The sequence below is a fragment of the Vibrio sp. Y58_MX_L22 genome (assembly GCF_024181865.1).
Lineage (GTDB): Bacteria > Pseudomonadota > Gammaproteobacteria > Enterobacterales > Vibrionaceae > Vibrio > Vibrio alginolyticus.
In genome coordinates this window covers 1,004,483-1,062,153 of the sequence record NZ_JAMZAN010000001.1, presented here as the reverse complement: position 1 = coordinate 1,062,153, position 57,671 = coordinate 1,004,483, and the positions used below count along the sequence as shown (strand labels likewise).

Annotated in this window: 45 protein-coding genes, 1 other RNA gene and 2 pseudogenes (2 of these 48 running past the window's edge); 29 read left to right on the top strand and 19 right to left on the bottom strand. The window is 42.8% G+C overall.

Annotation, left to right across the window (positions count from 1 at the left end; translation table 11 throughout):
* Positions 1–1,124: pseudogene (locus NL626_RS04675) on the top strand (IS3 family transposase) (it extends 4 nt beyond the left edge of the window).
* 379 nt (positions 1,125–1,503) lie between these two features.
* Here NL626_RS04675 and NL626_RS04670 read toward each other — a convergent pair.
* The gene (locus NL626_RS04670; protein WP_253657025.1) at positions 1,504–2,460 is read right to left on the bottom strand and encodes a hypothetical protein; all 957 of its coding nucleotides are present in this window, start codon (positions 2,458–2,460) and stop codon (positions 1,504–1,506) included.
* Positions 2,461–2,655: 195 nt separating this feature from the next.
* A complete protein-coding gene (locus tag NL626_RS04665) occupies positions 2,656–3,195 on the bottom strand; it encodes a hypothetical protein (protein WP_253657024.1) in 540 nt (179 codons plus the stop codon).
* A gap of 489 nt (positions 3,196–3,684) precedes the next feature.
* Here NL626_RS04665 and NL626_RS04660 point away from each other — a divergent pair, with 489 nt between their 5' ends.
* Both NL626_RS04660 and NL626_RS04655 read left to right on the top strand, forming a co-directional pair.
* Positions 3,685–3,972 carry a hypothetical protein gene (locus tag NL626_RS04660; protein WP_253657023.1) on the top strand — a complete coding sequence of 96 codons (288 nt, stop codon included), beginning with the start codon at positions 3,685–3,687 and terminating at the stop codon, positions 3,970–3,972.
* Positions 3,973–4,597: 625 nt separating this feature from the next.
* Positions 4,598–5,188 carry a recombinase family protein gene (locus NL626_RS04655; RefSeq protein ID WP_171933420.1) on the top strand — a complete coding sequence of 197 codons (591 nt, stop codon included), beginning with the start codon at positions 4,598–4,600 and terminating at the stop codon, positions 5,186–5,188.
* 1,145 nt (positions 5,189–6,333) lie between these two features.
* Here the strand turns inward: NL626_RS04655 and NL626_RS04650 are convergent.
* Positions 6,334–7,542 carry a type II restriction endonuclease gene (locus NL626_RS04650; protein ID WP_243357280.1) on the bottom strand — a complete coding sequence of 403 codons (1,209 nt, stop codon included), beginning with the start codon at positions 7,540–7,542 and terminating at the stop codon, positions 6,334–6,336.
* 149 nt (positions 7,543–7,691) lie between these two features.
* Between NL626_RS04650 and dcm the strand changes: the two genes are divergently transcribed.
* On the top strand, positions 7,692–9,404 hold the full coding sequence (gene dcm, locus NL626_RS04645; RefSeq protein WP_153646051.1) for a DNA (cytosine-5-)-methyltransferase: 1,713 nt from the start codon (positions 7,692–7,694) through the stop codon (positions 9,402–9,404).
* A 53-nt stretch (positions 9,405–9,457) separates the two neighbouring features.
* Here the strand turns inward: dcm and NL626_RS04640 are convergent, their stop codons facing one another.
* The 5 genes from NL626_RS04640 to smpB form a co-directional block, all read right to left on the bottom strand.
* Positions 9,458–11,875 carry a DEAD/DEAH box helicase gene (locus NL626_RS04640; RefSeq protein ID WP_171933421.1) on the bottom strand — a complete coding sequence of 806 codons (2,418 nt, stop codon included), beginning with the start codon at positions 11,873–11,875 and terminating at the stop codon, positions 9,458–9,460.
* 137 nt (positions 11,876–12,012) lie between these two features.
* Positions 12,013–12,291 (bottom strand): AlpA family transcriptional regulator, encoded by a 279-nt coding sequence (locus tag NL626_RS04635; protein WP_000115789.1) that lies wholly within the window; start codon positions 12,289–12,291, stop codon positions 12,013–12,015.
* 398 nt (positions 12,292–12,689) lie between these two features.
* A complete protein-coding gene (locus tag NL626_RS04630; protein WP_171933422.1) occupies positions 12,690–13,916 on the bottom strand; it encodes an integrase domain-containing protein in 1,227 nt (408 codons plus the stop codon).
* A gap of 183 nt (positions 13,917–14,099) precedes the next feature.
* Positions 14,100–14,467, bottom strand: a transfer-messenger RNA (tmRNA) gene (gene ssrA / locus NL626_RS04625).
* Positions 14,468–14,533: 66 nt separating this feature from the next.
* Entirely contained in the window at positions 14,534–15,019 is a 486-nt protein-coding gene (gene smpB / locus NL626_RS04620) for an SsrA-binding protein SmpB (RefSeq protein WP_005381642.1), read from the bottom strand.
* A gap of 119 nt (positions 15,020–15,138) precedes the next feature.
* On the opposite strand from smpB, the gene NL626_RS04615 reads away from it, so the two are divergent.
* Positions 15,139–15,582 carry an SRPBCC family protein gene (locus NL626_RS04615; RefSeq protein ID WP_005381641.1) on the top strand — a complete coding sequence of 148 codons (444 nt, stop codon included), beginning with the start codon at positions 15,139–15,141 and terminating at the stop codon, positions 15,580–15,582.
* Positions 15,572–15,931 carry an RnfH family protein gene (locus NL626_RS04610; RefSeq protein ID WP_025768875.1) on the top strand — a complete coding sequence of 120 codons (360 nt, stop codon included), beginning with the start codon at positions 15,572–15,574 and terminating at the stop codon, positions 15,929–15,931. Before NL626_RS04615 ends, NL626_RS04610 begins: the two co-directional genes overlap by 11 nt.
* Before the next feature lie 101 nt (positions 15,932–16,032).
* Here the strand turns inward: NL626_RS04610 and bamE are convergent, their stop codons facing one another.
* From bamE to nadK, 5 genes and pseudogenes are all read right to left on the bottom strand, one after another.
* Positions 16,033–16,392, bottom strand: a complete 360-nt coding sequence (gene bamE, locus NL626_RS04605; RefSeq protein ID WP_017820585.1) for an outer membrane protein assembly factor BamE — start codon at positions 16,390–16,392, stop codon at positions 16,033–16,035.
* A 242-nt stretch (positions 16,393–16,634) separates the two neighbouring features.
* Positions 16,635–17,118, bottom strand: a pseudogene (locus tag NL626_RS04600) (GNAT family N-acetyltransferase).
* Between the two features lie 21 nt (positions 17,119–17,139).
* A complete protein-coding gene (gene recN / locus NL626_RS04595) occupies positions 17,140–18,804 on the bottom strand; it encodes a DNA repair protein RecN (protein WP_005383750.1) in 1,665 nt (554 codons plus the stop codon).
* Between the two features lie 166 nt (positions 18,805–18,970).
* The gene (locus tag NL626_RS04590) at positions 18,971–20,161 is read right to left on the bottom strand and encodes a DUF3103 domain-containing protein (RefSeq protein WP_005383752.1); all 1,191 of its coding nucleotides are present in this window, start codon (positions 20,159–20,161) and stop codon (positions 18,971–18,973) included.
* Positions 20,162–20,426: 265 nt separating this feature from the next.
* Complete coding sequence (nadK, locus tag NL626_RS04585) at positions 20,427–21,311, bottom strand: NAD(+) kinase (protein ID WP_005381631.1); 885 nt, start codon at positions 21,309–21,311, stop codon at positions 20,427–20,429.
* A 146-nt stretch (positions 21,312–21,457) separates the two neighbouring features.
* On the opposite strand from nadK, the gene grpE reads away from it, so the two are divergent.
* From grpE to dnaJ, 4 genes are all read left to right on the top strand, one after another.
* The gene (gene grpE, locus NL626_RS04580; protein ID WP_021034134.1) at positions 21,458–22,054 is read left to right on the top strand and encodes a nucleotide exchange factor GrpE; all 597 of its coding nucleotides are present in this window, start codon (positions 21,458–21,460) and stop codon (positions 22,052–22,054) included.
* A gap of 417 nt (positions 22,055–22,471) precedes the next feature.
* Positions 22,472–23,746 (top strand): dicarboxylate/amino acid:cation symporter, encoded by a 1,275-nt coding sequence (locus NL626_RS04575; RefSeq protein ID WP_005381625.1) that lies wholly within the window; start codon positions 22,472–22,474, stop codon positions 23,744–23,746.
* A gap of 347 nt (positions 23,747–24,093) precedes the next feature.
* Positions 24,094–26,007: a molecular chaperone DnaK gene (dnaK, locus tag NL626_RS04570; protein WP_005381623.1), complete on the top strand. Its 1,914-nt coding sequence runs from the start codon at positions 24,094–24,096 to the stop codon at positions 26,005–26,007.
* Positions 26,008–26,212: 205 nt separating this feature from the next.
* Positions 26,213–27,361 carry a molecular chaperone DnaJ gene (gene dnaJ, locus NL626_RS04565; RefSeq protein ID WP_005381620.1) on the top strand — a complete coding sequence of 383 codons (1,149 nt, stop codon included), beginning with the start codon at positions 26,213–26,215 and terminating at the stop codon, positions 27,359–27,361.
* Between the two features lie 69 nt (positions 27,362–27,430).
* On the opposite strand, the gene NL626_RS04560 is transcribed toward dnaJ, so the two are convergent.
* Positions 27,431–27,862, bottom strand: coding sequence for a type IV pilin protein (locus NL626_RS04560; RefSeq protein WP_213901735.1), 432 nt, complete (start codon positions 27,860–27,862; stop codon positions 27,431–27,433).
* A gap of 103 nt (positions 27,863–27,965) precedes the next feature.
* Between NL626_RS04560 and NL626_RS04555 the strand changes: the two genes are divergently transcribed.
* From NL626_RS04555 to tadA, 6 genes are all read left to right on the top strand, one after another.
* Positions 27,966–28,472, top strand: a complete 507-nt coding sequence (locus NL626_RS04555) for a GspH/FimT family pseudopilin (protein ID WP_017635698.1) — start codon at positions 27,966–27,968, stop codon at positions 28,470–28,472.
* The gene (locus NL626_RS04550) at positions 28,453–29,043 is read left to right on the top strand and encodes a PilW family protein (RefSeq protein WP_017635697.1); all 591 of its coding nucleotides are present in this window, start codon (positions 28,453–28,455) and stop codon (positions 29,041–29,043) included. Before NL626_RS04555 ends, NL626_RS04550 begins: the two co-directional genes overlap by 20 nt.
* Positions 29,040–30,350, top strand: a complete 1,311-nt coding sequence (locus NL626_RS04545) for a hypothetical protein (RefSeq protein WP_006741845.1) — start codon at positions 29,040–29,042, stop codon at positions 30,348–30,350. Before NL626_RS04550 ends, NL626_RS04545 begins: the two co-directional genes overlap by 4 nt.
* Positions 30,340–30,753 (top strand): prepilin-type N-terminal cleavage/methylation domain-containing protein, encoded by a 414-nt coding sequence (locus tag NL626_RS04540; protein ID WP_017635696.1) that lies wholly within the window; start codon positions 30,340–30,342, stop codon positions 30,751–30,753. Before NL626_RS04545 ends, NL626_RS04540 begins: the two co-directional genes overlap by 11 nt.
* Before the next feature lie 393 nt (positions 30,754–31,146).
* On the top strand, positions 31,147–32,706 hold the full coding sequence (locus NL626_RS04535) for an AbgT family transporter (RefSeq protein ID WP_017635695.1): 1,560 nt from the start codon (positions 31,147–31,149) through the stop codon (positions 32,704–32,706).
* A 212-nt stretch (positions 32,707–32,918) separates the two neighbouring features.
* Positions 32,919–33,467 (top strand): tRNA adenosine(34) deaminase TadA, encoded by a 549-nt coding sequence (tadA, locus tag NL626_RS04530; RefSeq protein WP_170894037.1) that lies wholly within the window; start codon positions 32,919–32,921, stop codon positions 33,465–33,467.
* A gap of 587 nt (positions 33,468–34,054) precedes the next feature.
* Here the strand turns inward: tadA and mltF are convergent.
* A complete protein-coding gene (gene mltF, locus NL626_RS04525) occupies positions 34,055–35,632 on the bottom strand; it encodes a membrane-bound lytic murein transglycosylase MltF (protein WP_170894036.1) in 1,578 nt (525 codons plus the stop codon).
* Between the two features lie 299 nt (positions 35,633–35,931).
* On the opposite strand from mltF, the gene purL reads away from it, so the two are divergent.
* Together purL and NL626_RS04515 are read left to right on the top strand one after the other, a co-directional pair.
* A complete protein-coding gene (gene purL / locus NL626_RS04520) occupies positions 35,932–39,825 on the top strand; it encodes a phosphoribosylformylglycinamidine synthase (RefSeq protein ID WP_253657022.1) in 3,894 nt (1,297 codons plus the stop codon).
* 279 nt (positions 39,826–40,104) lie between these two features.
* On the top strand, positions 40,105–40,413 hold the full coding sequence (locus NL626_RS04515; RefSeq protein ID WP_025998700.1) for a DUF3622 domain-containing protein: 309 nt from the start codon (positions 40,105–40,107) through the stop codon (positions 40,411–40,413).
* A 90-nt stretch (positions 40,414–40,503) separates the two neighbouring features.
* On the opposite strand, the gene NL626_RS04510 is transcribed toward NL626_RS04515, so the two are convergent.
* The 3 genes from NL626_RS04510 to NL626_RS04500 all read right to left on the bottom strand — a co-directional run bounded on the left by NL626_RS04510 (position 40,504) and on the right by NL626_RS04500 (position 44,580).
* Positions 40,504–40,944 (bottom strand): DNA-directed RNA polymerase subunit beta, encoded by a 441-nt coding sequence (locus tag NL626_RS04510; protein WP_213866988.1) that lies wholly within the window; start codon positions 40,942–40,944, stop codon positions 40,504–40,506.
* 118 nt (positions 40,945–41,062) lie between these two features.
* Positions 41,063–43,249: a TonB-dependent receptor gene (locus tag NL626_RS04505; RefSeq protein ID WP_253657021.1), complete on the bottom strand. Its 2,187-nt coding sequence runs from the start codon at positions 43,247–43,249 to the stop codon at positions 41,063–41,065.
* Positions 43,250–43,512: 263 nt separating this feature from the next.
* Entirely contained in the window at positions 43,513–44,580 is a 1,068-nt protein-coding gene (locus tag NL626_RS04500) for a succinylglutamate desuccinylase/aspartoacylase family protein (protein WP_253657020.1), read from the bottom strand.
* 330 nt (positions 44,581–44,910) lie between these two features.
* Between NL626_RS04500 and NL626_RS04495 the strand changes: the two genes are divergently transcribed.
* Positions 44,911–45,450 (top strand): DUF3332 domain-containing protein, encoded by a 540-nt coding sequence (locus tag NL626_RS04495; protein WP_005383765.1) that lies wholly within the window; start codon positions 44,911–44,913, stop codon positions 45,448–45,450.
* 64 nt (positions 45,451–45,514) lie between these two features.
* On the opposite strand, the gene NL626_RS04490 is transcribed toward NL626_RS04495, so the two are convergent.
* On the bottom strand, positions 45,515–46,987 hold the full coding sequence (locus NL626_RS04490) for an aminoacyl-histidine dipeptidase (protein ID WP_053350265.1): 1,473 nt from the start codon (positions 46,985–46,987) through the stop codon (positions 45,515–45,517).
* Positions 46,988–48,010: 1,023 nt separating this feature from the next.
* On the opposite strand from NL626_RS04490, the gene NL626_RS04485 reads away from it, so the two are divergent.
* The 10 genes from NL626_RS04485 to ribBA form a co-directional block, all read left to right on the top strand.
* A complete protein-coding gene (locus NL626_RS04485) occupies positions 48,011–49,300 on the top strand; it encodes an NCS2 family permease (RefSeq protein ID WP_005381592.1) in 1,290 nt (429 codons plus the stop codon).
* Between the two features lie 263 nt (positions 49,301–49,563).
* Complete coding sequence (gene tet(34), locus NL626_RS04480) at positions 49,564–50,028, top strand: oxytetracycline resistance phosphoribosyltransferase domain-containing protein Tet(34) (protein ID WP_005381590.1); 465 nt, start codon at positions 49,564–49,566, stop codon at positions 50,026–50,028.
* A 91-nt stretch (positions 50,029–50,119) separates the two neighbouring features.
* On the top strand, positions 50,120–51,367 hold the full coding sequence (gene frsA / locus NL626_RS04475; protein ID WP_005381586.1) for an esterase FrsA: 1,248 nt from the start codon (positions 50,120–50,122) through the stop codon (positions 51,365–51,367).
* Between the two features lie 115 nt (positions 51,368–51,482).
* Entirely contained in the window at positions 51,483–51,872 is a 390-nt protein-coding gene (crl, locus tag NL626_RS04470; protein WP_005381584.1) for a sigma factor-binding protein Crl, read from the top strand.
* A 121-nt stretch (positions 51,873–51,993) separates the two neighbouring features.
* A complete protein-coding gene (proB, locus tag NL626_RS04465; RefSeq protein WP_005383771.1) occupies positions 51,994–53,133 on the top strand; it encodes a glutamate 5-kinase in 1,140 nt (379 codons plus the stop codon).
* 17 nt (positions 53,134–53,150) lie between these two features.
* Positions 53,151–54,401: a glutamate-5-semialdehyde dehydrogenase gene (locus NL626_RS04460; protein WP_104978847.1), complete on the top strand. Its 1,251-nt coding sequence runs from the start codon at positions 53,151–53,153 to the stop codon at positions 54,399–54,401.
* Between the two features lie 206 nt (positions 54,402–54,607).
* On the top strand, positions 54,608–55,057 hold the full coding sequence (nrdR, locus tag NL626_RS04455) for a transcriptional regulator NrdR (protein WP_005381578.1): 450 nt from the start codon (positions 54,608–54,610) through the stop codon (positions 55,055–55,057).
* Positions 55,058–55,064: 7 nt separating this feature from the next.
* A complete protein-coding gene (gene ribD, locus NL626_RS04450; RefSeq protein WP_167415049.1) occupies positions 55,065–56,192 on the top strand; it encodes a bifunctional diaminohydroxyphosphoribosylaminopyrimidine deaminase/5-amino-6-(5-phosphoribosylamino)uracil reductase RibD in 1,128 nt (375 codons plus the stop codon).
* A 7-nt stretch (positions 56,193–56,199) separates the two neighbouring features.
* Complete coding sequence (locus NL626_RS04445; RefSeq protein WP_005381574.1) at positions 56,200–56,853, top strand: riboflavin synthase; 654 nt, start codon at positions 56,200–56,202, stop codon at positions 56,851–56,853.
* Between the two features lie 173 nt (positions 56,854–57,026).
* A protein-coding gene (ribBA, locus tag NL626_RS04440; protein WP_005381573.1) for a bifunctional 3,4-dihydroxy-2-butanone-4-phosphate synthase/GTP cyclohydrolase II crosses the window boundary here: on the top strand, positions 57,027–57,671 show its 5' portion. It continues 465 nt past the right edge of the window; 645 of the gene's 1,110 nt are visible here — the first part of the coding sequence; it begins with the start codon at positions 57,027–57,029; the stop codon falls past the right edge of the window.

The window sequence follows — 57,671 nt, the reverse complement described above, 5'->3', positions numbered from 1 at the left end:
CAAACAAGAAAAAACTTATTATCCATTCTTCCGAATTTAATACTTGAGATTGCGGAGAAAGTCGGCGCTGCTGTTGCCGCTAGATAACTATCTCTCCATGACTCTCAAATCTACGGCTGGCGTAAAGCCGCAAATAAAAACTCCAGTACTGCTGAGCGAGAAAAAGAGCTAGGAGTAGTAAAAAAGGCCGCCACCTACTTTACGGAGAATCTAAAGTAGCTTGTGCTTCGAATTTATGTTTGAACATCTGCAGTATTTCCGTGTATCTCACATGGCAGAGGTGTTTGGCATATCGCGAAGCAGGTTTTACTACTGGATTAAGCATCGTCATAGAGACTGCCTGCGAGAACAAGCCCGTCAGGTATTAGACGACAAAGTCAAAGAGGCGTTTGATAACCGCAAAGGCAGGGACGGTGCTAGACGTATCCAGATAGAGTTAACTGATAACGGTAGCAGGCATAATGTGAAGACCATTGCCAGTAGCATGAAACGTCAAAATCTAGTAGCGAAAGCTGCTCGTAAGTTTAAATGTACGACGGATAGCATTCATAAGTTGCCAATCGCTCCGAACTTGTTGGAGCAAGACTTCTCTGCAACTTCCGCCCAATCAGAAATGGGCGGAGATATTACGTATTTGGCGATAAGTGAAGGTTGGCTATACGTAGTGGTAATCATTGATCTTTGTTCACAGCAAGTCGTTGGCTAAGAGGATGACTGCAACATTAGTCAGCGATACTCTTTCAATTACCTTATTCCATCGTGGCTTTCCTGAGCGAGTCATCGTTCATAGTGGCCATGGTAGCCAATATTGCTCGAAAGGTTATCGAGAGCTGATAAGTACCTATAATCTAAAACAAAGTATGGATAGAAAAGGGAAATTGTTGGGACAACGTTATATAGAGAGTTTCTTTCATGCCATGAAGGTAGAAGCTGTACTACATGAGCTGATAATGTCGAGAGAATAGATGCGTCAATTGGTCTTCGAATGCATTGAGGTTGAATATAATCGGACGAGAATGCACAGTGCTCTTGGGCGTCTAAGCCCAGTTAACTTTGAAAAGCCAATAAAGTCGCTTAATGCAGTGTCCAGCCTGGCTGGAGCTTCTTCTCGCATCTTCATTTAGTTGAACGGAGAACTATGTTCTCCGAATGACGAAAGGCTGAGTCAGGTATTATCCGACTCGTGTTTGGGTATATAGGCAAAGGTCGGTAGCGTTTAAACGCTACTGCGAGAACACTGTTCTCGCTCAAATCATCAAAAACTAAAGTTTGCTCATTTAATTAATAGATAAAAAAGCTCTCTTAGTGCCCAACTCTCTGGTGAAAAATGTGTTACCTATTATCTTCATAAGTGGGTTTGTCAGAACCAATGGACTAATGAATTTAAGCTCTGAAACACTTTTGCCCTAATATGATTTTAAATCACATCGTGTCATACCTGCCTATCTTTTATTTGCCCTACTTTTTCTCATGTTAAAAATGTATTGAAAATTTGGAGGCTGATTAGTTAACTTTTTCTTTGCTTAGAGATACTGCAATATCGGCCATTTCGCTGAAAGGCACTTCAGTTTTTATGCAGAAAAACCAGCTTCCATTTGAGTTAAAGCCCGTTTCAGAACCTTCATAGCAGAAGTCATCTTTAAACGGATTTTCGCCTTCTCTCCAAGGCGATATATCGAGAGTTAAGCCTTGATCTGGTATTAAAACTTTCCCAAAAAACATCCCCTTGCTTAACTTAGCCGCAAGGATGTGACCAGTTTCTTTGTCTCTAACGGTAAATCCAGTTGATGTAATTGATCTGTGTTCATTATTAAATGATTCTACAGTACTTTTTAGTGGAAGGTTTGTAACTTGAACTAATAAGGTAGGATCATCAAGATGCTTCAGGCACTCAACAAATTCGTAAGCTTCATCGAGTTCATCATTTGAAAAAAGGAAAATCTCACTGTACCCCCAACGTCCCCATCTATCATGGCTAGAGTGAATGCGCATTTGCTTGTATTTAAGACAGTCTCTCTTAGAGATCTCTCTGATTTTCGTGAAAATATAACTATACGTTTCCTTTTCCTGCTTCTTATCTTCTTCATTTAAATCAGAGGACAACTCATTTTTTGTTGTATTGTTGCTCGTTATGTTTGATGCTGTAGTAGGATTATCTATTCCATTAACTTCATTCTCATTCAACTCTTCCTTTTGTCTCTTGTACAAAATGTGTATGCAATGAGCCATTCGTTCATGAGATGGTTTGTGTTTTATCGCGCTTTCTTTCATGGTTGTAAAATGCAACATTTTAGATAATTCACCCATCTGAGTGTTGAGAATCTTAGTTGCTTCACTCAAAGGAACGCCCAACGCAGCAACAGAGCCTAAAATAGCATCTCGATTCTTGTCTTTTGCACTACGGCTAAACAAAAATTTATAGATTACAAAAATAACAAAAGCAGCAATTAATAATTCCATCAGCGCTTCTCACTAAGTCTAGATACAAGGTGGCCCTAATATGCAAATTAATGAACTATACCATCAAAACTTGACAGTGTGTTAACTGACTTTGCCATACTAGAGTTGATTTATGGATTGTTAATTTAGCAAAGTCACTAACACGTTTCTGTCCAAAAGTGAGTTGTGTTGGTTTTTGGGAGTGCCAGCATCTGCCTACTCGTGATTCGTCACAATCAAGTGCGTGTTTCTGCCAACTCTTTTCAAATCTCGAATGGCAGTCTCTTTACTAGCAATCCGCAGGGGACGATCTGAAGTTATTGTATTGCTGATAATGTCAATATCATCACGTTTCGTATGTGTAAACTCGATAACGCCGTAGGGGGTCCTAAACTCCCCTTTACGTCCAGTCGTCATGATCGTAATTCGACCAAGCATTACTTGGGAAATAACACTGTATTCCGAGAGTGCCGATTCTAGAGAGATGTAGTTGTACTCTCCTCGTCGCAAGCATTTAGCAATGTATTCAATGGTATAACCGTCCTTATGACGACTGTATGAGAATACATAAACACCGTTGCACACCCGCTCTAGTACTCCAGCTTTCACCAAACGAGGTAAACTTTGCTGGAATGCTGTAAGTGAGTCATCAAAAAATAATCTCCTGAGGTCACTTTTTCGGTAAACGTGTATACCTCGCCTGTCAAATTTATGCAGGCGCTCCAATGCATCCTCAATCTTCACTTCAATGCTCATAAGTAGTCATAAAAAGTAAGTATAGCATATATTTTTGTACACTTGTGATTGAAGATAGTAATTGGTGGTCGTTAATACCCTTCCTGATGCCTGATTGGTATTTCCGAGTTAGGATCCTAACTTGGAATTTGTAGTGATGGACGCGGTTGTTATCAGGTTAGAAGAAACAGCAGTACTAATCGCAGCCAGACTCCGATGAGCATTCTCGGTTAGGATCCTAACCGAGAATTCATGGTGATGAATATGTGGTTCTTTGAGGAGAGAAATCGCAACACTAATAGCCCAGAGTCTGATCTTTTTCATTTTTAGTTAGAAGTTTAACTAATTATTATTTTCTTATTTAATAATTAAAAAACCAACCGTTTTTATTTAATAATTAAATGTTAATGTGATTATTAAAATAGTGATTAAAGGTCCTTTACAAAGAGAATATTACTTGATAAATATAATATTCATTGAATTTATCTATATATCAAGAGGGTTGTCGATATGTCTCAAGTTCTGGTTTTTTCTAAACGTAATCGTGAAATGAGTTATCTATCCGTAAGAGAAGAACGTGAAACTAAGCTCAATAATTTTAAAGTGGTCTACAATGACATTTCAGACGAAGAGGCATTACGTAGAGCAAATTCTATTAATTTAGATGAAAAGAACAGTGTTCCCCAAGTTCGTTCAAAAAGACAATCTATTAAAGAAAAAAAAGAATGTCGAGTGCCTGGCTTATATGGCTGTAACCGTTACAAGTCAAGAAAAAATGAGACATTCAACGTATTCTAATGCAGCTCTTTTTTGCACAACGTTAAAGCCTATTGAATTGTGTTAGGCAAGTGATAAAAGCCTTAAAAATTCCGTCATTAAAGCAGGTGGCAAGAGAAATTGCCAAGATTGGCAATCAATGTGCCAATGCTGGCATTGAAAGTGCCAGTAGTGGCAGAAGAATTCTTGTAATAAATTAAGCTTACTTTGGCTTAACCTTCACTTTTTTAAAATCTAACGTTATATTAGAATTATAACTTTATAATAGTTATAACAGTTATAATAGTTATAACATGAAAAATTAATAAAATAAAATTTATTTTTTATGTATTAATTTTATTGCCAAGGGAAATTAATAGTAACTTTGTTTTTATTATAGATGAATTAAATTTAGAGTAATGTTTGTTACTCATGGATATTTAATTATTTTCTAGGTTTTCTTAAGGCAAAGGTACTTTGTCAAAATTATCGACTTAAGTAGTCAACTTTAGCGAGATGTAAACATCCCAGGGTAGTATCAACAAACATCCGTTTTCTGATACCAGACGGGAATGAAGTGTTTGCGGTCTCATAAAGTAGGGTTCGGATTTTTATGATACCCAACCGATTGATGATACCAATTGTGATGCCAAAAGGAGTGAATAGTATGGGACGGACATTCGCTTATTGTCGTGTATCGACTAGCGAGCAAACTGTGTCAAATCAGATCTTAGCTATCAGAAATGCTGGCTACGATGTTCAAGAACACCGAATTGTACATGAAACAGTTTCTGGCAGTGTGCCTGCAACTGAACGACGTGAGTTCAAAATGTTGATTGAGCATAAACTAGAGCCAGGGGACAAACTAGTTGTATTAAAGCTAGATCGACTTGGCAGAGATAACATCGATGTTCAGCATACGATCAGTATGCTGTTAGAGAAGGGCGTTACACCAATTTCTCTGGATCTGCCAACCGCTGATCTAAGCTCAGCGGAAGGACGATTGATGCTGCAAATGTTTTCCGCATTTGCTGAATTTGAACGAAACCGTATTCGAGAGCGGACGCTAGAAGGTCAGGCTAGGGCTAAGTCTGAAGGTAAGCGGATTGGTAGACCAGAAGCACTAACCACAACTCAAAAAGTCCAAGAATGTAGGGCAAGAGGACTGAGTCAATCCAAAACAGCAAATGCTCTTGGTATCTCCATTCCGACGGTCAAGCGGCATTGGAACAAGCGGCTAACTGAAAGAGTTCAATGAGAACAATGTTCCATGATACTGTTAGGTTGAGTTGAGTTCTGCCAGAAGTAATTACTCGTTAAGAGGTTAACGATATTGCAAGAACCTTGTTCTTGCTTAGCTTATCGAATAATACCAAGTTCTCTCGCCGACATTCAGTAGAAGTCTTATCTTTTGCTAGCTTTGAATATTGATGCATGATAACCATATCGAGAGTGAATTGCTCTTTACTCGGAACAATGTTCTTATCCCAATCTTAAAATAGTAAAGATTGGGTATTTGATTAATCAATAAAAAACTGTGTGGAAGAACAATGTTCCGAATGATAAGTAGGATGATCTTCCTTTTAATAAGCTAGGCTTCCAGACTTAATCATTAAAACTAAAGAGATAATCTTCTAAAAATAGAATTAATTTAAAATTATGAGAACAGTATTACAATTAATAATAAAAAGGCCGAGATAAACTCGACCTTTTTATCCAACGCTTAACCGCCAGTTGGCGCGGAAGTAACCATCTATTAGCGGATAAAATAGTGATACATTTACTTGTGTTAAAACTAATTTTTCTTTAAGCCACTTTCTAGATAGAAGCTCTGCTTCTTGCTACGGGATTTAATATATTATATTGTTTTTTCTTAATCAAGAGTTTTTTCAACTTGACTAAAAAGTTTTTTATGTATAATAAAAACTTGTTTAATTGGGTAATTAGTAATTAATATGTTTATACCATGAGTCTATTTAGGCTAAATCCGTATTAGGACAAGATTTTGTTCCTCTCATGTTTTTATAAGTTCTACAATAGGGTTATTCTCAAATCAGAACAGTTTTCTCTTAGTTGAAAGTCACTATGAAATGGGCTAGTGCACTGACTGTTGATACTGCGAGAACACTGTTCTCGCTCAAGTCATTAAAAACTAAAGATTGAGCATTCGATTAACACATAAAAATGCAAGGAATATAACGGTATTCTGCTTAGGTATACTTATGATTTTGCTCACCTCTCTCCACGGTCGTCATGAAATGGAAACTCCTTTAACCTATGTTAAGCAAGTGTTTACAATGTATAACACCTGCCTAACGATGATACTCCGAGAAAGTTGTTCTGTTTTTTGATAGGAACCTTTATCTACTTGGTGTGTTGCTGGTTGTGGATAGATCAACAAACTCAATCTAATACTAGTGACTTAGTTTTATCTATAAACTCTTCAAGTGATAAAATTTCATTCCGTATATCTTTATGAAAACTCGAATGGATGGGACGTGGGACAACAAGTTTTACGTTTGAATCTTTCATTTCTTTAAATTGGTTCTTAGAAACGCCCTCTTGTAGAGTAAATAGATAGACATCATTGATTCTATCGGCTTCATTTAGAACTTGTCTCCATCTATCTTTACATGTGGTTTTTACGGCCAGCATGCGAAGTTTATCTGATGGATATGATAAATCATGGTAAGCGTTTGCTGAAGGAAATAGGAAGTCAGGCTTTTTATTGTTTTCGGTTTTTGCTTGCGTTTCGAACTCTGTCAATCCATTTTCTAGAAAAATGTGCTCTAAATGTAATTCTAGCGACTTCCCTGATCTAGACTTTCTACGATTACTAATTGAGTTTGCTAAAGCTATAAAGTCATCGACACTAGTGAATCCCGACTTGATCAATTCAAGCACATGGACTTCTTCAATTTTTTTAAATAGTGAGTATTCTGCTTCCCTTCTAAGGAGTAGTTTTTTATCAGAGGTATCAGCTTTAATATCAAACACCTGAGTTAAGTAATTTATTATTTCTGTTCCGCTAGGGAACTTAATGTTCCATTCTTCTGGTATTGGATAGTCTTTCGATTTCCAGTCATAGCTCACAGTACTCCCTGATATTACTTTATTAGCATCGGTGAATATAGAAAGCCCAGGGAGTAATTCTCCTGTTAATGTTTCTATAAAATTCTCTTCTTCTAAACTTCTACATACCCATACATCGATCAACTTAGAATCACAATCTTCATTTTTACAGAACGCAAGCACTACAATAGCACCTGTGTTTTCATGGTCTTGTAGAGGTGATTTAGAGCCTCCCCATGAAGTGATTCTCATCTCATTACGTGTCCCATCAAAAAACTTATTATTGTAATAGATAGCTCTTACTTGCTTTTCTAAGAAGTCATGTGAGCTAGTTTTTGCTGTCAGATAAAGAGATGGATTTTTTGTATCAATTCTATTAATGGATGGGAACAGAAACGTCATGTAACCTTTGGGTATGTAGACACCTACTTGATGTGCTCCTGATGCACCTGTGTCATTTGCTGAAAGCCTCTTAATGTAAAAATACCAGTCATCAGAGCTTTTTGACCGAAGCCAAGTTTTTATATCATTCATAGTCATAACTTACTTTTTGTTTAATTTTATTTTAAATCAGATGGTTACATTTTGGCCTTTAAAGTTTTTTATTTTAGTACACTTACAACTGTATAAAAACACAACCTCCTGGTACAATGGGTCAAACATGTACCAGAAGTGAGCACAAACCTCCCATGCTTGATAACGTTATCAGACTTGGCGATGAGCTTTATGAGAAGCTACATCGAGAAGACAAGTATGTTAGTTCAAGATTAATCAAACTCTTAATAGAGATCTACGATCAAAAGAACTTAGCTCGTAAATTGAACGAACTTGGATTTAAAACAGATAGGAAAGCGCTTAGTAACTGGAAGAAAGATCCTGATAAGCATCCACTATTGTTATCTGAAAAAGAGAGAGCATATATCTCTAAGAAACTGCTACCGCCTAAACCAAAGCATTGGGACAATCCCAAGTTTACCTTTGTTGATCTTTTTGCTGGAATCGGTGGATTGAGAAAAGGGTTTGAACAGGTTGGTGGGAAGTGTGTATTTACCTCTGAGTGGGATGATAAAGCAAGAAAGACGTATCTAGCCAATCACTATGTAGGTGAGAGTGAACTCCCATACTTTATTGATAGTGAAGACGAGAACCCTGATAAAAATCAGAAATATATGGACATAACCAACATAACCCTAAGTGCTGACAAAATGGCTACGGAAGAAGAGAAAATTTCTCATATTCGCAAGCACATTCCTGCACATGATGTGTTACTTGCAGGTTTTCCTTGTCAACCTTTTTCAATAGCTGGAGTTTCAAAAAAGAATTCTATGGGACGTTCCCATGGATTCGATTGTGATACTCAAGGAACACTGTTCTTTGATGTAGAAAAAATACTAGAAGCTAGAAAGCCAAAGTTCTTCGTTTTAGAGAATGTAAAGAACTTAAAAAGTCATGATAAAGGTAATACTTTTGCAGTAATTGTCAGAGCTTTGGATAAGCTTGGATATTGGATTGCTGACATCACTAATGAAGGAGATGATATAGAGGCAGCCATAGAGAGGGTTCGTAAAAGGAAAAAAGAACCTGTAGTTATAGATGGCGCTGACTTTCTCCCTCAGCATAGAGAAAGGGTTGTTCTGGTTGGGTTTAGAAAAGATTTAGATTTAACTTATGATCAATTTTCTCTGGTTAACTTACCTAAACCGCAAAAGCGTTTAACTCTGCGGGATGTTTTATGCGAGTTATCACCTGAAGAGTTAGATCGTTATACACTTACTCCAAATTTATGGAATTATTTGTATAACTATGCTCTTAAACATCAAACTCAAGGCAATGGTTTTGGTTTTGGTTTAGTTGATCCTAATGATGAAAGCGCAGTAACGCGTACTTTATCTGCGCGTTACCATAAAGATGGCTCTGAGATACTTATAAACCATAATGGTTTGGAAACCAGTTATTTAGAAAGCAGAAAAGCAGAGTGTATCCAAAAAATACAAGAAAGACATGCATATGTCGATAAGAAGGTAACTGAGTATTTACAGAGTGAACCTAAAGCAACAAATGCAAAGTTGTCTGAACTGAGAAAAGAAGCTGAGTCAGAGTATAACGAAAGATTTGGGCGTTATGTTAGCTATGATTCGTTTAACCCAGAATATCGCACACCTAGACGCCTTTCTCCTAAAGAGTGTGCAAGGTTAATGGGGTTTGAGAAGCCAGAAGAGCTGCGCTGTGAAGGCGATGTGGATTTCAATATTGTATGTGCAGATACTAGTGCTTACAAGCAGTTTGGCAACTCGGTAGTTGTTCCTGTCTTTACAGCTGTTGCTGAACTATTAGTTCCATTCATTATGCAAGAAAAGGAATCTAATCCAGAAGAGCGTACTGAAAGTAAGCTTGCCATATAACTTCTATTGTTAGTCCAATTGGCAGCATATATATGCTGCCAATTCTCAATTCTTTAGCTTTCACTGTCTCTAAAGCCGTCTAGTTTTGCGTAGTTAGATGTTCTTTGGGAAAGAGATAGCTTCGCTTTATTTGTTGTTCCGCTAAATCTACCGATTTCAAAACCCAGAGACTTCATGAGTTGTCCAAAATACAGCATCTTTTTATTTGTCGTGCTGTTGGTGTTGAGTGATAGGGGGATGTGAGTATCTTTGTGCAGGGTCCAATTGACTAAGTCCCGATTTTCGATCATCAGATTAACAAACCCTAAAATCTGCTCCCTATGGATCATGATAGAAGATGATTGAGCACTGAACTGGTGCCCTTTGAACAGACTCTCGCTGATTAAATTCGCCAAGCGGCGATATTTTGAGTTTTTGCTGTCATCTTCGTTTGGCGCTGGAACAGAAAACAACTTGTCGAAGAGCTTTCTGTTCTTGGAAAACAGGAAATGAAACTCGATATCTTCTTTTGTGACTTCAGTCAGGTGATAGTAGTTTTTGATTGTATGCTTCGAGATGGCTGCGTTGTCACTGGCTGTGCGCTTATCAGCCATCATAAGCCGCTTCACGTCATGCTGGGTTAAATCGACAGCTTGCATAATGGCGTTGACCAACGCCTCTCTGTAAGCTTTTAAATATTGCTTGTTCGTTTTAGACCCACAGCTCTGTGAGTACACTGAGGATGGTAGCGAATCAACATGAAAGCCGAGTTCCTTCAATGTGATCCATAGATGTAGCCCCAGAGGTGTGGTGAACTGTGATTTCACGTTACCGAATGCAATCTCTAGGTGGTCTGTTGGCGCTGAGTGAATATTCGCATTGTAGACTCTTGCCCTTGTCGGGCGGCAGAAGAAGTCTTGATGGGCATCTACGGTGAACCAAATCTCCTTTGCTTTACGGAATCGACGTGCGAAGTTAACTAGTTCAAATGGATTTAGTGTTTTGTCACAGAATACGACAACTCTATTGGCAAAGTTTTTGACGATTGAGAAGCCTGACCCTAGACAGGGAGAAGCGATAATCGCTTTGTATTTGGAGATTTCTTCATTCGGGTTAGCCAGAAAAGCACGTTGTGCGTCCATTCCTTTATTCTCCCCGTGAATGACTAGCACACCGTCGTTTAGAGCCGCAGTCTCACTATCTAAACCTTGTTTGTCCTCATAACCAAGTTGTTTAACTACTCCTCGAAGTGTCACTAGCGAGTCAAAGAGAAACACCTTGTCCTCCAACAATTTGGACTTGAGATCATCCTGACTATAAAGATACTGATTTTTATCTGTGATAACTGCTTCAATTCCCAGATATGGGTTTTTGTCGCACTGGATTAAAGTCACGTCACCTCGTAAATCCTTCAAGAAGCCTAAACTAATATCGGAAAGATCAGCATCGCCCACAATGACTTGTGGAATGGAGCGAATAATCTCAGACAAGCAATGAAAGACGCGTTGTTTAGGCATTTGTAGTGAATGCTCCGAACACACGACAGTTGAAATTACTTTCTCAAACTCATCAATAATCAAGGTATCAGCATTGTGGCAATATGCTTGGATATGTGCTTTCCACACACTATTGACGACTAATCCCATCGCTTTCGACTGTTCAAGCTGAGTTAAGTTTTGAGTGGTATAGCTGACCGCATGATTTTGAATGCAGTATTGTTCTACTAAAGCCATCAGGTGAGAAAGATATACCACGGATTTATTGTTTTGCTCAGCTAGCTGAGTAATAGGGCCAAAGACGTGTTTCGTTTTACCAGTCCCTGTTGCAGATTTAATCGCAAGGGTTCGCTCATTGGCTAGCGCTTCACACACTTCTGGACAGTCGAGAGTTGAAGTACGGATTGTTTTCGTCGGCGTTCTAAGCTTCATAAAATCTTGAACTGACGAATGATAGTGGTGTAGCTGTAGTTCAAGGCAATCTAAAACTTTACTTAGGAAATTATTGTCTTTGTGAAGATAGAAACGGTAAGTTCTCAAGCATGATTTAGCATCGGAACAGATCAGAGGAATTGTACGGACTAGTTTTTTAGCTAGCCAGTCAATGATTTCGTCACTCCGCATGCCGCAATTCGTCAACTGATAGCAAAGAGATAGATACTGGATTGTATCGTTGTAGTCTTTCAGACAGTAGTGTCTCTTTGACGCTAAATCATAAAGATCACACCTAGCGTGGCGATAATTAATCATCATGAAATCTACAGCTTGATCAGGGAGCTTTTTTGAATCAATGATTAACTTGATGCTATTGAAGCCAGCATCACGGTAATAGCGGATAACTTCAGCTAGGTTGTTTTTGTCGTTGCGAACAGCAACGACCCTGTACTTGTCATGATCGAAGCTTAGAGACTCGCCGCTAAGAATAGCGACTGAGCAGGACTCTGTTGAACGAACCAGTGTATGTTCTGAGGCTTGAGATTGCGCGATAACGTTCATTTATTCTTATTTCCAGTAGAACGTAAAAGTGCAAAGTTTCTAAGTAATATATATAACTAAAGAACTCTGCACTTTTACCAGCATGCTAAAGCATGCAGTAAACAATTGATTTATTTGTGCTTAGTGAGAGTTTTTAGTTATGCGGCTAGTGCATAGAGACTGTTGTCGAAAAGAGACTGTCTTTGCTCAACAAGATGAGAAACGGTTTGCTGTAGATCTTTGCCCAATGCCATGGCTGCGATAATTGCATCGACTTCATGAGATAAGAAACCAACAGAGTTTGCACCAAGTGGAATTGAAGGTGGGAATGTTCCATCATTGATTTTGCGATGGAGAGTCGCTCTTGAGAATGGAACGCGCTGTAGAACGTCAGATTTACGTACGATTTTTAGAAGAGGAGTTGTATTTACAGACATAACGATAACCTACATTAATTCATGTCTAGTACTAACTTTATATTCCAATACTTACACTGATCCACGGAAGTTTATTATCAGTGAAGGAACACCTAGATGGGACTGAAGCCTATTGGGTTACAGACTCATTCCTTAACAATTAAAGGAAGGTATTCGTATGTAATGGAATAGTGAAGACTTCAAAAAAAGGCTCCGAAAGTTAAGTTAATACCAAAACAATAAACAAATAGTTAAACCGAAGTTTAACGGGAATAAGTTACGTCGCCGCGTAGCGGACTTTAAATGTCTGTTTCCTATGTAAAAAATTAAATATTTAGACGCGATTTAAAATAATGCGGGTGATTCTCATCGTCAATACAAAATCACCCACATGTCGTTTATAGTGTGACTCGTGTCACTTATTTTGATGGTTTTGCAATAGTGTTAGCAGTTTTAGAAGCATCGAATATGAAGTTACTCCACCATTCCATGATCTTGCGGCGTTCTTCCAAGTATTCAGCATTGTTGTAGATGTCACGAATCGTGTTCTTGTCTACGTGTGCTAAACACAGCTCAATAGCATCTTTGTTGAAGCCCTGTTCGTTGAGCGCTGTACTGCCAATTGAGCGTATACCATGGCTCACCAACTTTCCCGCCATACCTGCACGTTTCATTGCAGCGTTGATACTTTGACTGTTCATGTGTTTGTCTGCTGAGCTAGCGCTTGGGAAAACATATCGTTGACCGAATGATATAGGCTTCATAAAGTTCAATAGCTGTAATGCAGCGTCTGAAAGAGGGATCTTATGGTCGCGTTTCATTTTCATTTTATCTCGACCAATGATCCAAAGCCTGTTTTCGAAATCTATCTCATTCCATTCGGCTCTAGCGCACTCATTTGGGCGGGTTAGCGTGTGAAGCTGAAACTCAAAGGCGCACCTAGTGGTAAGCTTGATATTTGCCAATGACATTTTTTGCATAAGAATATTTAGCTCATCAGGCTTTATCGTAAGCATGTGTTCAGCTTTTGGCTTTTTGAAAGCTTTCGAGATTTTTTCGAGCCGATTGACTTCAACTTTGCCGCAGTGATGTGCATACGTCATAATCTCGTTCAAGCGCTGACAGACGCGTCTTACTGTTTCTAAAGCTCCTTTCGCTTCACAAGGCCGTAATGTTTGAATCACTGTTGGAGCACTTAATTCGCTAACTGGCATATTTCCTAAGTTAGGGAAAATATGAAGCTCAAGAGAGCGCCAAATGTCATCTGCATAATCATCTGATACATCATGCTTCTTCACTTCAAACCATTCTTCAGCGACAGCTCTTAATGTGTGAGACTGTGCTATCTGAGTATTAAAACGTTGGTTATCTCTGTGAGTCTTAGGATCTACACCCTCTGCTACCAACTGTCGCATGTCTCTTGTTTTTTCTCTCGCGGACGCGAGAGTGATGTCAGGAAATGCACCAAGACTGATGTTCTTACGTTTTTTAGTAGTTGGATGGATATAGTTGAAAATCCAAAGTTTTGCGCCATTGGGCTTTACACGTAAGTACAGACCATTGCCATCGGCAAGCGAATATTCTTTCTCTAAGGGCTTAGCTTTGGTTACTTGAGTCGGTGATAAGGGCTTGATTTGCTTAGCCATTTTAATAGTTCCTTTCTGATGTAACACTAATTTGTGTTGTTATTGGTTAGTGTTACGCAGAATGTTACTAAATGACTGAGATTAAGTGAATCTCGATGAGACGCCCTGAACCACTTAAAGCTAGATAGGACAAGGGTTTAGAAAAGAAAACGGGACGTCCTGAGACGTCCCGTTACTAGTGATTGGTGGAGCTGGCGGGAGTTGAACCCGCGTCCGAAAACCGTTCATCATTGGTACTACATGCTTAGTCGATCTTTAATTTCGCCATCCACCTGCGAACCGACACGCTAATGAATGACTAGCCTGAATTAAAATTCGCCGTTCATCTCTCAGGCGGGAGAATCCGGGCTAGCGCGTTTGGGTTTGATCCCTCGTTATTCCCCGTCTTACGTGCGGAAGCTAGGGCGAGAGAGCTCTTAGCAGGTTATTAAGCTGCTAGTGCGTAGTTTTCGTCGTTTGCGACTATTTTTTTGCGGTTTGTTAACGAGGCCTACCGCACCTCGGCATGCACCTCAGACTTCTGAATTCCCGTCGAATCCTAAATCAGCCCCAGGTAATATTCGCATAGTAACAGAAAAGCATTGGCTGTCCAGTACTATGCGTTTAAGTGGTCAAGATTAACGCAGCGCGCTCTTCATTACGCGTGCTTTTTCTCTTGCCCAGTCTTTTTCTTTTAGATCCGTACGTTTATCGTGCAGCTTTTTACCTTTTGCTACGCCAATTTTTAGTTTCACCCAAGAGCGAGACCAGTACAGTGAGAGGGCCGTTAATGTCATACCTTCACGGTTTACACGTCCGAATAGGTTATCCAGCTCACGACGACTCATTAGTAGTTTACGCACACGTGTAGGGTTCGCCACAACGTGTGTCGATGCCTGATTTAAAGGAGTGATTGTCATGCCACTCACAAAGGCTTCACCGTCACGCATAAATACGTAACTTTCAGAAATATTGGCTTTACCTTGGCGAAGGGCTTTCACTTCCCAACCTTGGAGCTCCAAGCCAGCTTCGATTTCATCATCGATGAAATACTCGTGGCGAGCTTTTTTATTCAGCGCGATAGTATTGCTACCCGCTTTTTGTTTCGTTTTTTTCTTTGCCATAATAGCGTCATTATACGGGTTGGATATCGGATAGGAAATCCTTTTATTTGCGCAATCGTGGAATAAAAGTAAAATTGGCGAGTAGCTTTAAATCTGTACATGTATCGATAGGAGTATGTATGAAGCAAGTCAGCCGTTCTGCGCTTGTGTCTTTTAGCGCCGAACAGATGTTCAATCTGGTTAATGATGTTGCTAAATACCCTGAATTTCTGCCTGGTTGCTCGGGCTCTAGAATCATTGAGTCTTCGGGGAATGGTATGGTGGCTTCTGTCGATGTGGCGAAGGCTGGAATCAGCAAAACGTTTACGACTTCAAATGAGTTGATCCCCGGTCAGGCAATTATGATGAACTTGGTGGATGGCCCGTTTAAGACGTTGCGTGGTGGTTGGATTTTTACCGCGCTAGATGAGCAAGCTTGCAAGGTTGAACTAAAGCTTGAGTTTGAATTCTCAAGTAAAATGATTGAGATGGCCTTCGGTAAGATTTTTAACGAGCTTACTAGTAATATGGTAAATGCATTTACTAAACGCGCAAAACAGGTCTACGAGTGTTATGAGTATTGAGTCAGATATGATTCACGTTGAGGTTGTCTATGCTCTTCCTCATGAACAGCGTGTATTTAACTTAGTGGTAAATAATCACGCAACGGTAGAAGAGATCATTCGACAATCCGGTGTATTGGAGTTGTACCCTGAAATTGATTTGTCCAAGAACAAAGTGGGTGTGTTTAGTCGTAACGTGAAGTTGGATGCGACCGTTCGAGATCGAGACCGAATAGAGATTTATCGTCCGTTACTTGCCGATCCGAAAGAGATTCGCCGTAAGCGGGCGGAGCAGGCTAAAACCGAGGGGAGTGCAGACCCAGTCACCGGTGGCAAGCCTAGTTCTGTACGTAAAAATAAGCAGGATTAATATAAACCCAATAGCTCATGTGAGTTACTCAAAGTTTGACTAACGTGATTTCTATATAATAAAAAACCTCCCAAACGGGAGGTTTTTTTGCAAAAGTCAGTTTACTGAATTTGCTCGTAAAATGCGTCACTTTTTGGAAAGTCACCACTGATGTCTGCGAGTGTGCCTTGGTCATTAAAGTTTACAATCAGATCTTTCTGTACTGGTTCGCCATGGCCAGGAGTATGATGATAGATGTAATACCAAGTGTTTGGATAGCCGTTTTCAATAAGCATTGGCGACCCTAATACGAAGCGAACCTGTGCTTTAGTCATCCCAAACTTTAATTTATCAACCGCACTTTGTTCTACATAGTTGCCTTGGTTGATATCAATACGATAAACCAGTCTTTCCAATACCGAACATCCTGTCAGCAATGTCATTGCTAATGGTACGGCAACTAACCACTTCTTTAATTGCATAATAATTTCTTAGTAACCTTTAAAATACTGCGCTGATAATAAACAAGCTCGACGCAGATGTAAAAAGCTATGCGTCGTATGGTAGACAATCTGACAACGAATTTTGAGTTGAGTTGCATTTATTCACCGATATTAGGCGGTAAATGTCACCACATGACGTATTAGTTAGGTGACGAAGAGCACATTTCAATCGGAGATAGGGTGATGGACGCTTTCAGCGGTGAGCCAAGCCTAGTGACTCGTTAGTCGGTTTTGGCGAATTCGCGTAATGCATCACCTGAAAAACGATAATACTCTTTTTCATGAATTAGTGTTGCACCAATTGAGCGGTAAAACTGACCTGCGGTAGGGTTACTACTTTCAGCTGTCCAGTCCAACCTTTGGCATCCACACTTGATCGCCAAAGATGCCAGACACTTCATTAACTTGAGACCAACCCCTTTTCCTCGAACCTTCGAAGATACGAACAGATCTTTTAAGTACATCTGCCCTGAGAGCTTTGGGGGCAGGGAACATGACGGTATAAGATGCAAAGCCTACGACGTCATCATTATCGTAAACCGCAATGATATGAACGCCAGAATGTTCAGAGAAAACTTGGTTCTTTAGATAATGGACCAGATCGTGTTTTGATGAAGCTTTTTCTTTGAAGTAGTAATGTTCTAACTCAATAAAAATAGGGATGAGATCTAAGCAGTTGGTTTTGTGTATTGCTCTGATATCCATTTCTCATCCCTTGTCGATTTATTAAGCGGCGATAAGCAGTTCTTTTGCGTTTGCCAACGTTGAGTCGGTTATTTGACTACCCCCAAGTAAGCGAGCTAATTCTGCCACACGTTGTTGTTCATCTAATGCGTGCATTTGGGTTTCGGTTTGGCCTGCTTTGGTTTGCTTAGCTACAAACATTTGTTGATGGCCGCATCCGGCAACTTGAGGGAGGTGAGTGACACACAATACCTGAGTAGATTCGCCAAGCTTGCGTAGCATTTTGCCCACTACGGCAGCTGTTGGGCCACTAATACCTACGTCCACTTCATCGAAGATTAAACTTGGTGTATCTACTTTCTGAGCGGTGATTACTTGGATCGCTAGAGAGATACGTGATAGCTCACCGCCTGACGCAACTTTTGCTATAGGTTGCAATGGTTGTCCCGGGTTGGTCGATACTAAGAAGCACACGCTGTCCATGCCAAGCGGCGATGGGTGCGTGTTGTCATTGCTAACTTCGATACTGAATACTGCTTTCTCCATGCTCAATTCGTGCATGCTTTGTGTGATCAGTTTGTTCAGTTCTTTTGCGTAACGGCTGCGTGATTTGTGCAGTTTTTCTGCTTGTGTTAGAAAGCTTTGGTACTTGTGTTCTACTTCTTGAGCAAGTTCATCTAAACGTTCATCGGAGCAATCTAACGCTTCTACTTGGGCCAGAAGATCTTGATGATGCTGGTAGAGTTCTTCTGGCATTACGTGGTGTTTACGAGCTACAGACATCACTTTAGAAAAACGTTCTTCTACATAAGCCATACGAGCTGGATCAACATCGATGCCATCTAAGTAGCTGCGTAATTCATTCTTCGTTTCTTCAAGTTGAATCATCGCTTCTGACAGCATGTTAGGTAGCTCAGATAGCTTTTCATCTAATTCGGCTAATTGAATTAGGGAGTGATTGGCCGATTGCAAAATACCAAGCGCATTGACTTCTTCACCTTCGTAAATAAGTTCGATGGCTTGCTGACAGGTAGTGGCGAGTTCACCACTGTTGGATAGTCGTTTATGCTCTTGCTCGAGCTCTGCAAATTCTTCTTCACCTAGCGATAACTCATTCAGTTCTTTGATTTGGTATTCAAGCAACTGTTTTTGCGCCTGGTTTTGCTGGCTATTTTCTTTTAGCTGCTTGAGGTTATTATCCGCCTGACGCCAATGCTGGTAAGCACTTCGTGTGCTTTTTAGTAGGTTTAAATGCCCAGCATATTGGTCGAGCATGGCCATTTGGTGCTCACTTTTCATCAATTGATGATGAGCGTGCTGCCCATGGATATTGATAAGTAGCTGCCCTAGAGATTTGAGTTGTGATAGTGGAACAGGGCTGCCATTAATGAAGGCTCTTGAGCGGCCTTCTTTTGTGATAATACGACGCAAAATACACTCACTGCCATCTAGCAGATCGTTATCTTCTAACCAACGTGTTGCATGTAAGTTGTTGTCCAATAAAAAAGCGGCGCTAACTTCGGTTTTCTCTTCACCTTGTCGCACCATGCCGGCATCGGCTCGTCCGCCTAAGCAGAGCCCTAAAGCATCGATAGCAATGGATTTACCCGCGCCTGTTTCACCTGTAATGGTGGTCATGCCCTTAGAAAGCTCGAGTTGTAAAGACTTAACAATCGCAAAATTATTAACACTTAGATGAGCCAGCATTTTATTTACCTGTATAACTGAACAATACTGTATAAGAGAACAGTATATACTGTTTCTTTATACAGTAAAGTCAGGTGAGGAAAATTTTCTTTGTAGGCTGTTTTTTTGTGATGAAGTGGGAAAAATGAGCCGATGTGATTACAACGACTCATTAAAATTGAACAGGTTACGGACGAGTTGGGTTAATCGTTAGTGGTTCTAGTGTGACGACTGCATTCACACCTGCACCTGGGTGATCCACGTATGAAGTGTCTTGCATTAGAGTGTAGTAAACGTCGACGAAGTCATCATCATTCGTGAGTACACCATCGGGGATAGTGTCGATGATCTTGTTCGTGATTTGCGGAATAATCGCGTAAGCCTGAACTTCTGGATCTGGAATCGCTTTCAATACTTCTTCGGCAACTTGAACAAGGAGTTTTGCCAATTGTTTATAGTCTGTGCCGTCATCTTGCTCCATGAGCACAATGTCTGCCGCACCCCAGCGGTAACGAGACCAGTGAATAATGATCTGATTTGGATAGTAATCTTGGTTATCGTAGTCTAAGTATGGAAGCTCCACCAAATCGAGAGTAGGTTCATCACGACTTGGATTGACGCCCGTTACGATAGCGTAGATTTCTGCCTTGCCAGAGATCCAAGGTTCTTTGTCATCGGCTAGACGGATCTTTTTCAACTGAGTGGTTTGAATTGGAGCCGCTTCGCCCACTGCGCTACTTGACAATAGCGGTGTATTTTGGCGTTGTTCATCAGCAATATATGGTTGAACTAAAGCTGGTTGACCGAGTTTTTTCATCTCAGCTTGCATAGCTTGCAAGCCTGCTTTTAACTCTGCAGAGCTATTGTTATCAACGACAAGTACAGGTACCTCAGGGAGCTGGTAAACATCGAGTTGATGGATGTTGCCATAAACATCAAATGCTTCGATGTATTGCCAATTCTCATCATCACCACTTGGTTCAAATGCAAATAATGGCTCGACCTCGCCACTTTGCCATGCTGTTATCATGGCTTCATTTGCCAAGCGAACTTCTAACAACTGATCTGAGTATTCAGAAATACCTTTCCAGCTACGAATTTGAGTGTCAGCTTGTACAAGCTGGCGGCTGAACTCTGAGTTAGGGTTTTGCTTAACAAATGCTGATACAGACACGTTAGTCTGTTGCGGAGTAATATCTCTTCTCAACATGGGTTCAATGGCAGCATAGTTCTCACTCAATTGTTGAGCTAGGGCACGCTTCGTCTTAGTGATATCTTCCGCTTTTGCGTTGGATACACTGTTGACTTGCGTTTCCTCTGATTGGCAGCCAATAAGTGCTAATGTACTGAGAACAGACAGAATGATGGTTTTCTTCATAATATGTCCTTTATTGATTGTATGAAATAGAGTTAATACTCTATTCATGGTGAGAATATCACCGGACATAGATCATTGAATTTGCTTTTCTATCTTTTGTGTAAAGTTTGCCCACAGGATCAAAATTTATAAGCTTCTCTTTAATGATGACAAATATCGTGTCGCCTCACTACTTTGTGTCTATTTCTTGTCTAAGAAAGCCAAAAGCCAGTAGCAATTGAGCTGCTGGCTTTTTTATTGAAGTTATTACCCTGAGTAACAAGTGTTAGAACAATTTACTAGACCAGCCAAGCTTATTCCGTAAGACGTGATAGTAGCTGTAGTCTTTTGGATGGATGAGCTTTAGTACATTTGGACTTTGATAGATGTGAATTTCGTCGCCAGGGGTAACTGGAAGCGAGACTTGTCCATCACAGCTAACTTCTTGTGTTCCACGGTTTTCTGGTGATACCACCAATTTAATTCGACGTTTTCCATCAACCACCAAAGGTCGACTCGACAATGTATGAGGGAACATTGGCACGAGTGAAATGGCATTCAAGCTAGGAGAAAGAATTGGGCCGCCGCCAGAAAGTGAATATGCCGTCGAGCCAGTCGGAGTAGAGACAATCAAACCGTCGGCCCGTAAAGAGAAGGCGAAGCTTTCATCAATATACACTTCAAATTCAATCATATGAGCAATTTGCCCTGGGTGAAGTACGGCTTCGTTTAGCGCAGCGTTATGGCTCTTTATTTGTCCGTGGCGGTGTACTTCCGCCTCTAAAAGAAAACGCTCCTCTTCAATGTACTCACCGTCGAGTACCGCTTGCAGAGACGCTTGGAAGTCGTCTGGGTTCAAGTCAGTTAAGAAGCCCAAATTTCCGCGGTTCACGCCTATAACTGGTACATCAAATCGGGATAAAATTCTTGCTGCACCTAGCATGTTGCCATCGCCACCAACCACAATGGCTAGATCGGCATTTTTTCCTAGTTCAACTAAGCTAGCAAACTGACTCTGTGGGATATCATCCAGTATTGCGGCAAGGCGATCGTCAATGAATACTTTATAGCCCTCAGAGGTCAACCATTGGTACAACTCTTTATGAGTTTGAATTGCTTGTTGATCTCTTGGTTTTCCGATAATCGCGATCACGTTACATGGATTTTTCATAGCATTTCCGCATTAAAGAGGCTTGAATCAGGAATCTTCATCCCCATAATAATGGCAAGTCACCTAAATATGCGAATTTTTATGTGGTTAAAGCCCGCAAAAACGCGCATGGCTTTAAGGGCATTATGTTGAATTCTGGAGATATCATGAGCAACGAAGAAAACAAAGTTACAGAAGAAGAGCTTGATCAAATCATCGAAGAGGCTGAAAAAGTAGAAGCTGAAGCACAAGAAGTTGAAGCTGAGCTTGAAGAGCTTGGTGATGAGACAGACGCTAAGATTGCTCAACTAGAAGCGGCACTATTGTCTAGCGAGGCAAAAGTAAAAGAGCAACAAGATGCGGTGTTGCGTTCTAAAGCTGAAGTAGAAAACATGCGTCGTCGCACTGAGCAAGAGATCGATAAAGCACGTAAGTTTGCGTTGAACAAGTTTGCAGAAGAGCTGCTTCCTGTTATTGATAACCTAGAGCGTGCAATTCAAGCGGCAGATACAGAGAATGAAACTGTGAAGCCGTTCCTAGAAGGCGTTGAACTAACACATAAAACGTTTGTAGACGTTGTCGCGAAATTTGGCTTGAAAGCAATCAACCCTGAAGGTGAAGCATTCAATCCAGAGTTCCATCAAGCGATGTCGATTCAGGAGAGCCCTGATCATGAATCAAACACTGTTATGTTTGTTATGCAAAAAGGTTACGAACTAAACGGCCGTGTGATTCGTCCGGCAATGGTAATGGTTGCTAAGTAACTTTAACTACCTGTTTTTTAAATATAAAAGCGTCCATCATTTTTGATGGGCGCTTTTTTGTTTTAAACATAAATGACTGCATCGAACTTCGTTGTATATCGATAAATGAAAATTTGATCCCCTTCATATTTTTTCCTATTGGTTAATTATTTTCCTATAGGAGATTTTCTCTCATCTCGCTGCGTGTTTATTAACGGAAAGGGCTATAAGTGATTGTAATCATTCGTTGTGTGAATGTTTGTTCTGCATAGGAATGTAAATATAGTCATTTTTTCTAAAACAATGTCGTTAACAAAAATGTAAATTATCACTTTATTTTGTAACTTCGGTGTGTATGATTTGCGACTAATGCTTTAAAAGTAAGCATATATAACTACAAAAATGTAAATAGTAAACACAACATATCGGAGATTTATAATGGATAAATCGCTTTCTAGTAAGATTTTTATAGGCTTGTTTGCCGGCCTTGTGCTGGGGACAGCAATTCAGTACTTATTTAGCGGTATTGCGATTTTTGATACATACCTACTTGGAGCAGCAGAAGGTGTTGGCGGCATGTTCGTCTCACTGATCAAATTGCTTGTTGTTCCTTTAGTTTACGTTTCAATCGTATGCGGCATTGTTGACTTGAAAGACATCAGTGCATTTGGTCGTCTTGGTGGAAAAACTTTTACCCTTTACATTCTTAACACCATCATTGCGATTACGGCGGCTTTGACTGTCGGCTTGATCTTCCAGCCAGGAGCGGGCGCTAATCTAGCAGGAACGGTATCTGAGGCTGTACAGCTGACAACGACAGAGACGCCGGACATTTTCTCTTTAGTTGTTAACATTGTTCCTAGCAACCCTGTACAAGCGTTTGCTAGCGGTGACATGCTGCAAATCATCTTTATGGCAATTTTGACGGGGCTTGCAATTCAAGCTTTGGATTCTCGTGGTGGCCCAGCTATTCGCACATTCAAAATGGCAAATGAAATCATGATGAAATTGGTTGGATTAGTGATGAGTCTTGCACCATATGGTGTATTCGCACTAATGATTCAACTAGGTGCAACGCTAAACGCCAATACATTAATGTCCGTTGCCGGTTACGTGGCTTTGGTGGTTGCGATGTTGGTGTTCTGGATCTTCTTCTTCTACCCAATGGCAGTGAGTATTGCGACAGGAACCTCTCCAAAGACTTTTCTACGTGCAACTCGTGAGCAGATTCTTTTCTCTCTATCTACCGCGAGCTCAAACGCGACTATCCCGGTAACGATGCGCACACTGACAGAAAAGCTTCAGGTCTCTAAATCGGTTGCTGGCTTCGGTGTACCACTGGGCGCAACGATGAATATGTCTGGTGTGTCTATCTATATTGCTCTAGCAACGATGTTTGTTGCGAACGCTTTTGGCCAGCCAATTAACACCGCAGACATCTTTACACTTGGCTTAACTATTCTTCTGTTATCTATTGGTGCTGGCGGCGTTCCTGGGGGCGGCGTGGTAATGGTAGGCGTTTTGCTTCACCAGCTAGGTTTACCACCTGAAGGTTTGGCAATCATTGCAGCGGTCGACCGTATTAATGATATGTTCTGTACATCATCTAACGTTGTCGGCGACACGGCAGTGAACACCATTGTTGCAAAAACAGAAGGTGAGATAGGTAAAGAAGAAGGTGTTGATGCTGAGCCTGCTCAAGCGAACGCCTAATACCTTGAATAATTTATTTTAACCCTAATATTGAAGCGAGCTCTTATGAGCTCGTTTTTTATTTAGGAAGAGTCGGGCATGAATAAATTTATCTGGGAAATGACGTTTTGTTGCGCTACAGCAGTGTGACGAGTTCCCAACTAATCAGAAAGAAACACATAAATTTCGAAAAAAGACGCTTTTTTTTAATTCTGCCCTTGAAAAGCATTTTGCCGCCCTTATCTATGTGGCATAGAGAAGCAAACATTGATTATTTTTGTTTGTGAGCAAGGGTTGAAACCCGATTCTCCTCCCCCCACATTGGGGTTATAACCAAACGAAAATAGAATTTATTCGGAGATAGCCAGATGGGTAAAATCATTGGTATTGACTTAGGTACTACTAACTCATGTGTTGCTGTATTAGACGGCGACAAACCACGTGTAATTGAAAACGCAGAGGGCGAACGTACTACTGCATCGGTTATTGCTTACACTGACGGTGAGACGCTAGTAGGTCAACCAGCGAAACGTCAAGCAGTAACTAACCCAGAAAACACGCTATTTGCAATTAAGCGTCTAATCGGTCGTCGTTTTGAAGACGAAGAAGTTCAGCGTGACATCGAAATCATGCCTTACAAAATCGTTAAGGCTGACAACGGTGATGCTTGGGTAGAAGCGAAAGGCCAAAAAATGGCAGCTCCTCAGGTTTCTGCTGAAGTTCTTAAGAAAATGAAGAAAACTGCTGAAGACTTCCTTGGTGAGGAAGTAACTGGCGCAGTTATCACAGTACCTGCTTACTTTAACGATGCTCAGCGTCAAGCGACAAAAGATGCTGGCCGTATCGCAGGTCTAGAAGTTAAACGTATCATCAACGAACCAACGGCAGCTGCACTAGCTTACGGTCTAGATAAGAAAGGCGGCGATCGCACTATCGCGGTATACGACCTTGGTGGTGGTACATTCGATATTTCAATCATCGAAATTGATGAAGTTGAAGGCGAGAAAACATTCGAAGTTCTAGCAACTAACGGTGATACTCACCTAGGTGGTGAAGACTTTGATAACCGTCTAATCAACTACTTGGTTGATGAGTTCAACAAAGAGCAAGGCATCAACCTTAAGAACGACCCACTAGCAATGCAGCGTGTTAAAGAAGCAGCAGAGAAAGCGAAAATCGAGCTTTCTTCTACTTCTCAAACAGACGTAAACCTACCTTACGTTACTGCAGATGCAACTGGTCCTAAGCACATGAACATTAAAGTGACTCGTGCAAAACTAGAATCTCTAGTTGAAGACCTAGTACAACGCTCTCTTGAGCCATTAAAAGTAGCTCTAGCTGACGCTGACCTATCAGTAAACGACATCACTGACGTAATCCTAGTTGGTGGTCAGACTCGTATGCCAATGGTTCAAGCGAAAGTTGCTGAGTTCTTTGGTAAAGAAGCGCGCCGTGACGTAAACCCTGACGAAGCAGTAGCAATGGGTGCTGCAGTTCAAGGTGGTGTACTTGCTGGTGACGTTAAAGACGTACTACTACTAGACGTAACTCCACTGTCTCTAGGTATCGAGACAATGGGTGGCGTGATGACTAAGTTAGTTGAGAAGAACACAACTATCCCAACTAAAGCGAACCAAGTTTTCTCTACAGCGGAAGACAACCAGAGCGCGGTAACTATCCACGTTCTACAAGGTGAGCGTAAGCAAGCGATGTACAACAAGTCTCTAGGCCAATTTAACCTAGAAGGCATCCAGCCTGCACCACGTGGTATGCCACAAATCGAGGTTACTTTTGACCTTGATGCGGATGGTATCCTACACGTATCTGCGAAAGACAAGCAGACTGGTAAAGAGCAGAAGATCACTATCCAAGCTTCTGGCGGTCTAAGCGATGAAGACATCGAGAAAATGGTTCAAGAAGCAGAAGCTAACAAAGAAGCGGACAAGAAGTTCGAAGAGCTAGCAACTGCACGTAACCAAGCTGACCAAATGATTCACGGTACTCGTAAGCAAGTAGAAGAAGCTGGTGAAGCGCTACCTGCAGAAGAGAAAGAGAAGATTGAAGCAGCAATTTCTGAGCTAGAAACAGCACGTAAAGGCGAAGACAAAGAAGCTATCGATGCTAAAGTTCAAGCACTAATGACTGCTTCTCAAAAGCTGATGGAAATCGCTCAACAACAAGCTCAAGCGCAGCAAGCACAAGGTGCTGACGCAGGTGCACAGTCTAAAGAAGACGACGTTGTAGATGCTGAGTTCGAAGAAGTTAAAGACGACAAGAAATAATATTTCTTAACCAGATGGCTGCATAAGCCATCTGGGGTCGATAAGACTTCGTGTGCGGGCGTTTGGGGCAACTCTTACGCCCGTCTGTTTGTAAACGCTGTCTTTCTAGTTAAGTATGTTGCAGACAAGTGCACTTACCTAGAACGATACAAACACCAAGCGGTGAATCGATGCCGTTTGTAGTAATTAACTGGTGACGAAGAACATGTCAAAACGTGATTTTTACGAAGTATTAGGCGTAAGCCGTGATGCCTCAGAGCGCGATATCAAAAAGGCGTATAAGCGTCTAGCGATGAAATTCCACCCAGACCGAAACCAGGGTGATGATTCTGCGGCGGACAAGTTTAAAGAAGTAAAAGAAGCGTACGAAGTTCTGACCGACCCTCAAAAGAAAGCGGCGTACGACCAATACGGTCATGCTGCTTTTGAACAAGGCGGCGGTGGTTTCGGTGGCGGCGGCTTTGGCGGCGGCGGTGCTGATTTCGGCGACATCTTTGGCGATGTATTCGGTGACATCTTTGGTGGTGGTCGTCGTGGCGGTGGTGGCCACCGTGCCCAGCGAGGTGCTGACCTACGTTACAACATGGAATTGACGCTAGAAGAAGCGGTTCGTGGTGTAACGAAGGAGATCGAAGTACCGACACTAGTACACTGTGATACTTGTGATGGTAGTGGCGCGAAGAAAGGTTCATCTGCTGAAACATGTGGCACCTGTCATGGTCATGGTCAAGTACAGATGCGCCAAGGCTTCTTCGCAGTGCAACAAACCTGTCCTACCTGTCACGGTAAAGGTAAAATCATTAAAGACCCTTGTAATGAGTGTCATGGTCAAGGTCGTAAGCAGAAAACAAAAACACTTAACGTTAAGATCCCTGCAGGTGTTGATACTGGCGACCGTATTCGTCTATCTGGCGAAGGTGAAGCGGGAGAAATGGGGGCGCCTGCTGGCGACTTGTATGTACAAGTGCACGTGAAAGAGCACCATATCTTCGAGCGTGATGGCAACAACCTATACTGTGAAGTGCCAGTAAGCTTTGCGATGGCAGCTCTAGGTGGTGAAGTTGAAGTACCAACTCTAGATGGTCGCGTAAGCCTAAAAGTACCTTCAGAAACGCAAACAGGTCGTATGTTCCGCATGCGTGGTAAAGGTGTGAAAGGCGTTCGCGGTGGCGGTGTTGGTGATCTTATTGTGAAGTTGGTTGTCGAAACACCAGTAAATCTAAGCTCACGCCAAAAAGAACTGCTCAAAGAGTTTGAAGAGTCTTGTGGTGGTGAAGCGGCGACAAAGCACAAGCCTAAATCAGAAGGCTTTTTCAACGGTGTGAAAAAGTTCTTTGATGATTTAACCAGCTAAGACGTTAGTGAAAAAAACAAATACAAAGGCCTGCTAAAATGCAGGCCTTTTTGCATCTCGGTGTTCTTGCTAGTTCCAGCAATCACTTGGTTCTTCGACATTTGTTGACGTTAAAGTAATCGTTTTAGAACCAGTCAAGCACTCGTCGTCGTCTTGTCCAAGAGGTGATTTTGCTGTTGCTGTAATGGTATAGGCCGTACTTGCAGAGCTAGCAATATCGAAAGAAAATCTATCTGTGTCTGAATCGCATAGAGTGCATGTGCCTCCAGAGATAATATGACTCCAGTCGTACCCACCATCATAAGATGTCTCTAGCTCTAGCTGAATTCGACTAAGATCGCTCAAGGCAACCGCCCTATGAGACTTGATTACATGATTGGTGTAAGAAGGGTAGGCGACTGCAGCAATGATCCCGACAATCACTACAGCTACCAGTAATTCGATCAATGTCATCCCTCCCAATCTTTTTTTGTAGCTGTTACAGCGAGAAATTCGAATCATCACGAGTAGTTTCCTTTTCACTTTTCCGCCTATTTTTGGCAGGTGATAGCATCTGTGCAAGATGAATTACGGCCCTTTTGCCGTTTACATAGGAATTTGGGAAATGCCTCGCGGGTTTACGTTGTTGGAGCTTCTTATTACTGTTGCTGTCTTGTCAGTACTACTACTTTTTGTCGCCCCAAGTTTTTCAAAAGTTAGCCAACACATGAAAATAGTGAATTTAGCCAACGAATTACAGGGTTTTTTGATCCAAGCGAAATCGGAATCGGTGATGAGAAATCAAGATTTTTGGGTTCATATTCAAGGCTTGCCTTCATCCACCGGAAGCTGGAAGCTCACACTCTCGAGTGTATCGAATGTCACTGACATTACTTCAATGAATACTGTTGCTGAGCTGCAAGGTCATCTATATCGGGGTCTGGTGGTGTCGAGTAATATAACTAGCGTCAAGTTTGATCGTGTTATGGGGAATCCCAAAAATGCGGGAAGTATTCACCTGAAGAAATCTCAAGCGGATACCAGTCCGATAAAAGTAACTGTTCATAACGGAGCAGGGCGAGTAAAAGTGTGCGCTATGAATAAGGCAAAATATGGCTTTGAACAATGCTAAACAGCAGGGTAGTACACTTGTTGAGTTTATGATTGCTGCGTTGTTAGGACTTGTCGCTTTGGGCATTGTTGGCGCAGTGTTTCTTTCTAACCAAAAAACAGCTGTGCAGCGAAGCAAGGAAATAATGCTACTTCAGCAGATGAGTAGTGTAATTCAACAAGTGAAAGAGGATATTCAACGAGCAGGGTTTGATGGTATTACGACAAAATCAATGATGCTTTCCGGTTCTCCTAGCGTTCTATATCAACAATCCGAAAAAATCGGTTATGTTTATCGAAACACAGCAAGCTCTGTGAGTAATACGATATATCGGTTAAAGGATAATATGTTGGAATATTGCCAGGATGATTCACCATCACCTTTAAGTGTCGTGTCTGCTGCTAGTGGATGTTTTGATCTTTTTGATCCTAAGCAAATTAAAGTAACTCAATTTGGTGTTAGTCGAACATTACTATCAGGTTCGTCAATAGAGAGTGCGTTTATTTCTATTTCAATGGCCGCTGAATTAAAAAATGATCCGGCAATTTCTCACGCCATTTTATTACAAGTTCAGCAAAGGAATTGGCAATGATACGTAAGCATCAACAAGGAGTGGCCACGTTACTTATTACTTCCATACTGCTCTCTGTCGCTTTGGTTGTGACGTTAGGCTCATATAAGAATCTATTTTATCAAATTAAGCGTGCGCAGAATGAAGTTAGTTCTCGGCAACAGCACTGGGAAGCGGAAGGGGGGCTTGAGTGTCTATTTGCTTATGTCACAGATGATGTATCCATAGTGAACGAGCTCATCCCAATTAATCACAATAATTTAAATACCTTATGTAAGAGGGAATTAAACCTTAGCCAGCTGAACGTTACTGATATAGGGGCAGGAGTCTATCGTATTAATTCTATATCTCACAATGGTTGGGCCCAGCTCAATAAAACTTTCAGTACACTAAGTAATCGTGGAAAAGGAGCGATACAAACCACATCCAAGTTAACTACTTATGGTGATTTAAAGGTTCATCCAGATGCGAAAGGTGATCTTAATTCTGACAATCTGTATGAATGCATATCACTGACTTATCGGTATAGTTATACCATGGAAGGCGGAAGCACAGGATCAAAATATAACACTGCATCAATAAGAGCGAATAGCTTATATGATGGTTCTCCTGCTGGAGGGTGTACCGCTGCAACGACAACCAATGTTACAGTAAAAGCTGGGAATGCAATTACGAAAACTAATAAACCTGAAACTTCTGATCCGCAGCTAAAAGGCGATTTTGTTTATGACTCTGAAGTCGATCCATTCCAAACCTTTTTTGATTACAAAAAAACACCGGAAAATATTGATAAAGTCAAAGCTTCATTTCCGAAAGCTGGGAAAATCAATTTGTCAAATGCGACACAGTGTAAATCAGCTATCGAAAATGCTTTTAAGGAAGTAGATAAGGTTTGGATTACTGGTGACTGCGCCATTCACGGGAATTTAGCACTTCAAGGCAACCATGAGAAATATACGTTAGTTATTCAAGATGGTATTTTTATCAATACTGGTTCAACAACATTTCAGGGTTCGCTTTTTCATTTAGTCGATAAAACTAAACCACAGTTTGCTCCTGATGAGTTAAAAAGCTATTGGGAAAGTTTGTTCTCGAATGCTGATGGCTCACCGACTAATTTTACCATTGGTAAACAATATACTGATCTTACACAAACTGTTTATGTTGATGCAGGGGCATTTCACGCAACGGGTGGTTATGGTTTTGATACTGATGGGTTAAAAACCTCAATTGCGGGCTCAATGGAGTTACTATTTGATTCCAGCAAAAGACCTACAACAAGGAGAAATGATGTTCGTTGGCAAGAGGGAAGTTGGAATGCCAAGTAAACAACATGGTTTTAGTTTAATTGAAATAATGATTTCTTTTATTTTAATTGGTGTCGGTGCTCTTGGATTGGTTAAGTTGCAAGCTTACATTGAGCTGCGGGCAGATTACGCGATGCATAGCATTGAAGCGCTAAATCTTGCTGAGCAGAAATTAGAGTGGTTTCGTACGCGTGGGGCTATTTCTGCAGTCCCCTCGATGCCCGCCGCTAATTTTGATACAAATATTGTCTCTGGGGAAGATACTACGCACCCCTTGTATACTTTATCTTGGTCTGTGCCAACGGCAACTCTGTCGGGCGCACTTAAAACGATACATATGGAAGCTCTATGGCAAGATCGCCACGGTAAAATACAATCGGTAGAGCTGAAAACCATGATCTCTAAACATAGCGAATTTGATTAAATAGTCTAGGTTCCTGTTTTATGCCGATTCAATCAAAACCGATTGGAGTTCTGGATAAGGTGTTCACTGTCCGCGTTGCCCTTTTTATATTGAAGAGAATTATTTCTTGCTTCTCATCACGTATAGTTTCTTTTCTTAAAACTATCTATTCATCGCTCTATGCAACCTCTGTTTTTGCCAGCTCGTTTACTAAATGTATATGTTGATTTTTCCATAATGTTTCAGACTTGTATCTTTGGTTTTGTTTTTTGCAAAATATGTCTCCAATTATGAAAAAAAATATAGAACCTTGTGCTTTCTCCATTAGTGTTTACTAGAATACTCGTTGGATAGTAGGTCGTTATAATTATTCAAATAGGCCTTGGCACCAACATCATTCACTATGGAGTTACCATGAGTAACCAAGCTGTAAATAAGGCACCATCATCGAAGCCGAGCGGGATGGAGCGCTTTTTAAACTTTATCGAGAGGACAGGTAACAAAATTCCTGATCCTGCGATTTTGTTCTTCTGGGCATTGATCATTACTTGGGCGGCGTCAGCACTTTTGTCGAATGTATCATTCGATCTTCCAAACCCTCGAACGGGCGAAGCTCTTACTATCACCAACTTACTTACGGGCGAAGCGCTAGCAAGTTTCCTTGCTAACATGGTGACGACGTTTACTGGCTTTGCGCCACTGGGTATCGTACTTGTCGCAATGCTAGGTGTGGGTGTTGCAGATTCTTCGGGCTTTATTACGACGGGTCTTAAGAAGATGCTGAACTTCACGCCAGCTAAGCTTCTTACTCCAATGCTTATTTTGGTTGCCATTGTATCGCATACTGCGGCAGATGCAGGCTATGTTCTGGTTATTCCTCTTGGCGGTATTATCTTCCATGCGGCAGGTCGTCACCCTTTAGCAGGTATTGCGGCAGCATTTGCAGGTGTATCTGGTGGCTTCTCTGCAAACTTTATCCCTTCAGGTATCGATCCGCTATTGGCTGGCTTTACGCAAACTGCGGCGCAGGTTCTTGATCCTGAATATGTGGTTAACCCATTAGCGAACATCTTCTTCACTGGCCTATCCTCTATCATTATTGTGGGGATTGGTTGGTACGTGACAGAGAAAATCATCGAGCCTCGTTTATCAAAAATGCCAATTGATGATGATGCGGAAACCGCGCCAAACCTAGGTTCATTTACTGAACTGGAATCAAAAGCATTCCGTTATGCAGGTTGGGCAATGATGGCGGGTATTGCTTTACTTGTTGCAGCGTTAATTCCAGAAACATCAGCACTTCGCTCGCCTGAAGGTGAAATTACTGCCTTCTCAGCACCGATAATGAAGTCTATCGTGCCGTTGATCTTTATTCTGTTTATCATTCCTGGTTACGTTTACGGTAAAGTGTCTGGAACGTTCAAGACCAGCAACGACATTATCAAAGCGATGGCTGATACTATGTCAACCATGGGCGCATACATTGTTATGTCGTTCTTCTGTGCTCAGTTCCTATCTGCATTTGCTCAGTCAAACATCGGTACGATGCTAGCGTTGTATGGCGCAGAAGGCTTAAAAGCGATGAACCTACCAGGTGAAGTGACCATCATCGGTATGATCCTTCTAACCGCGTCTGTAAACCTACTTATTGGTTCGGCATCGGCAAAATGGGCTTTAATTGGTCCAATCCTAGTGCCAATGCTAATGGCGGTTGGTATCTCGCCTGAGCTGTCTCAGGCGGCTTACCGTGTGGGTGACTCTGTATCGAACATCATTTCGCCTCTAATGGTATTTTTCCCTCTTGTTGTGGTTTACTGTCAGCGTTATGTGAAGTCGGCTGGTATCGGTACGCTTGCGTCACTAATGATGCCATTCTCGATCGCAATGCTGATCGGTTGGTCTATCTTCCTAGTTGCTTATTGGATGGTAGGTATCCCGCTAGGCATTCAAGCTCCTTATACTTACACAATGTAAAAACGTGTAGGGTGTGAAAGCCGCTAATTGGCAGCCCAAAAGCGCAGGTCTTCGATCTGCGTTTTTTTGTTCTCGTAAAACGAACATCGATAGGTCTTGTAACTAGTTTTTTGGAGTTGCAGACTTTGTCCCGTGATGTGTTGCTGTAGTGAAACCGAAGTTGGTGATAAAATTCCTGACTTCAATCGTTTTTTGTTTCTTTGGAGCCTCCTTTGTCTAACCATCCGTTTTCCCCTCAAGATGAATTGTTTATGCGCAGAGCGATGGAGCTTGCTGAGCAAGCAGAAGCTGAGGGGGAAGTACCTGTTGGCGCAGTGCTTGTCAAAGATGGTGAAATTATCGCTGAGGGGTGGAATCGCTCTATTGGTACTAATGACGCTACCGCACATGCTGAGATCCAAACGCTGCGTAAAGCAGGCCAAAAGCTAGAAAATTACCGCCTTCTGGATACGACGTTATATGTAACACTTGAGCCATGCCCAATGTGTGCCGGAGCCTTATTGCATAGCCGCGTTAAGCGGGTTGTTTTTGGAGCGCCAGATTTAAAAGCTGGAGCAGCAGGAACAGTGCTTAATTTGTTTGAAAGTCAAGCCGCTTACCATTACGCCTTAGTTGAAAAGGGGCTGCTAGAAGATGAGTGCCGTACTCAGCTACAAGCGTTTTTTAAGCGCCGCCGAAAGGAAATTAAAGCGAAGAAGCAAGCACAAAAAGCATTAGAAAATGGAGAGAGCGAGCAAGGTAGTGGGAGTAGTGAGGGCTAGCAAATACCTACAACGTGGTAGATGTTTGCTTGGACGCACTAGTGATTGACTAAATGTACAAAAACACGATTACGTGAACTTACTTTCTTTTTCATACATGTCAGTTTACGTTTACGTCGGATAGCAGCTACTGTGTTATTTAAACGCATTGACTGCACTCTACGTCTTCTCATATTCAAAACCTCCTGCAGACAAGACTTATACCAGTAAAGCGCGGCTTATCGATGCTTGGCAATAGGCTCGATAATCGCACTAAACATTGTATGGTTTAAACGTTCTTCATTTGACTTCTGCATTGCACAGAGCCAGCAAACAATTTCAATACGATGCTTAATAATAGGAGTGACGTTATTTCGGCAGAGTGTAGCCGAAGGCGCCGCTTCATCAAGTGAGCTAAACCATGTGGTTGCAAAACAATCTGTTACAAAGCAATCAGTTTTACTAACGATGAAGAAAAGGCGACCAACCAAAGGAATGGTTGAGTGTGGTTGGTGTCACTCAGAGTCTTGGATTCTAGATAAGTTTTCGTTAGGACTCAATAAAAATGACGAGCTCATGGGCTCGTCATTTTTTAGTTTACCGCGGGTTTATTCTTCAATGCTTTCTTGTTCGGTGTCTTCTTCAACCGTGACGTCAGAAGCGCCAGAGACTTGTTCTACGACGGTCTCTACTGCGCCCGATATCAAAATGTCGGGGGTGAGCGGCGGAATCACTTGTAAGTCATCGCTATTCTCATCAATCGCTGGCTGTTGGCTGACATGACCAATGATGGATTGGTAGTAACGTCGAATATTTTCTACGTAATTACGCGCTTCATCGCCTCTGGCGTACCCATAGCGAGTTTGGCTGTAATAGCGCTTCTGACGAAGTAAAGGCAGCCTGTCTTTTACATCGGCCCAAGCGTTCGGATCGCCACCTTGTGCTTTGGTGAGTCGTCGTGCGTCCATCATGTGGCCGTAACCAATATTGTATGAAGCTAACGCAAACCATATTTTTTCATGCTCGTTAATGCTATCAGGCACGCGACTTACAATACGACGTAAGTACTCGACACCACCACGAACAGATTGCTCAGGGTCTAAACGGTTTGTTACCCCGACGCTTTTCGCTGTTGGCAGAGTCAGCATCATCATCCCCCTAACACCTGTTGGCGATTTTGCTGTTGGTTTCCAGTGTGACTCTTGATAAGCCAATGCTGCAATTAAGCGCCAGTCGAACTCTTCGCTGTATTTTTGGAATAAAGGTGCCCATTTAGGCAATTTGTCATCCAGAGCTCGAATGAATGCGCGAGTATCAACGTAGTCAAATGCTTCAATATGACCAATGTACTTTTCTTCGAGGGTGGACAGTTCTCCTGATTGTTTGATGTTACCGAAAAACTCTATCAGCATCGCATACAAACTTTCGTCTTCAGAACGTCGAGTAAACCAAGATACTGGTTGATCTTCTGTAAGTTCAAACGCGAGCGCAAGATCGGGGTAAAGGCGTTGAGCAAGGGAAAGTTCCACCGAATCAGTCACAGTAAAACGTAACTCACCCGTCGATACGTATTTGAGTAAGTCTCTCGTGTCAGCATCACCAACAATTTCAAACTGAAGTTCTGGATACTGCTTCTTTAACGCTGTTAGGGTCGGAACATATTGCGATTGTTCAACGATCTTTAATGTTTGAGCGCCTGCATTTGTATCTTCGTCGGACTCGTCGTCTTTCGAGGCTTGGTATTCAATGAGTTGTTCGATATCACGTGGTCGAAGTTGCCCTTTTTTATATACCACTTGTTGGCTTACATAATAATAGGCAGGGCCTGGTCTAAATCGTTTGACTGCTTGTGACGTTTGATTTAAACCCGTAGCGATGATATCGATATCTCCTTTCTTAAGAGCAGGAAAAAGCTCAGCCTGGCGAAAGGCTGGTTTAATCTCGAGTTTGACGCCGAGCTGTTCCGCAAACTGACGCGCCAATTCGTAATCCAACCCTGCGGGACCATCGGGACCTATGTAGTAGGAAAGCTGATTGTTTAGCGTGCCAACACGAAGCACACCACGTTCTTGAATTTTTTCAAATTCACTTTTGGGCTCTGACTCAATCTGGCAAGCTGAGAGCAAAAGAACAGAAACTAAAATTAGAGCACTGCGCTTGAGCCGGTTGAAGTGACTTATTTGCATTAATAGGTACATCTTGGAAAATTTCTATTTGCCTTTATATCAAAGCGAGCTCATGGGGCAAAGTGAATCACACACTTATAACGTGACATTGTGTGTTTTATCGACATTTTAGTTGTAATTCAAATTTGACAAAAAAAATGACGCAAACGGTTGCTTTTGGTGTTACATCACAAAAACAATTACTATATAATGCGCTCGCAATGACGAGGTGGAATCGGCATAGGTTCGACAGGGCTTATTTTAAGTGTCTGAATTTATTCCAATATCACCTTAATCAATTGCATAAGAGACCTAAGCACATGAGAATTTTGCGTGGCTCCCCAGCTCTTTCTGAGTTTCGTGTTAATAAACTACTGGAACTTTGTCGTGAACAAGATCTGCCTGTAACTGGCATTTATGCCGAGTTTATGCACTTTGCCGATCTAAAGTCAGACCTTGATGACCAAGAGTTAGAAAAACTTGAAAAGTTACTAACTTACGGCCCAACCATCGAAGAGCATGAGCCTGAAGGTCTTCTACTTCTTGTCACGCCTCGTCCTGGCACTATCTCGCCTTGGTCTTCTAAATCTACCGATATCGCTGTTAACTGTGGTCTGGATAAAGTGAAACGTCTAGAGCGTGGTACGGTTTATTATGTCGAGTCTTCAGTTGTTCTATCAGAAGCTCAAGCTGACGCTGTTAAAGCGTTAATTCACGACCGCATGATGGAAACAGTATTCACAGAATTTGAAGCCGCATCAGCATTATTTACTGTTGCAGAGCCTAAGCCTGTCGCACATGTTGATATCTTAGCTGGCGGTCGTCTTGCGCTTGAAGAGGCAAACGTTTCCCTTGGCTTGGCACTCGCAGAAGATGAAATTGATTACTTGGTCGAGAATTTTACTAAGCTTGGGCGTAACCCAAACGACATTGAATTGATGATGTTTGCTCAGGCGAACTCAGAGCATTGTCGCCACAAAATTTTTAACGCAGATTGGACTATCGACGGGGTAGATCAACCTAAGTCTTTGTTCAAAATGATCAAAAACACTTTTGAAACGACACCTGACTATGTACTGTCTGCATACAAAGACAACGCAGCCGTTATGACTGGTTCTAAAGCGGGGCGTTTCTTCCCTGACCCTAAATCTCGTCAATACACGTACCACCATGAAGATACGCACATCTTGATGAAGGTAGAAACGCACAACCACCCAACGGCAATCTCTCCATGGCCGGGCGCATCGACTGGCTCAGGCGGTGAAATCCGTGACGAAGGCGCGACGGGTATCGGCGGTAAGCCAAAAGCGGGTCTGGTTGGCTTTACAACCTCTAACTTACGTATTCCTGGTTTTGAACAGCCATGGGAAACCGACTTCGGCAAGCCGGGTCGTATTGTAAATGCGTTAGACATCATGCTTGAAGGCCCTCTAGGCGGCGCGGCATTCAACAACGAATTTGGTCGTCCAAATCTATTGGGTTACTTCCGTACTTACGAAGAAAAAGTCACTTCTCATGCGGGTGAAGAAATTCGTGGTTACCACAAACCAATCATGATTGCTGGTGGTATGGGTAACATCCGCGATGAACACGTACAGAAGAAAGAGATCCCTGTGGGTGCGAGCCTAATCGTACTTGGTGGTCCGGCAATGAACATCGGTCTTGGTGGTGGCGCGGCATCTTCCATGGCATCTGGTCAGTCAGCAGAAGATCTGGACTTCGCTTCAGTACAGCGTGAAAACCCAGAGATGGAACGTCGCTGTCAGGAAGTGATCGACCGTTGTTGGCAGTTAGGCGACGACAACCCAATCGCATTTATCCACGATGTGGGTGCAGGCGGTATCTCTAACGCATTGCCTGAACTTGTCGACGACGGTGAGCGTGGCGGTAAGTTCCAATTACGCGATGTACCAAACGATGAGCCGGGCATGAGCCCACTGGAAATCTGGTGTAACGAATCACAGGAACGTTACGTTCTAGCGGTAGCGCCAGAAAACATGGAAGCATTCGACGCCATCTGTAAGCGTGAACGCGCACCGTATGCAGTGGTGGGTGTGGCGACAGAAGAGCGTCATCTAACGCTAGAAGATTCTCACTTCGACAATACGCCAATCGATATGCCAATGGATATCCTGCTTGGTAAGCCACCGAAGATGCACCGTGACGCAACCACACTAAAAGTGGAAAGCCCTGCCATTGTTCGTGATGGTATTGAGCTTAATGAAGCGGTGGATCGCGTACTTCGTCTTCCTGCTGTTGCAGAAAAAACATTCCTAATTACTATCGGTGACCGAACAGTTACGGGTCTGGTTGCTCGTGATCAAATGGTTGGTCCTTGGCAGGTACCAGTAGCAAACTGCGCAGTAACAGCGGCAAGCTACGACACTTACTATGGCGAAGCAATGTCGATGGGTGAGCGCACGCCAGTGGCATTACTAGACTTTGGAGCATCGGCTCGCCTAGCCGTTGGTGAGTCACTAACGAACATTGCGGCAACAGACATCGGTGATATTAAACACATTAAACTGTCTGCGAACTGGATGTCTCCAGCGGGTCACCCAGGTGAAGATGCGGGTCTTTACGAAGCAGTGAAAGCGGTTGGTGAAGAATTGTGTCCTGCTTTAGGTTTGACTATCCCAGTTGGTAAAGACTCCATGTCGATGAAAACCAAGTGGGAAGAAAACGGCGAGAGCAAAGAAGTCACTTCTCCACTGTCGCTAGTTATCACGGCATTTGGTCGTGTGGAAGACGTACGTAAGACCGTGACTCCACAACTACGCACTGACAAAGGAGATACCTCTCTAGTTCTTGTTGACTTGGGTAACGGAAAAAACCGCTTAGGTGCGACAGCATTGGCACAAGTATACAAACAGCTGGGTGACAAACCTGCTGACGTAGATAATGCAGAGCAGCTAAAAGGCTTCTTTGATGCAATGCAAGCGTTAGTACGTGATGACAAGCTAGTGGCTTACCACGATAAAGGCGACGGCGGTCTTTTTGTTACACTGGCTGAGATGGCGTTCGCGGGTCACTGTGGCGTAAAAGCGAACATCGCAAAGCTGGGTGACGATGCGCTAGCCGTTCTATTTAACGAAGAGCTAGGTGCGGTTGTTCAAGTTAAGAATGATGATCTAGATTCAGTTCTATCTACTCTGGCGGCAAACGGCTTAGAGGCATGCTCACATGTGATTGGTTCTGTTGAAGCTTCAGACGACTTTGTTATCACTTCTGGTGATGCAGTTGTGCTTGAACGTTCACGTACCGAACTACGCGTTATCTGGGCTGAAACAACGCATAAGATGCAAAGTCTACGTGATAACCCATCGTGTGCAGACCAAGAGCATGAAGCTAAGAAAGACAACTCTGACCCGGGTCTAAACGTTAAGCTCAGCTTCGACGTAAATGAAGACGTTGCAGCACCGTACATTGCGAAAGGTGCTAAACCTAAGATGGCAATCCTACGTGAGCAGGGCGTTAACTCCCACGTCGAAATGGCAGCAGCGTTTGACAGAGCAGGCTTTGAAGCAACCGACATCCATATGAGCGATATCCTAACGGGCCAAGCGGTACTGGATGAATACCATGGCCTAGTAGCTTGTGGTGGCTTCTCTTACGGCGACGTACTAGGTGCGGGTGAAGGTTGGGCTAAGTCTATCCTGTTTAACGCACAAGCTCGTGAACAGTTCCAAGCCTTCTTCAACCGTGAAGAGACGTTCTCTTTAGGTGTATGTAACGGTTGTCAGATGCTATCAAACCTGAAAGAGCTGATCCCAGGTGCAGACTTGTGGCCACGTTTTGTGCGCAACGAATCTGAGCGTTTTGAAGCGCGCTTTAGTCTAGTTGAAGTTCAGAAATCTGATTCTGTATTCTTCGACGGCATGGCTGGTTCGCGTATGCCAATCGCGGTTTCCCACGGAGAAGGGCGTGTAGAAGTACGTGATGCAGAGCACCTAGCAGCGATTGAAGCATCAGGTACGGTTGCGGTTCGTTACGTGGATAACCTCGGTAACCCAACACAACAATACCCGAACAACCCGAATGGTTCGCCAAACGCGATTACCGGTTTAACAACAGCAGACGGTCGCGTAACTATCATGATGCCTCACCCAGAGCGCGTATTCCGCACAGTTGCAAATTCTTGGGCTCCGGAAGGTTGGGGTGAAAATGGCGCTTGGATGCGTATGTTCCAAAATGCCCGTAAGAATATCGGTTAATTAACCAAAGGTTAATCTAGCTTAAGTAAAGCGTTGGTTGAGAGACCAGCGCTTTCTTTTTTCTTCGTCGCTCTTTCTAGTGACTTGGCGAAACGTTGCTTTGTTCTGTCTCTTCTTTGTCATCTATTATCTAGCGTAAAAAACTTGCAGCGTTTAGATTACTTTTATGCTCTAATACCGCGCTTACCAAGGGATGGTGTTAAACAGCTCAGCTTAGATGGAGTTATCAAGTTGACCGAATCCCTGATTGATCCCTAAATCCCTTAGGAAATGAAAGAAATGTCTAAGAATCCAAAATTTGCTATCCGCGTCACTGAAAAACGTAACGGCTGGAGCGCAGAAATCACTCGCCAAGTGACATCTCGTAAGACTGTAGTATCAAAGCGTGAAACAGGCTTTGACAGCGAAGAGAAAGCACAAGCTTGGGCTGAACAAGAACTGGCTGGGTTTATCCAAAACCAAGTGGTTCGTAACGAGCGTAAAGCAGCGCAACGTCAAGAGCGTGAAGCAGAACAACTAGCGGCAAAAGTTCGTAAAGAAGAAGCCCGCAAAGCACGTGAAACCGAAGTAGACACTGACGAAGAATAAGTTTAAATCGGTGAGATGGTGACGTTACCCATCAAACAAATAGTGAAAATGCCCTGAGTTTTGTCTCAGGGCATTTTTTATTTATATCGGCTAAAAACAATCCGACGATACGGACAGGCTAAACGTGCCGTCTTCAGGGGCGGCAAATTGTTTATTGCCAGGAAGAAGGTGAGGGTTATTAGCATAAGTGCGATGTGTCGATTTGACCTTTGCAGAATGTCTCTCTGGTAAATCAAAGTGTTGTAAGCCGTCAGATAGATCGTTTGCTTCACCGTAGTCGAAATGTGTTGCGACGTCTTTGGGCTGCTTGGCGTAACGACAGTGATCCGGCTTACCATCTTCGTGCCAAGTTAAAGAGTTAGTTTTTGCATCTAGATTCAGGTTATTTGCTGCTGGCTGTGCGTAAAAATCTTCTGAAACTTGGTGCTTGCTTTGTTCTTGTAAGTAGTCTGCAATGTTCTCAGAAGCTTGCGCTAGGCTACCTACAGGGAAGAAGCAAATCAGAAGAAGCCGTGTTTTTAGATTGTTCATAATGTGTATGCAAGCAAAAGGAAATGATAATACTGATAAATAAAACAGCGTGCAATTATGGCCATTGGATACGATATAACAGGGCAGTTAATGTCTGCCCTGCATCTTTTAGGTATGGTTAGTATTGATAAGTGAGGTGCAGTTTGACTTCGCGACCAGGCGAAGGCACGCCATTAGATAGGTATGCTTCGTAGTAACGATCGGTTAAGTTTTTCACAACCGCGCCAATGCTCAAGCCTTCGACTTGTTGTATTTCCCAAACCACGTAAGCGTTTTGTAGCGTGTATTGCTCACTTGGCGATTTCACTTTTAAATTGTTACCGCTTGCCTTGGTTTTGGTTTGCGCATCATACCAACGGACTTCCCAGCCCGTACGTAAACCAGGAATCCATTCGTAACCTAAACCCAGATTAATGTTTAATGGCGGTACATCAGGATGATCATCATCTGAACCTGTAGAGTCAGATAGGCTACCTTTGTTTTTGCCGCGAATGTAACTTGCTGAGAAATTACTGTAGAAATCTTCAATCCGGTATTGTGAAATTAGCTCAAAGCCATAGTTTTTAAAGCCATCTAGGTTTGTATTCCAGCTTTGTAACTCAGTAGTATTTTTGTCGAGGTTTTCGCCCGTTCGTATATCAACTGTGTCGCTAACATCGTTATAGAACATAGTTAACTCTGTTGCGAGGTTATCGCGAGAGTTCACCAGCCCTTCCGTTAAGTTGATAACGCTTGCTTGATAAGCATGGATACGAGACACGTCCAGATTCAAAGCAGTAGCCGTAGCGGTAGCGCGCGCATATTGCACTGAGTAGATGTTATCAACGGTTGGTGCTTTTAAAGCGTAGGCGTAGGAGGCGTTTAAACGCGTATTATTGCTCGCATCAAAGTCGATATCCAAACGTGGGCTAAAGCCTTTATGCGTCGTTTCACCGTAGTTATGTCCGGCAGCTGGATCATTATAATCCGGCGCTGCGTTCCCTTTTCCTTCACTCTTGATGTATTCGTAACGCAGAGAAGGTGTGATTGTTAGGCGGTCTGTTGCTTGATAGTGATCAGCAATGTAAGCGGCATAAATTGACTGCGTGCCAGATGGTTCGTAGTAAGGGGTGTACCAACCGTAGTTTTTCGCTTCATTACTGTCGTATGATGCGTTGAATACTAACGAGTCTCTATCGGTTTTTTGATATTGAAGCCCAGTGACTAGAGTGTGGTCTCCGAATTGCGCTTGGTTAAACACATCAACGTAATCACGCTCGTAACTCAGCCATGACTCATGACCGTAACTGCCAACAGAAACGAACATTTTCTCGAATGCTACGTCAGGGCGAGCCCAATGACGATCGTTTTCGGAACGTGCCATTTTGATATTGAAATCAATATACGGGTTAGTCGGCATGTAGTGGTAAGAGATGGTCGTGGTGTTGTCCGTGTATTTGTTATCGACGGTGTAAGCGTATTGGGCTTTTTCTAATGAGCCGTATTTCTTGATATTGTATTCGGTGATGTTAGGCATTTTTCCGCGGCGGTTAGCCCAAGGTTTACGACCTTCATCTTTGTAGCGAGTGTGGCTAATTTCAAACTCGTGATCGTTATTTTCATAACCGACCTTTACGAGCATGTTTTCTTGCTCATAACCTGAGTAATCCAGCGTTTCACCACCTCCGACTTTAATGTCATCAGAATCTTTTACCGAGCCATTCGCTAGAAAATAAAAACCAGTATCGTTTTTACCATAGAGTGTTAGCGTGTAGGCGTTCTCATCGCCGTTGGTGTTGTATGCACTTGAGATGCGGGCACCAAAGTTTCTTTCGCCGTACAGGAGATCATCGACACTTTTGGTTTTAATGCGAATGGAGCCACCAAACTTCCCGTTGAGTGCTCGATAGTCGTGCGCGCCCTTGATAATTTCTGCTTCGCCAATTAAGAACGGATCAAAAAAGAAGGTACCGTAGCGGTATTGTTGAAAGCCAATTGGAGCGCCATCGACAAAGACGGCGATATCGCTTGGATCATCAAAACCACGAATGTTAATACGTTCGCCACCAGAACGACCGCCACCATCTATTGATGCACCGGGAACGGCATCGATCATTGAGGCAAAATTAGAGTACTGTTGCTCTTCAATCTCTGACCAATTAATGGTGGTTTGCGCAGGCTCAGCAATGGTAATAGGTTTGGCATAACGAACGCCTATGACTTCAAGCTCTTCATTTGGCGCTGTCTCGGCATATGAATAAAGAGGGAAGAGCAAAGCCAGTGAAATGAGATTTACTTTGAATGGATGACTTTTTAATCGTTTCATATTGATGATTTATAGTGTTTTTATGAAGCTGGGATTATAAGAACATTATTACGATTAATAAATGATAATGAGATTAATTATCAAATGTGTTTTTGCGACGGATTGTAAAGTTTTTTATCCATTCGTGGAAACTACGATAAGTATCGTTAGCGTACATAAAACAAAAAGCCCAGCATCATGGACGCTGAGCTTATTGGTTTTAAACAAGATAGTGCGAGCACTGTTGCCCCTTTTGAGCTAATCAGGCGCCTACTTGGTAGGAATTACTGAGTTTCTAACGGTATCTGTCCGGTGGTCAGCGGCTCGGCATCGAATTCAGTGAGGCCTTCAATATAGCTTTCGACTGCTTGCTCTAAAGCATTATCACCTTGGTTAAAATAGGCAAGGTGGAAAATTGCATCGCCTTCGTTCACCAATGGTAATGTTTGTTGACCGATAACCAAACCACGCTTCGGGGCTTTTAGTTCTATCTCATCATGACCAAGAGGAGAGCTAATATAAGCGAGCGTTTCCCCCTGTTCTACTTTGTCTCCCAGATTAACGACAGTACGCAAAATGCCGTTACCTGACGCGCGAACCCAGCTGGTGGACTTCGCTATGATAGGCTCAGGCAGCTTTTTCCTGCTCGCACGCAACATACCAATGGCTTGCATTACGCGCCGAACCCCGAGTACACCAGCGCTTATCGAAAGTGGATCAAAACGCAATGCTTCGCCAGCTTCGTAGGTGAGCACTGGAATATCGCATTTTTCTGCTTCACTGCGTAAAGAGCCATCACGCAATGCTGAATCAACAATCACTGGCGTCGAAAATGCTTGAGCAATACGTAGAGTTTCTGGGTTGCTTAAGTTTGCGCGAACCTGTGGCAAGTTCGTGCGATGAATTGCCCCTGTGTGTAGATCCAAAATGTAGTCACAACGCTTGGCAATGTTGTTAAAGAACCCGTGTGCCATACGAGATGCAAGTGCGCCTTTTTCACTGCCAGGAAAGCAACGGTTGAGATCTCGTCGGTCGGGCAAGTAACGAGATTTATGGATGAAACCAAAAACGTTAACGATAGGTACTGCAATGACAGTGCCTTTCAGTTTTTGTGGATCCAGTTGGTTAATGATCTGACGAACGATTTCTACGCCATTAAGCTCATCACCATGGATAGCAGCATTCACCATTAACACTGGTCCTTCTTGTTTCCCATGGATGATTTCCACAGGAATAGATAAAGGCGAATGTGTATATAGCTTCGCTGCTTCAAATTCGATCTCTAATCGTTGTCCTGGTTGTATTTGATGTCCTAAGAGCTCAAACACTTTGCTTTTTTTACTTCTGGCCATAAACCATCTCTGTCAAATGCGTCATCAGCAATGTAACAATTGCTGCAAAATCGCACTAATCATTCTCATTAAGGACACGACAAATTACTTTAATCGTCATGCGTGAAATTTTGGTATGTGTGAAGTTTTTGTTTTCAATATGATCTTTTCTATCAGTTTAATACATAACAAGACATAGAGAAGAGTGCGCAATAATAGCCTTAAAAAATGTGACTGTATTAAAAATAATACTGTTCATGGAGGACAAAAAAACGGACTTTTAACCCTACTTTTTATCCGATAATATCCGCGCCGAATTTGAGGTTTCACACTTTCTAACTAGAGGTTTTGATGAAAAAGGCAATTGCTAAAATTGGTGCATTGACTGCGGTAGCAGTTTCACTTTCAGGTTGCGTAGGTAGTAATGCCGTGACAGGTTATGTTATGGGGTTTAACTTGAAAGCTGTTGACAACCGTTACGCTCGAGGTGGTCTAAATATGCTTTTAGCGCCTGTTTATGGTGTCGCGATCGCAGCGGATTATATCGTGTTTAACTCTCTAGAATTTTGGACGGGTAAGAACCCGTTAAATGGTAAGCCACATATCTTCGATACAAAGGTAGATACTTACATTGATGTAAACCACCAATTAGATAAATCGTTAACGACGGCACCAATCGCACCATTAGCGGATAACCGTGTCATTGAGCAGGGGCGAATGCAGCAAATCGATGAGAACACTGTTCAAATGGATATTACTTACAGTAACGGTGAAAAGGCGACACTCATGGGTGTACGCGATGGTGAGTTTGTTACTTACTACATTGATGGTGAAGTTGTTGCACAAACCTCAATGGATGAATTAGCCGCTTACGCGCAAAACCGTGTGTAGTTGGGTTCAACTAAACCAAAAAAAGGGTGCCGTATGGCACCCTTTGTCGTTTTTCGTGATTGAATTATGCTTTCTCTGGAATCGCTTCTAAAAGCGCGACCATCTGTTCCCAGTACAACTGAACAGTATCAATCTTCACTTTCTCATCTGGAGAGTGAGGGAATTTTATTGTTGGACCGAAAGAAACCATATCCATGTGTGGGTATGGTTCTTTAAATAGGCCACACTCAAGACCAGCATGGATGACCATGATGTTCGGCTTATGACCGTAAATGCCTTCATACATATCACGGAAAATTGCCATGATCTCGGAATCTGCATCTGGCTTCCAGCCAGGGTAAGCGCCTGAGAACTGAATTTGTGCGCCTGCTAGCTCAGTAATCGAGCGCAGCATGCTTTCCACTTGGCTACGGCCAGAGTCAATGAGAGAACGAATCAAGCAAAGCACGGTGACTTTATTTTCTTCTGTGCTGATCACACCAACGTTTAGAGAAGTTTCAACAACGCCTTCCACCTCATCACTCATACGGATTACACCGTTTGGACAAGCGTTAAGTGCCGCAATGAATCGTTGCTGATCGGCGATTGAAAATACTTGCGCGTCAGTCGTGATCACTTCATTAAAGGTTACGATACCTGTTTCGATTTTACCCAATTCAGTTTTAAGCAGCTCAGTGTAGTGGTTGAACAGCTCAGCAAGCTTGTCTTGGTTTTCGACAGGAAGCGCGACAGTAACAAACGCTTCGCGAGGGATTGCATTACGTAAGCTACCGCCACGGAATTCGACTAAACGTAAATCAAGCTCTTGAGCATGACCGGCAAGGAAACGACCAAGTAATTTGTTGGCATTACCGCGACCTGTGTGAATGTCACAACCTGAGTGACCACCTTTTAGGCCTTTCAGCGTCAGTTGGCGTGTTACAAAACCTGCAGGCGTTGATTCTCGAGAAATATCGAAAGTCATGGTGCCATCAACGCCACCTGCACAACCCATGTAGACTTCGCCTTCTTGCTCAGAGTCTGTATTTAGAAGAATCTCACCCTCTAACCAACCAGCTTCAAGGCCAAATGCGCCAGTCATGCCTGCTTCTTCATCAATCGTCAGCAGAACTTCGAGTGGACCGTGCTTAATATCTTTAGATGCCAATACAGCAAGGCAAGAAGCCATACCAATACCGTTATCTGCACCAAGCGTCGTGCCTTTCGCAGTTACCCATTCGCCATCGATGTAAGGTTGGATTGGATCTTTGGTGAAGTCGTGTTCAGTGTCTTCGTTTTTCTGCGGCACCATGTCGATGTGTGCTTGAAGTACAACAGCCTTCTTATTTTCCATTCCTGGTGTCGCGGGCTTTTTGATGAACACGTTACCGGTTGGATCACGGCGAACGTCAAAGCCTTGCTCTGTTGCCCAGTTGATAATGTACTGTGCTAATGCTTCTTCATGTTTCGATGGATGAGGGATAGAACAAATCTTATCGAAAAACTGCCAAAGTGGAGCAGGTGATAAGGTACTGATCTCAGAATGGAACTCAGACACGGAGGACTCCTTTTGATGTGCTTTGCCAAATATATACCGTAAAAATGTTGTCAAGGTAGCATTAAATGCTAGACGATTTGGCCTTCAAATTGCCGTTAGCATACCACCAGATATGGAGTACGAGTAGTCGCGATCACAAGGATTTCTCTCAGAACTGTCACAGTTTGTGAATACAATAACAAGCACTATGTGTTCTCTATCATACATTCTGAAAGTGGCTTTATTTTTTAATTCATAAAATTGTAATTTAATTACATATAAACTTTGATAAAGGTCAATTTATGTATTTTTTGTGATTCCAATCACTAAAATGCTTGTAATTAAATTTCTTGGTGGTATATTTGTAACCAGCTTCTGAGAGAAGAATGAAATGCTCAAAGGATGAGTCCGTTTTATCGCCTCCAAGGAACCGAGAAATCAACGAATGTTTAATTGATTTAAAAGGTGATAGTTATGAAAGGTTTACCAAGTACAATGTTCTGGAATAGCAAATCTGTTTACACCGGTAACTTTGTATACCCAACAAGCTTTGGCTACTAAGTGAAGTCAACGCATGTGACTCGAACAGTTTGTTCACCCCTATAAATTGGAATTTTTTTTCAGTGATAGTGCTGACATGATTCACCGCCACCCAAATTGGGTGGCGTTTTTTTATCTCTATTTTCTTTTCCTGACTCACTTATTGCCATCAAAGCCTTCTTCTATTCCCCATTCTTCGGTTTTATCGACTTTTCCATCAAATCTGTTAGATACCATGTTTAAAATGGGCCATTTTCATCTGAAAGTTTAGTACATTGCTCAGTTTTTATTCTCTTTTAGAGAACTGTGTTATCTGGGTTACCTATTGTTTTATAAGAATATATTTCTTTACTTGCTTTGATGGGTTAGAGAATGTGTTTCATATCCAAAGAAAAAAAACGCATTAGAGTGAAGATTCTATCTAGAATTTGCTATTTGATAACTTTATAATTCCCGCCAATCGATTACGCAACCGTTTACTTTTTACCTTTACAGGATTCGATCATGCTTGAGAGGCTTTTTAAACTCAGTGAAAATGGCACAAATGTGCGCACTGAGATCATTGCAGGTGTTACGACCTTCCTAACTATGGCTTACATTATTTTTGTAAACCCAGCGATCCTGTCGGATACCGGTATGGACCGTGGCGCCATTTTTGTCGCAACTTGTCTTGCTGCCGCAATCGGCTGTTTTATCATGGGATTTGTTGCCAATTACCCAATCGCACAGGCACCAGGAATGGGCCTGAACGCATTTTTTACTTACTCTGTTGTATTAGGAATGGGTTATACGTGGCAAGTTGCGTTGGCGGCTGTATTTGTTTCTGGCCTTCTGTTCATTCTTTTAAGCGTATTTAAGATCCGTGAGTGGATTATTAACTCGATCCCGCATTCTCTACGAACAGGTATTTCAGCTGGTATTGGTCTTTTCTTAGCGTTTATCGCATTAAAAAATGCAGGTATCGTCGTTGATAACCCAGCGACATTAGTTTCTATGGGAGAGATCACATCATTGCCATCTGTATTGGCCGCGATTGGCTTCTTTCTTACGATTGCATTGGTTCACCGTGGTGTGAAAGGTGCGGTGATGATCGCTATTCTTGGCGTTACAGCGCTTGGTCTTCTATTTGGTGATGTGCAGTGGGGCGGTATTATGTCAACGCCACCAAGCATTGCGCCAACTTTCATGCAACTGGATTTCTCTGGTTTGTTTGAAGTAGGCATGATTTCCGTCGTATTTGCTTTCCTATTTGTCGATTTATTTGACACCGCAGGTACGCTCGTTGGCGTTTCTCAAAAAGCAGGTCTAACTGATGAGAATGGCAACATCCCTCGTTTAAACAAAGCGTTACTTGCAGACTCAACAGCAACGTCAGTAGGTGCATTACTTGGTACTTCTAACACGACATCTTATATTGAAAGCGTTTCTGGTGTGGCTGCGGGTGGGCGTACTGGTCTAACAGCCGTGGTTGTTGGTGTACTCTTCCTACTTGCTCTATTGTTCTCACCACTTGCGGGTATGATCCCTGCTTATGCAACGTCAGGTGCGCTATTCTATGTGGCGATCTTGATGCTGTCTGGGCTAGTAAGCATTGATTGGCGTGACCTAACTGAAGCGTCCCCAGTTGTTGTGACTTGTTTAGTTATGCCGCTAACATTCTCGATTGCAGAAGGTATCACGTTAGGCTTTATCGCATACGCGGCGATCAAATTATTTAGCGGTAAGGGCCGTGAAGTGTCGATGAGTGTATGGGTGATGTCAGCCATCTTCATCGTTAAATACCTCGTCGGTTAATTTCTCGAGCAAAAAGCCAGTGTGGATTTATTCACGCTGGCTTTTTCTTTTTTACGTTGTTCACAGAAGACGGTTTTTCTGCGGAATAGGCAGAGAATTTTGATATCACCGTTGGTATTAGCGGTGTGTTTCGGTAGAATAATCGTTTGCGCAGCTTGAAATCCTCGTCTCCAAACATTTTGGAGAAGTTAGTGAGCATTCCGCTTTTGAGTGACTTCGCTAGATTTTGAGGATGCATATTTTCAAATTATTAGGTTATTACAATGAGTAAAAAATTCATTATCACTTGGGATGCAATGCAGACTTACTGCCGTGAACTGGCTGAAAAACAAATGCCAGCTGAGCAATGGAAAGGAATTTGGGCGGTAAGCCGCGGCGGTTTGGTTCCTGGCGCTATTTTGGCTCGTGAACTTGGTATTCGTTATGTTGATACAATCTGTATTTCAAGCTACGACCATGATCATCAGCGCGATATGACGGTACTAAAAGCACCTGAAGGTGATGGCGAAGGTTACCTAATCGTTGAAGACCTAGTAGACAGTGGTGATACAGCGCGCAAACTACGTGAGATGTATCCAAAAGCGAAAATGATCGCTGTGTGTGCGAAACCATCAGGCAAAGAGCTGCTGGATGATTACGTTGTAGATATTGCTCAAGACACTTGGATCGAGCAGCCTTGGGATATGTCAATCCAGTATGCTGAGCCAGTAAACCGCAAGCAAAAATAAGCGCGGTTAAAGAATATTGAGAAATGCCCCTTTATAGGGGCATTTTTTTTATTATGATATTAAATCATGCTAATAGCCTAGGGTTCTTCCTATGTCTGAAGACGTCAGTAAAAATCTTTCCGAAACTTTGTTCGTGAAACATAAGCAAGCAAAAGAAACCTCCGCGCTTACCCAGTACATGCCGACCAGTAAAAAAATACTTGATGAACGAGAAGCGCAGGGTGATCGTGCTTGGTATCGTCATTTGCGTCGCTTGCAATGGGCTTGGCAAGGATTGTCTCCGATCGAAATGGAAGGCGTACTGTCCAAAATTGCTTCATCATCTCACTCGCGAACCAATGATGATTGGTTAGACACTGTAATGGGTTATCACAGTGGTAACTGGACATTTGAGTGGATCAAGCTTGGTATGGATCATCAGAAGCGAGCAAATGAAATGCAAGGAGAAGAGGCAGCGGATGAACTCTTCACTGCTTCTTTGTGTTTTAGTATTGCCGGCTACCCACATTTAAAAAATGACAACTTGGCATCGCAGGCTCAAGTACTGGCAAACAAAGCGTATTCTGACGGCGCAGAAAAAACTAAGTACACCATCAAGCAAATTGAAGTGCCTTACCAAAATCGCAAAATCATCGCGAACCTCCATTTACCAAGAACGGATAAACAGTTGCCTGTGGTCATGGTGAGCGCTGGTTTGGATACTCTACAAACCGACATGTGGCGTTTGTTCCGTAATCGTCTTGCACCGCGAGATATTGCGATGTTAACCGTAGACATGCCTTCGGTAGGGCATAGCTCTCATTGGCCCTTGACCGAGAATTCAAGTTGCCTACATCAAGCGGTATTGAATGAGCTTTACTCGCTACCTTGGGTTGATCATCACAAAGTGGGGTTAGTTGGGTTTCGTTTTGGTGGTAATGCAATGATCAGACTCTCTTTTGTCGAGCAGGAAAAGATCAAAGCTTGTGTCGCTCTAGGCGCACCCGTACATGATATTTTTACTTCCCCTCAGAAGTTACAAAAAATGCCGAAGATGTATTTAGACCTTTTGGCTTCCCGTTTGGGGAAAAATGCGGTTGATATTAATAGCATGGCTGGTCAGATGATGGCGTGGTCATTGAAGGTTCAGGGCTTCCTGAGCAGTCGAAAAACCAAAGTGCCTATTTTGGCTTTGAGTCTTGAGGGCGATCCAGTGTCGCCACACAGTGATAATCAACTTGTTGCTCTATTTAGCCAGTATGGTAGAGCGAAAAAAATCAGTTCCAAAACAATTACAAAAGGATATGAGCAATCCCTCGATTTAGCCATAAAGTGGCTAGAAGATGAATTATTAGGGTGACAATTCTCCTAAATTAGTTAAGAGTGATATATCTGAGCAAAAAATAAGCTCATGATAATTAAAAATAATAATCATTCTTGGGTGTTTACTTTTAACTATGAAAACGGAGATTCATATGTCAGAGACGACTCAGGGCCCGACTCACTTTCGCTTGATGTCAAAGTTGAAGGCGATAGGGCCTTACCTGCGCGAACCACAATCGCAAGAAGGGCGCTATTATTTTGATTGTTTATCTGTATGTGTAGACGACAAAAAATCGCCTGAGAAGCGTGAATTTTGGGGCTGGTGGATGGATTTGGAATCCATCGAGGGAGGCTTTACTGCTAAATATCATATTGGCAAGTACAACAAAGAAGGGCAATGGGTATCTGAAGCCCTTCCCAAAAAAGTAGTAGAGGAAGTGTATCTCACGCAGAGCACATTCCATCAAAAGCTGGTTGATACTTTAGAAGAACACTTCAAATTAGAAGTCGAATATCACACGGAGTCTTTCGATTTCGCTTAATTTGGTTGTTTTCATTTAATACCAAACAAAAAGGTGCGAAAACGCACCTTTTCTCTTGTTAATTCCCTATTTGATTGTTAAAACATCCTCTCTTTATTTGTTTTTCACTTCAGAAGACATCATGACAACGAATCAACAAAATGCAGTTGTTTCACAACCACAAACTGTCGTTGTGAAACTGGGTACAAGTGTGCTGACAGGCGGCACTCTGGCACTCGACCGTGCACACATGGTTGAGTTAGCACGCCAGTGTGCTGAGCTTAAAAAACAAGGCCATTCAATCGTAATGGTTTCGTCTGGTGCGATTGCAGCAGGCCGTGAGCATCTTGGTTACCCCGCATTGCCCAACGAGATGGCGAGTAAGCAGTTACTTGCCGCGGTGGGGCAGAGTCGCTTGATTCAAACATGGGAGTCTTTGTTTGGTATTTATGGTATCAAGATCGGCCAAATGCTACTAACCCGTGCCGATTTAGAAGATCGTGAGCGATTCCTTAACGCGCGCGACACTATTAATGCGCTCGTTGCGAACGATATTGTTCCTATCGTAAACGAAAATGATGCCGTTGCGACTAGCGAGATTAAAGTTGGCGATAACGACAACCTTTCCGCTTTGGTAGGCATTTTATGTGGTGCAGATAAGCTCTTGCTTTTAACTGACCAAAAAGGTCTGTTTACTGCTGACCCTCGTAAAGATCCGAACGCAGAGCTTATCAAGGAAGTAAAAACCATCGACGACACGCTGCGTAAAATCGCAGGTGGAAGCGGTACAACATTGGGTACTGGTGGTATGGCAACGAAGCTGCAAGCCGCAGACATCGCTCGCCGCGCAGGTATCGAGGTTATTATTGCTGCTGGTAGTGCGCCGAATGTTATCTTTGACTCTCTAAGTGCTGAACCTCAGGGCACGCGCTTCCTACCTTGCGCTGAAGCCTTAGAGAACCGTAAACGCTGGATTCTAGCGGGACCTGCGGCATCGGGCGACATCGTTATTGATGATGGTGCAGTCAATGCTGTGGTCGGCAAGGGGAGTAGCCTACTTGCTAAAGGGGTCATCAAAGTTAGTGGTGACTTCGCACGAGGCGAAGTGGCGCGTGTAACAAACGCTCACGGTAAGTTGGTGGCTCGTGGCATCAGCGCCTACTCAAGTGATGACCTAACTAAAATTACGGGCAAACACAGTAAAGATATCATCTCTATTTTGGGGCATGATTATGGCTCTGAGGTGATTCACCGCGATGATCTGGTCGTCATTCAGGAATAGAATTAGAGGGAAGCAAAGTGGATTTAACGAATATGGGTAAAGCTGCTAAAGATGCAGCTTTCGAATTAGCGACAGCGTCAACTGCGCAAAAGAACCAAGCATTAGCCATCATCGCTGATGAGCTAGAAGCAAACTCCGCTGCTATTTTGGCGGCAAACGCTAAAGACATCGAACTTGGCCGTGAAGCGGGTTTAACCGATGCGCTGCTCGATCGCCTTTTGCTTAATGAAGAACGATTGACTGCAATTGCGAATGATGTTCGCAACGTCATTAGCTTGAACGATCCTGTAGGCAGCGAAATAGACAGTAAGGTACTGGAAAATGGGATGTCACTGTCTCGTCGTCGTGTGCCGCTTGGTGTCGTAGGCGTAATTTATGAAGCGCGTCCAAACGTAACCATTGATATTGCAGCGTTGTGCTTGAAAACCGGCAACGCAAGCATTTTACGTGGTGGCAAAGAGACCTTTTTCTCGAATATGGAATTAGTGAAGGTTATTCAGTCTGCGCTCGCAAAGGCGAACCTTCCAGCCGCTTCTGTGCAGTACATTGAAAAACCAGATCGTGAGCTTGTTTCTCAATTGCTTAAGTTGGACGATTACGTCGACATGATCATTCCACGCGGTGGTGCTGGCCTACACAAAATGTGTAAAGAAAACAGCACGATTCCGGTGATTATTGGTGGCTTTGGTATCAGCCATATCTTTGTCGACGAATCCGCTGATCTAGAGAAATCCCTGAATGTGGTTGAGAACTCTAAAGTTCAACGTCCATCTGCGTGTAACTCATTAGATACGCTGCTCGTGCATGAAAAAATTGCAGCGCAATTCCTACCAATGATCGTAGAGCGCATGAACGATAAAGTGACCTTCGTGACAGAGCCTAAGGCAAAAGCACTGATGGCTCAAGCAACACAAATTCGCGATGCTGTTGAAGGTGACTTTGATACGGAATGGTTGAGCTACACTCTTGGTGTAAAAGTTGTGTCTGATGTGAAAGATGCCATTGATCATATGCGTGTCCATAACGCGAGCCACTCAGATGCGATCATGACCAATAGTTTGGAAAACTCAGAACTGTTCATCAATTCTGTCGGTTCGGCGGCGGTTTATGTGAATGCTTCAACGCGCTTTACAGACGGTGCGCAATTTGGCCTTGGCGCAGAAGTCGCAGTATCTACGCAAAAGCTACATGCACGCGGTCCGATGGGCTTAGAAGAGCTAACTAGCTACAAGTGGGTTGGTAAAGCGAACTACTTAGCACGCAGTTAACACATTCGACGAGATCTTGAGTGAAAAAGGGGCCTTTGCGCCCCTTTTTGTTTTGTCTAACATACCAATTCCGCTACACTACATGAGCTTTTATTTCGGTTTGAAAGCGTTATACCCAAATAGCTTTAATAGAGTCCGTATAACCATGAACGCGTGGTTATCCGTGATTGCTCATGAGGTTATTTTGGTATAGATATGGAGGTGATATGCATTGTCCTTTTTGTTCCGAGAACGATACCAAAGTTATTGATTCCCGCTTAGTGGCTGATGGCCATCAAGTTCGACGTCGCCGTCAGTGCTTGGCGTGTAGCGAGCGTTTCACTACGTTTGAAAGCGCAGAGTTAGTGATGCCTAAAGTGATCAAATCGAATGGCAACCGTGAACCATTTGATGAAGATAAAATGGTTGGCGGTATTCAACGCGCTTTAGAGAAACGCCCAGTGAGTGCCGATTCTATAGAGTTAGCGATCAGTATGATCAAATCACAACTGCGTGCGACGGGTGAGCGAGAGGTTCCGAGTGAAATGATTGGTAATTTAGTCATGGACCAGCTCAAAGAGCTCGATAAGGTGGCTTACATTCGTTTCGCTTCCGTTTACCGAAGCTTTGAAGATATTCGCGAGTTTGGCGAAGAGATTGCCCGCCTAGAAGACTGAGTAGCTCATGACTCAACACACTCCTGAAAGAGCGTTTTCTGATTTAGATTTCGCCATGATGTCACGAGCTATTAAGTTAGCGAAACGTGGCATTTATACCACCGCCCCTAATCCAAATGTAGGGTGTGTCATCGTTCGTGATGAAGAAATTGTCGGTGAAGGCTATCACCATCGTGCTGGTGAGCCGCATGCCGAAGTGCACGCGATGCGCATGGCGGGTGAAAAAGCGGTTGGTGCAACCGCTTATGTGACGCTAGAACCTTGCTCTCATTACGGCCGTACACCGCCATGTGCCGAAGGGCTGATTAAAGCCAAAGTGGCACGTGTGGTTTGCGCCATGGTAGACCCAAACCCGAAAGTTGCAGGTCGCGGCATCCAGATGTTGCGTGATGCCGGAGTTGAAGTACAAATCGGCTTGTTAGAGCAAGATGCCCTTGCCCTTAACCCTGGTTTTATAAAGTACATGCGCACAGGCATGCCGTTTGTTCAATTAAAAATGGCAGCCAGTTTGGATGGGCAAAGCGCACTCAATAATGGTCAGAGCCAATGGATCACCTCCCCAGCGGCCCGCCAAGATGTGCAGCGTTATCGAGCAATGAGTGGTGGCATTCTTTCTACTAGCAAAACGGTGATTGATGATAATGCATCACTCAATGTGCGCTGGGATGACTTACCTAATAGTGTTCAAGCGCAGTATTTACAAGAAGAGCTTCGTCAACCAGTACGTGTAATCTTAGACCGTCAGAACCATTTAACTGATGCGCTCAAGCTGTTCCATACCGATGGAGAACGAGTTATTGTTCGCTCTGATGGAGACTGTATCCCTCTATTGGACAGCGCTGACCAAATTGACTTATCAACGACATTAAAACGTATCTCTGATGAGCACCATATCAATCACTTATGGGTTGAAGCTGGAGCTACGCTAGCGAGTGCGATGATAAAGGCTAATCTTGTAGATGAGCTCATTGTTTACCTTGCGCCAAAACTCATGGGCAGCGATGGTCGGGGGCTTATCGGTGCTTTAGGGTTAGGCGCTATGGCTGACGTCATAGATTTAAACATTACAGACGTTCGTATGGTTGGGGTAGACATTCGCATCACCGCCACCATAAAACGTAATGAAATTAGATAAGAATAGTATGTTTACAGGAATAGTAGAAGCAGTTGGCAAGTTAGCTGCGATTACGCCGAAGGGCGAAGACATCACCGTCACGGTTGAAACGGGTACGCTTGATATGTCAGACGTTAAGTTAGGCGATAGCATTGCGACCAATGGTGTTTGCTTAACGGTAGTTGACTTCGGAAGTCACTATTACAGTGCTGATCTGTCATTAGAAACCTTGAAGAAAACGGGGTTTGCTGAATACCAAGTAGGCGATAAGGTGAATCTAGAAAAAGCCATGTTGCCAACAACGCGATTGGGTGGACATATCGTTTCTGGCCATGTCGATGGGGTTGGTGAAATTGTCGAACGCAATTCAGTTGGCCGTGCGATAGAGTTTTGGGTTGCAATGCCTGCGGAAATTAGCAAGTACGTTGCAGAGAAAGGCTCGATTACTGTTGATGGTATTAGCCTAACCGTCAACGACTTACGTAAAAATGCTTTTAAGCTGACGATCGTTCCTCATACGAGTGAAGAAACTACGATTGACCAGTTTCAAGTGGGGCGCAAAGTCAACTTGGAAGTTGATGTACTTGCGCGTTATATGGAGCGTTTACTGCAAGGACAACAAGAAGATAAGGCCGAGTCTCGTATCACGATGGACTTTTTACAGCAAAACGGTTTTGCATAAGTCTTGGGAGTGGCTGCGTGAGGCATGCGATAAAGAGCAGACTCACAGAACACCGCGAGATTCATTGACTTGCTTAATGCAAAGCTCAAACTATTGACCTAACTAGCATTCACTGCAACGTAATTTTTCATTGCTGTCGCAATAACAAATTTAGAATAACGGGATAACAGACTATGCCAATCAGTACGCCACAAGAAATTATTGATGATATTCGCGCAGGCAAAATGGTCATCCTAATGGATGATGAAGACCGCGAGAATGAAGGTGACTTGATCATGGCTGCCGAGCATATTACGCCGGAAGCCATCAACTTTATGGCAACCTATGGCCGTGGCCTGATTTGTTTAACCATGACCAAAGATCGTTGCGAAAGTCTAGGTCTGCCACCAATGGTGCAAGACAATAATGCGCAATACACCACCAACTTTACTGTTTCGATTGAGGCAGCAGAAGGGGTAACGACGGGTATTTCAGCCGCAGATCGCGCACGTACCGTTCAAGCAGCAGTCGCGCCAAACGCTAAAGCTGCGGATTTGGTGCAGCCTGGTCACATCTTCCCTCTCGCAGCTCAAGACGGCGGTGTACTGACTCGCGCAGGTCACACTGAAGCTGGCTGTGATTTGGCTCGTCTTGCTGGTTTAGAGCCAGCATCGGTGATTGTTGAGATCTTAAATGACGACGGCACCATGGCTCGTCGCCCAGATCTAGAGATCTTTGCAGAGAAGCACGGTATTAAATTGGGCACTATTGCCGACCTAATTGAGTACCGCAATAACACTGAGACAACGATTGAACGTGTGGCAGAGTGCAAGTTACCG

Excerpts from the sequence above, each read along its gene's own strand:
- NL626_RS04670 (WP_253657025.1), bottom strand. The coding sequence starts at position 2,460 with ATGGAATTATTAATTGCTGCTTTTGTTATTTTTGTAATCTATAAATTT.
- NL626_RS04665 (WP_253657024.1), bottom strand. The coding sequence starts at position 3,195 with ATGAGCATTGAAGTGAAGATTGAGGATGCATTGGAGCGCCTGCATAAA.
- NL626_RS04660 (WP_253657023.1), top strand. The coding sequence starts at position 3,685 with ATGTCTCAAGTTCTGGTTTTTTCTAAACGTAATCGTGAAATGAGTTAT.
- NL626_RS04655 (WP_171933420.1), top strand. The coding sequence starts at position 4,598 with ATGGGACGGACATTCGCTTATTGTCGTGTATCGACTAGCGAGCAAACT.
- NL626_RS04650 (WP_243357280.1), bottom strand. The coding sequence starts at position 7,542 with ATGACTATGAATGATATAAAAACTTGGCTTCGGTCAAAAAGCTCTGAT.
- dcm (WP_153646051.1), top strand. The coding sequence starts at position 7,692 with ATGCTTGATAACGTTATCAGACTTGGCGATGAGCTTTATGAGAAGCTA.
- NL626_RS04640 (WP_171933421.1), bottom strand. The coding sequence starts at position 11,875 with ATGAACGTTATCGCGCAATCTCAAGCCTCAGAACATACACTGGTTCGT.
- NL626_RS04635 (WP_000115789.1), bottom strand. The coding sequence starts at position 12,291 with ATGTCTGTAAATACAACTCCTCTTCTAAAAATCGTACGTAAATCTGAC.
- NL626_RS04630 (WP_171933422.1), bottom strand. The coding sequence starts at position 13,916 with ATGGCTAAGCAAATCAAGCCCTTATCACCGACTCAAGTAACCAAAGCT.
- smpB (WP_005381642.1), bottom strand. The coding sequence starts at position 15,019 with ATGGCAAAGAAAAAAACGAAACAAAAAGCGGGTAGCAATACTATCGCG.
- NL626_RS04615 (WP_005381641.1), top strand. The coding sequence starts at position 15,139 with ATGAAGCAAGTCAGCCGTTCTGCGCTTGTGTCTTTTAGCGCCGAACAG.
- NL626_RS04610 (WP_025768875.1), top strand. The coding sequence starts at position 15,572 with ATGAGTATTGAGTCAGATATGATTCACGTTGAGGTTGTCTATGCTCTT.
- bamE (WP_017820585.1), bottom strand. The coding sequence starts at position 16,392 with ATGCAATTAAAGAAGTGGTTAGTTGCCGTACCATTAGCAATGACATTG.
- recN (WP_005383750.1), bottom strand. The coding sequence starts at position 18,804 with ATGCTGGCTCATCTAAGTGTTAATAATTTTGCGATTGTTAAGTCTTTA.
- NL626_RS04590 (WP_005383752.1), bottom strand. The coding sequence starts at position 20,161 with ATGAAGAAAACCATCATTCTGTCTGTTCTCAGTACATTAGCACTTATT.
- nadK (WP_005381631.1), bottom strand. The coding sequence starts at position 21,311 with ATGAAAAATCCATGTAACGTGATCGCGATTATCGGAAAACCAAGAGAT.
- grpE (WP_021034134.1), top strand. The coding sequence starts at position 21,458 with ATGAGCAACGAAGAAAACAAAGTTACAGAAGAAGAGCTTGATCAAATC.
- NL626_RS04575 (WP_005381625.1), top strand. The coding sequence starts at position 22,472 with ATGGATAAATCGCTTTCTAGTAAGATTTTTATAGGCTTGTTTGCCGGC.
- dnaK (WP_005381623.1), top strand. The coding sequence starts at position 24,094 with ATGGGTAAAATCATTGGTATTGACTTAGGTACTACTAACTCATGTGTT.
- dnaJ (WP_005381620.1), top strand. The coding sequence starts at position 26,213 with ATGTCAAAACGTGATTTTTACGAAGTATTAGGCGTAAGCCGTGATGCC.
- NL626_RS04560 (WP_213901735.1), bottom strand. The coding sequence starts at position 27,862 with ATGATTCGAATTTCTCGCTGTAACAGCTACAAAAAAAGATTGGGAGGG.
- NL626_RS04555 (WP_017635698.1), top strand. The coding sequence starts at position 27,966 with ATGCCTCGCGGGTTTACGTTGTTGGAGCTTCTTATTACTGTTGCTGTC.
- NL626_RS04550 (WP_017635697.1), top strand. The coding sequence starts at position 28,453 with ATGGCTTTGAACAATGCTAAACAGCAGGGTAGTACACTTGTTGAGTTT.
- NL626_RS04545 (WP_006741845.1), top strand. The coding sequence starts at position 29,040 with ATGATACGTAAGCATCAACAAGGAGTGGCCACGTTACTTATTACTTCC.
- NL626_RS04540 (WP_017635696.1), top strand. The coding sequence starts at position 30,340 with ATGCCAAGTAAACAACATGGTTTTAGTTTAATTGAAATAATGATTTCT.
- NL626_RS04535 (WP_017635695.1), top strand. The coding sequence starts at position 31,147 with ATGAGTAACCAAGCTGTAAATAAGGCACCATCATCGAAGCCGAGCGGG.
- mltF (WP_170894036.1), bottom strand. The coding sequence starts at position 35,632 with ATGCAAATAAGTCACTTCAACCGGCTCAAGCGCAGTGCTCTAATTTTA.
- purL (WP_253657022.1), top strand. The coding sequence starts at position 35,932 with ATGAGAATTTTGCGTGGCTCCCCAGCTCTTTCTGAGTTTCGTGTTAAT.
- NL626_RS04515 (WP_025998700.1), top strand. The coding sequence starts at position 40,105 with ATGTCTAAGAATCCAAAATTTGCTATCCGCGTCACTGAAAAACGTAAC.
- NL626_RS04510 (WP_213866988.1), bottom strand. The coding sequence starts at position 40,944 with ATGAACAATCTAAAAACACGGCTTCTTCTGATTTGCTTCTTCCCTGTA.
- NL626_RS04505 (WP_253657021.1), bottom strand. The coding sequence starts at position 43,249 with ATGAAACGATTAAAAAGTCATCCATTCAAAGTAAATCTCATTTCACTG.
- NL626_RS04500 (WP_253657020.1), bottom strand. The coding sequence starts at position 44,580 with ATGGCCAGAAGTAAAAAAAGCAAAGTGTTTGAGCTCTTAGGACATCAA.
- NL626_RS04495 (WP_005383765.1), top strand. The coding sequence starts at position 44,911 with ATGAAAAAGGCAATTGCTAAAATTGGTGCATTGACTGCGGTAGCAGTT.
- NL626_RS04485 (WP_005381592.1), top strand. The coding sequence starts at position 48,011 with ATGCTTGAGAGGCTTTTTAAACTCAGTGAAAATGGCACAAATGTGCGC.
- frsA (WP_005381586.1), top strand. The coding sequence starts at position 50,120 with ATGTCTGAAGACGTCAGTAAAAATCTTTCCGAAACTTTGTTCGTGAAA.
- crl (WP_005381584.1), top strand. The coding sequence starts at position 51,483 with ATGTCAGAGACGACTCAGGGCCCGACTCACTTTCGCTTGATGTCAAAG.
- proB (WP_005383771.1), top strand. The coding sequence starts at position 51,994 with ATGACAACGAATCAACAAAATGCAGTTGTTTCACAACCACAAACTGTC.
- nrdR (WP_005381578.1), top strand. The coding sequence starts at position 54,608 with ATGCATTGTCCTTTTTGTTCCGAGAACGATACCAAAGTTATTGATTCC.
- ribD (WP_167415049.1), top strand. The coding sequence starts at position 55,065 with ATGACTCAACACACTCCTGAAAGAGCGTTTTCTGATTTAGATTTCGCC.
- NL626_RS04445 (WP_005381574.1), top strand. The coding sequence starts at position 56,200 with ATGTTTACAGGAATAGTAGAAGCAGTTGGCAAGTTAGCTGCGATTACG.